At 64.8% G+C, this 45,207-nt stretch carries 51 protein-coding genes, 2 tRNA genes, 1 other RNA gene and 2 pseudogenes (1 of these 56 cut by a window edge); 33 read left to right on the forward strand and 23 right to left on the reverse strand.

Annotated features, from left to right (window positions below; translation table 11 throughout):
- A protein-coding gene (locus K323_RS0116000) for a hypothetical protein (RefSeq protein WP_022886280.1) crosses the window boundary here: on the forward strand, positions 1 to 458 show its 3' portion. Its footprint begins 37 nt before the window's first position; only the last 458 of its 495 coding nucleotides appear in the window; its start codon lies beyond the left edge, outside the window; its stop codon occupies positions 456 to 458.
- Entirely contained in the window at positions 455 to 913 is a 459-nt protein-coding gene (locus K323_RS0116005) for a pilus assembly protein TadG-related protein (protein WP_026851737.1), read from the forward strand. Before K323_RS0116000 ends, K323_RS0116005 begins: the two co-directional genes overlap by 4 nt.
- A gap of 34 nt (positions 914 to 947) precedes the next feature.
- On the opposite strand, the gene K323_RS0116010 is transcribed toward K323_RS0116005, so the two are convergent.
- Both K323_RS0116010 and K323_RS0116015 read right to left on the reverse strand, forming a co-directional pair.
- Entirely contained in the window at positions 948 to 1,391 is a 444-nt protein-coding gene (locus tag K323_RS0116010; RefSeq protein WP_022886282.1) for a nitroreductase family deazaflavin-dependent oxidoreductase, read from the reverse strand.
- 54 nt (positions 1,392 to 1,445) lie between these two features.
- A complete protein-coding gene (locus K323_RS0116015) occupies positions 1,446 to 2,726 on the reverse strand; it encodes an MFS transporter (RefSeq protein WP_022886283.1) in 1,281 nt (426 codons plus the stop codon).
- A 93-nt stretch (positions 2,727 to 2,819) separates the two neighbouring features.
- Here K323_RS0116015 and prfB point away from each other — a divergent pair, with 93 nt between their 5' ends.
- The 9 genes from prfB (at position 2,820) to K323_RS0116055 (ending at position 9,687) form a co-directional block, all read left to right on the forward strand.
- Positions 2,820 to 3,929: a peptide chain release factor 2 gene (gene prfB / locus K323_RS0116020; protein WP_022886284.1), complete on the forward strand. Its 1,110-nt coding sequence runs from the start codon at positions 2,820 to 2,822 to the stop codon at positions 3,927 to 3,929.
- A gap of 104 nt (positions 3,930 to 4,033) precedes the next feature.
- On the forward strand, positions 4,034 to 5,182 hold the full coding sequence (gene ftsE / locus K323_RS0116025; protein WP_022886285.1) for a cell division ATP-binding protein FtsE: 1,149 nt from the start codon (positions 4,034 to 4,036) through the stop codon (positions 5,180 to 5,182).
- Positions 5,179 to 6,093, forward strand: coding sequence for a permease-like cell division protein FtsX (ftsX, locus tag K323_RS0116030; protein ID WP_022886286.1), 915 nt, complete (start codon positions 5,179 to 5,181; stop codon positions 6,091 to 6,093). Before ftsE ends, ftsX begins: the two co-directional genes overlap by 4 nt.
- Positions 6,094 to 6,188: 95 nt before the next feature.
- Positions 6,189 to 6,665 carry an SsrA-binding protein SmpB gene (gene smpB, locus K323_RS0116035; RefSeq protein ID WP_026851738.1) on the forward strand — a complete coding sequence of 159 codons (477 nt, stop codon included), beginning with the start codon at positions 6,189 to 6,191 and terminating at the stop codon, positions 6,663 to 6,665.
- Positions 6,666 to 6,679: 14 nt separating this feature from the next.
- Positions 6,680 to 7,426: a tyrosine-protein phosphatase gene (locus K323_RS0116040; RefSeq protein WP_022886288.1), complete on the forward strand. Its 747-nt coding sequence runs from the start codon at positions 6,680 to 6,682 to the stop codon at positions 7,424 to 7,426.
- A gap of 142 nt (positions 7,427 to 7,568) precedes the next feature.
- Positions 7,569 to 7,943, forward strand: a transfer-messenger RNA (tmRNA) gene (gene ssrA, locus K323_RS29525).
- Between the two features lie 196 nt (positions 7,944 to 8,139).
- The gene (locus K323_RS30075; protein WP_211219867.1) at positions 8,140 to 8,652 is read left to right on the forward strand and encodes a hypothetical protein; all 513 of its coding nucleotides are present in this window, start codon (positions 8,140 to 8,142) and stop codon (positions 8,650 to 8,652) included.
- A complete protein-coding gene (locus K323_RS0116050; protein ID WP_022886290.1) occupies positions 8,646 to 8,834 on the forward strand; it encodes an alpha/beta fold hydrolase in 189 nt (62 codons plus the stop codon). Before K323_RS30075 ends, K323_RS0116050 begins: the two co-directional genes overlap by 7 nt.
- Positions 8,824 to 9,687: an alpha/beta hydrolase gene (locus K323_RS0116055; RefSeq protein ID WP_084697385.1), complete on the forward strand. Its 864-nt coding sequence runs from the start codon at positions 8,824 to 8,826 to the stop codon at positions 9,685 to 9,687. The genes K323_RS0116050 and K323_RS0116055 overlap by 11 nt, the downstream gene beginning before the upstream one ends.
- A 121-nt stretch (positions 9,688 to 9,808) precedes the next feature.
- Here K323_RS0116055 and K323_RS26680 read toward each other — a convergent pair whose 3' ends face one another.
- On the reverse strand, positions 9,809 to 10,327 hold the full coding sequence (locus K323_RS26680; protein ID WP_022886292.1) for a septum formation family protein: 519 nt from the start codon (positions 10,325 to 10,327) through the stop codon (positions 9,809 to 9,811).
- A 10-nt stretch (positions 10,328 to 10,337) separates the two neighbouring features.
- Positions 10,338 to 11,183 carry a histidinol-phosphatase gene (gene hisN, locus K323_RS0116065; RefSeq protein ID WP_026851739.1) on the reverse strand — a complete coding sequence of 282 codons (846 nt, stop codon included), beginning with the start codon at positions 11,181 to 11,183 and terminating at the stop codon, positions 10,338 to 10,340.
- Positions 11,184 to 11,384: 201 nt separating this feature from the next.
- On the opposite strand from hisN, the gene K323_RS0116070 reads away from it, so the two are divergent.
- The 3 genes from K323_RS0116070 (at position 11,385) to K323_RS0116080 (ending at position 13,102) form a co-directional block, all read left to right on the forward strand.
- A tRNA-Lys gene (locus K323_RS0116070) sits at positions 11,385 to 11,460 on the forward strand.
- A 203-nt stretch (positions 11,461 to 11,663) separates the two neighbouring features.
- A complete protein-coding gene (locus K323_RS0116075; RefSeq protein ID WP_022886293.1) occupies positions 11,664 to 11,870 on the forward strand; it encodes a helix-turn-helix domain-containing protein in 207 nt (68 codons plus the stop codon).
- Positions 11,867 to 13,102: a tyrosine-type recombinase/integrase gene (locus tag K323_RS0116080; RefSeq protein ID WP_022886294.1), complete on the forward strand. Its 1,236-nt coding sequence runs from the start codon at positions 11,867 to 11,869 to the stop codon at positions 13,100 to 13,102. Before K323_RS0116075 ends, K323_RS0116080 begins: the two co-directional genes overlap by 4 nt.
- A gap of 14 nt (positions 13,103 to 13,116) precedes the next feature.
- Here K323_RS0116080 and K323_RS0116085 read toward each other — a convergent pair whose 3' ends face one another.
- The 11 genes and pseudogenes from K323_RS0116085 to K323_RS30900 all read right to left on the reverse strand — a co-directional run bounded on the left by K323_RS0116085 (position 13,117) and on the right by K323_RS30900 (position 22,351).
- Positions 13,117 to 14,109 (reverse strand): nucleotidyl transferase AbiEii/AbiGii toxin family protein, encoded by a 993-nt coding sequence (locus tag K323_RS0116085; RefSeq protein WP_022886295.1) that lies wholly within the window; start codon positions 14,107 to 14,109, stop codon positions 13,117 to 13,119.
- Positions 14,106 to 14,810: a hypothetical protein gene (locus K323_RS0116090; RefSeq protein ID WP_022886296.1), complete on the reverse strand. Its 705-nt coding sequence runs from the start codon at positions 14,808 to 14,810 to the stop codon at positions 14,106 to 14,108. The genes K323_RS0116085 and K323_RS0116090 overlap by 4 nt, the downstream gene beginning before the upstream one ends.
- Positions 14,811 to 14,985: 175 nt before the next feature.
- Entirely contained in the window at positions 14,986 to 15,585 is a 600-nt protein-coding gene (locus tag K323_RS0116095) for a hypothetical protein (RefSeq protein WP_022886297.1), read from the reverse strand.
- 9 nt (positions 15,586 to 15,594) lie between these two features.
- Complete coding sequence (locus tag K323_RS0116100; protein WP_022886298.1) at positions 15,595 to 16,029, reverse strand: single-stranded DNA-binding protein; 435 nt, start codon at positions 16,027 to 16,029, stop codon at positions 15,595 to 15,597.
- A gap of 65 nt (positions 16,030 to 16,094) precedes the next feature.
- Positions 16,095 to 17,867: a type IV secretory system conjugative DNA transfer family protein gene (locus tag K323_RS0116105; RefSeq protein ID WP_022886299.1), complete on the reverse strand. Its 1,773-nt coding sequence runs from the start codon at positions 17,865 to 17,867 to the stop codon at positions 16,095 to 16,097.
- Positions 17,864 to 18,442, reverse strand: a complete 579-nt coding sequence (locus K323_RS0116110; RefSeq protein WP_022886300.1) for a hypothetical protein — start codon at positions 18,440 to 18,442, stop codon at positions 17,864 to 17,866. The genes K323_RS0116105 and K323_RS0116110 overlap by 4 nt, the downstream gene beginning before the upstream one ends.
- Positions 18,439 to 19,932: an ATP-binding protein gene (locus K323_RS0116115; protein ID WP_022886301.1), complete on the reverse strand. Its 1,494-nt coding sequence runs from the start codon at positions 19,930 to 19,932 to the stop codon at positions 18,439 to 18,441. Before K323_RS0116115 ends, K323_RS0116110 begins: the two co-directional genes overlap by 4 nt.
- Complete coding sequence (locus K323_RS0116120; protein WP_026851743.1) at positions 19,929 to 20,198, reverse strand: hypothetical protein; 270 nt, start codon at positions 20,196 to 20,198, stop codon at positions 19,929 to 19,931. The genes K323_RS0116115 and K323_RS0116120 overlap by 4 nt, the downstream gene beginning before the upstream one ends.
- Positions 20,176 to 20,499, reverse strand: coding sequence for a hypothetical protein (locus K323_RS0116125; RefSeq protein ID WP_026851744.1), 324 nt, complete (start codon positions 20,497 to 20,499; stop codon positions 20,176 to 20,178). Before K323_RS0116125 ends, K323_RS0116120 begins: the two co-directional genes overlap by 23 nt.
- Positions 20,499 to 21,473, reverse strand: coding sequence for a ParB N-terminal domain-containing protein (locus tag K323_RS0116130; protein ID WP_022886302.1), 975 nt, complete (start codon positions 21,471 to 21,473; stop codon positions 20,499 to 20,501). Before K323_RS0116130 ends, K323_RS0116125 begins: the two co-directional genes overlap by 1 nt.
- A 4-nt stretch (positions 21,474 to 21,477) precedes the next feature.
- Positions 21,478 to 22,351, reverse strand: a pseudogene (locus tag K323_RS30900) (hypothetical protein).
- On the opposite strand from K323_RS30900, the gene K323_RS26690 reads away from it, so the two are divergent.
- Positions 22,350 to 23,300, forward strand: a complete 951-nt coding sequence (locus K323_RS26690) for a sensor histidine kinase (protein WP_022886303.1) — start codon at positions 22,350 to 22,352, stop codon at positions 23,298 to 23,300. The pseudogene K323_RS30900 and the gene K323_RS26690 sit on opposite strands and share 2 nt — an antisense overlap.
- 555 nt (positions 23,301 to 23,855) lie before the next feature.
- On the opposite strand, the gene K323_RS0116145 is transcribed toward K323_RS26690, so the two are convergent.
- Positions 23,856 to 25,754, reverse strand: coding sequence for a heavy metal translocating P-type ATPase (locus K323_RS0116145; protein ID WP_026851745.1), 1,899 nt, complete (start codon positions 25,752 to 25,754; stop codon positions 23,856 to 23,858).
- Between the two features lie 338 nt (positions 25,755 to 26,092).
- Positions 26,093 to 26,398, reverse strand: coding sequence for a metal-sensitive transcriptional regulator (locus tag K323_RS0116150; protein ID WP_022886305.1), 306 nt, complete (start codon positions 26,396 to 26,398; stop codon positions 26,093 to 26,095).
- Positions 26,399 to 26,507: 109 nt separating this feature from the next.
- On the opposite strand from K323_RS0116150, the gene K323_RS30560 reads away from it, so the two are divergent.
- The 6 genes from K323_RS30560 to K323_RS0116175 all read left to right on the forward strand — a co-directional run bounded on the left by K323_RS30560 (position 26,508) and on the right by K323_RS0116175 (position 30,574).
- The gene (locus K323_RS30560; protein ID WP_084697391.1) at positions 26,508 to 26,693 is read left to right on the forward strand and encodes a hypothetical protein; all 186 of its coding nucleotides are present in this window, start codon (positions 26,508 to 26,510) and stop codon (positions 26,691 to 26,693) included.
- 17 nt (positions 26,694 to 26,710) lie between these two features.
- A complete protein-coding gene (locus K323_RS0116155; RefSeq protein ID WP_022886306.1) occupies positions 26,711 to 27,097 on the forward strand; it encodes a thioredoxin family protein in 387 nt (128 codons plus the stop codon).
- 184 nt (positions 27,098 to 27,281) lie between these two features.
- Complete coding sequence (locus tag K323_RS26695; protein WP_022886307.1) at positions 27,282 to 28,709, forward strand: MBL fold metallo-hydrolase; 1,428 nt, start codon at positions 27,282 to 27,284, stop codon at positions 28,707 to 28,709.
- A 79-nt stretch (positions 28,710 to 28,788) separates the two neighbouring features.
- On the forward strand, positions 28,789 to 29,577 hold the full coding sequence (locus K323_RS0116165) for a sulfite exporter TauE/SafE family protein (protein WP_022886308.1): 789 nt from the start codon (positions 28,789 to 28,791) through the stop codon (positions 29,575 to 29,577).
- 29 nt (positions 29,578 to 29,606) lie between these two features.
- The gene (locus K323_RS26700; RefSeq protein WP_022886309.1) at positions 29,607 to 30,179 is read left to right on the forward strand and encodes a DUF4395 domain-containing protein; all 573 of its coding nucleotides are present in this window, start codon (positions 29,607 to 29,609) and stop codon (positions 30,177 to 30,179) included.
- Positions 30,180 to 30,193: 14 nt separating this feature from the next.
- The gene (locus K323_RS0116175) at positions 30,194 to 30,574 is read left to right on the forward strand and encodes a rhodanese-like domain-containing protein (protein WP_022886310.1); all 381 of its coding nucleotides are present in this window, start codon (positions 30,194 to 30,196) and stop codon (positions 30,572 to 30,574) included.
- A 136-nt stretch (positions 30,575 to 30,710) separates the two neighbouring features.
- Here K323_RS0116175 and K323_RS0116180 read toward each other — a convergent pair whose 3' ends face one another.
- Positions 30,711 to 31,547 (reverse strand): universal stress protein, encoded by an 837-nt coding sequence (locus K323_RS0116180; RefSeq protein ID WP_022886311.1) that lies wholly within the window; start codon positions 31,545 to 31,547, stop codon positions 30,711 to 30,713.
- Between the two features lie 293 nt (positions 31,548 to 31,840).
- On the opposite strand from K323_RS0116180, the gene K323_RS0116185 reads away from it, so the two are divergent.
- The 11 genes and pseudogenes from K323_RS0116185 (at position 31,841) to K323_RS26715 (ending at position 41,467) form a co-directional block, all read left to right on the forward strand.
- On the forward strand, positions 31,841 to 32,449 hold the full coding sequence (locus K323_RS0116185) for a TetR/AcrR family transcriptional regulator (RefSeq protein WP_169515672.1): 609 nt from the start codon (positions 31,841 to 31,843) through the stop codon (positions 32,447 to 32,449).
- Positions 32,450 to 32,485: 36 nt separating this feature from the next.
- Positions 32,486 to 32,905 carry a DUF302 domain-containing protein gene (locus K323_RS0116190; protein WP_022886313.1) on the forward strand — a complete coding sequence of 140 codons (420 nt, stop codon included), beginning with the start codon at positions 32,486 to 32,488 and terminating at the stop codon, positions 32,903 to 32,905.
- 73 nt (positions 32,906 to 32,978) lie between these two features.
- Positions 32,979 to 33,473: pseudogene (locus tag K323_RS30905) on the forward strand (FAD-dependent monooxygenase); the annotation flags it as partial.
- On the forward strand, positions 33,454 to 34,548 hold the full coding sequence (locus K323_RS0116200) for an FAD-dependent monooxygenase (protein ID WP_084697395.1): 1,095 nt from the start codon (positions 33,454 to 33,456) through the stop codon (positions 34,546 to 34,548). The pseudogene K323_RS30905 and the gene K323_RS0116200, both read left to right, overlap by 20 nt.
- Positions 34,548 to 35,036, forward strand: coding sequence for a DUF2231 domain-containing protein (locus K323_RS0116205; protein ID WP_022886316.1), 489 nt, complete (start codon positions 34,548 to 34,550; stop codon positions 35,034 to 35,036). Before K323_RS0116200 ends, K323_RS0116205 begins: the two co-directional genes overlap by 1 nt.
- Positions 35,037 to 35,228: 192 nt before the next feature.
- Positions 35,229 to 35,304, forward strand: a tRNA-Lys gene (locus K323_RS0116210).
- Between the two features lie 453 nt (positions 35,305 to 35,757).
- Positions 35,758 to 37,071, forward strand: coding sequence for a quaternary amine ABC transporter ATP-binding protein (locus tag K323_RS26705; protein ID WP_245571009.1), 1,314 nt, complete (start codon positions 35,758 to 35,760; stop codon positions 37,069 to 37,071).
- Complete coding sequence (locus K323_RS26710; protein ID WP_051147398.1) at positions 37,068 to 38,027, forward strand: ABC transporter permease; 960 nt, start codon at positions 37,068 to 37,070, stop codon at positions 38,025 to 38,027. The genes K323_RS26705 and K323_RS26710 overlap by 4 nt, the downstream gene beginning before the upstream one ends.
- Positions 38,028 to 38,073: 46 nt before the next feature.
- Positions 38,074 to 38,973 (forward strand): glycine betaine ABC transporter substrate-binding protein, encoded by a 900-nt coding sequence (locus tag K323_RS0116225; protein ID WP_026851748.1) that lies wholly within the window; start codon positions 38,074 to 38,076, stop codon positions 38,971 to 38,973.
- Between the two features lie 128 nt (positions 38,974 to 39,101).
- Positions 39,102 to 40,004, forward strand: coding sequence for a glycine betaine ABC transporter substrate-binding protein (locus K323_RS0116230; RefSeq protein WP_022886318.1), 903 nt, complete (start codon positions 39,102 to 39,104; stop codon positions 40,002 to 40,004).
- A 203-nt stretch (positions 40,005 to 40,207) separates the two neighbouring features.
- The gene (locus tag K323_RS26715) at positions 40,208 to 41,467 is read left to right on the forward strand and encodes an SGNH/GDSL hydrolase family protein (protein ID WP_022886319.1); all 1,260 of its coding nucleotides are present in this window, start codon (positions 40,208 to 40,210) and stop codon (positions 41,465 to 41,467) included.
- A 99-nt stretch (positions 41,468 to 41,566) separates the two neighbouring features.
- Here K323_RS26715 and K323_RS0116240 read toward each other — a convergent pair whose 3' ends face one another.
- The 5 genes from K323_RS0116240 to K323_RS26720 form a co-directional block, all read right to left on the reverse strand.
- Entirely contained in the window at positions 41,567 to 41,938 is a 372-nt protein-coding gene (locus K323_RS0116240) for a glyoxalase superfamily protein (RefSeq protein WP_022886320.1), read from the reverse strand.
- 107 nt (positions 41,939 to 42,045) lie between these two features.
- Positions 42,046 to 42,429, reverse strand: a complete 384-nt coding sequence (locus K323_RS0116245) for an META domain-containing protein (RefSeq protein WP_033373409.1) — start codon at positions 42,427 to 42,429, stop codon at positions 42,046 to 42,048.
- A 114-nt stretch (positions 42,430 to 42,543) separates the two neighbouring features.
- Positions 42,544 to 43,137 (reverse strand): CbiQ family ECF transporter T component, encoded by a 594-nt coding sequence (locus tag K323_RS0116250; RefSeq protein WP_022886322.1) that lies wholly within the window; start codon positions 43,135 to 43,137, stop codon positions 42,544 to 42,546.
- On the reverse strand, positions 43,134 to 43,814 hold the full coding sequence (locus K323_RS0116255) for an energy-coupling factor ABC transporter ATP-binding protein (RefSeq protein ID WP_022886323.1): 681 nt from the start codon (positions 43,812 to 43,814) through the stop codon (positions 43,134 to 43,136). The genes K323_RS0116250 and K323_RS0116255 overlap by 4 nt, the downstream gene beginning before the upstream one ends.
- The gene (locus tag K323_RS26720) at positions 43,811 to 44,452 is read right to left on the reverse strand and encodes a biotin transporter BioY (RefSeq protein WP_022886324.1); all 642 of its coding nucleotides are present in this window, start codon (positions 44,450 to 44,452) and stop codon (positions 43,811 to 43,813) included. The genes K323_RS0116255 and K323_RS26720 overlap by 4 nt, the downstream gene beginning before the upstream one ends.
- 154 nt (positions 44,453 to 44,606) lie before the next feature.
- On the opposite strand from K323_RS26720, the gene K323_RS0116265 reads away from it, so the two are divergent.
- Positions 44,607 to 44,876 carry a GlsB/YeaQ/YmgE family stress response membrane protein gene (locus tag K323_RS0116265; RefSeq protein WP_022886325.1) on the forward strand — a complete coding sequence of 90 codons (270 nt, stop codon included), beginning with the start codon at positions 44,607 to 44,609 and terminating at the stop codon, positions 44,874 to 44,876.
- Positions 44,877 to 45,207 lie beyond the last annotated feature (331 nt).

The raw sequence follows: 45,207 nt of genomic DNA on the forward strand, positions 1-45,207 counted from the left end.
GGTGTGGGCCCCTGCGGTGGAAGCGTTGGAAGAAGGACGACGGTTCCGCCTCGCTGGAGTTCATCACCGCCGGCATGATCCTGCTGGTACCGATCGTGTACCTGATCCTGGCGATGGCGTCGATCCAGGCCGGGGCGTTCGCCGTCGAAGGCGCGGCCAGGCAAGCGGCCAGGGTCTACGTGCAGGCTCCGGACGAGACCGCCGCCCAGGCGATGGTTGCCCGTGCCGTTGAGGTGGGGCTCGCCGATTACGGCCTTGAGTCTGCTGACGCGAATGTGGAGATCACCTGTGAGACTCCGGCGGCCTGCCTGACCAGGCAGAGCGCGGTGACCGTGACCGTTCGCCTGTCGGTCACCCTCCCGCTGGTGCCAGACGTGCTGTCGCTCCAGAGCGCGGCCGCCATCCCGCTCCAGGCCACCGCAACCCAGACCGTCTCCCGCTTCTGGGGCTCCGAATGAGCGCTCCCCGCCAGACACCGAGCAGAAGGGTGACGGATGACGAGGGTTCGACGCTGCTGCTGACGATTTTCTACGGATTCCTCGCGCTGGTTCTCGTGCTGGTCGTTGTCGCGGCGAGTTCGTTGTACCTGGAACGGAAACGCCTATTCACCCTGGCAGACGGTGCGGCGCTCGCCGGAGCGGAAGCATTTGAGCTCGACTCCGTCGCCGTGGAAGGCGACCTGTTGCGACCGGTGTTGACCTCGACAGACGTCGACGCGGCTGTCGCCGAGTACCTGGCCACCGCCCCACACGCGGCGTTCGAGGGATTAACCGTGACGCAGGCGGCATCCGTCGACGGCCAAAGCGCAACGGTATCGCTCGCGGCATTCTGGCGACCACCCGTGTTGACCCTGGTCATACCAGACGGTGTTCCGCTCGAGGTGACCGCTGTGGCGCGCTCGGTGTTTTGGTGAGCGCGCCCATTCAGCCGTGCCTATTCAACCGTGCCTACTCGGCCGTGAGCGGCTCCAGCACAAACAGCGGAATCTCCCTGTCAGTCTTCGTCTGGTAGTCGGCGTACGGGGGATACGCGGCCAATGCCCGCTCCCACCACTGGGCCTTCTCGTCGCCGGTGACCTCGCGGGCCGTCATGTCCCACTTGTCAGCGCCGTCCTGCAGCTCAACGTGTGGGTGCGCGACGACGTTGAAATACCAGACCGGATGCTTCGGGGCGCCGCCGAGGGAGGCGACGACGGCATAGCGCCCATCGTGCTCGACACGCATGAGCGCGGCCTTCCGCAGGTTGCCTGACTTGGCGCCTTTCGAGGTCAACACAACGACGGGCATTCCGTTCATCGTTGTGCCCTTCGTGCCGCCTGAACTTTCAATGAGGTCGACCTGATCGCGTGACCAGGTGGATGGACTGGGTTCGTATTCTCCGCTGAGTGGCATGTTCTGGGCAACGCGACCGTCATCGAAAAGATTCCGTCATCGAAAAGATTCCGCTCAGCTGCGCCGGGGGCGTTTCGGCGTCTTCACGTGCGGAATGTACCGCGGCAGGTAGCGCCAGAGCAGTCCGGCACCGAGCAGCCCCAGAACTCCCATCACCCCGCTGGCGACCGAGAGCGACACCAAGGCGGTTACCCCGGAGACCGCCAGCGGAGCCGCTGCGCTGCCCAGGTCGCCGGTGAACCGCCACGCGCCGAGGAAGGGCGCCGGATTGTTCTTGGGCGCCAGGTCGGCACCGGTGGTCATCAGCAGCCCACTGCCGATGCCGTTCGCGAGCGAGAGGAACATGGCGACACCGATGAACCACTCCACGTTCGCGGGCTGGTCTGCGGTGACGGAGAGCACCAGGTGACCGATGCCGAGGCCGATCATCGAAGGCAGGGCGGTCCAGATTCGGCCGAAGCGGTCCATGATCTGGCCACTGGCGTAGAACAGCGCGAAGTCGATCGCGCCGGCGATGCCGATGATCAGCGCGGTGTCCGGTTCGCTGATGCCGATGCTCACGGCCCAGAGCGGAATGATGACCATGCGGCTGGCCCTCATCGCTCCGATCAGTCCGGCTCCCGTTCCCAATCGCACGAGAACCGCCCGGTAGCTCCAAATCGTGCGGAACAGGCCCTGGGCTTCTTCTGCAGCGAGTTCCTCGCCGGCACTTCGTACCGAACCGTCCGGCGCCACCGCGACCTGTGCTGGGCCGAAGGTGCTCTCAGGGTCTGGCAGTAGCAGGAGTGTCACCGCCGCAGCCAGGCAACACGCCACGAACACCCAGAACACAATCTGGGTCCCCCCGGTGAGGTGGATCAGGCCGGCAGCGATGAACGGCCCAATGAACCAGCCGGCGCGGAAGATGCCGCCGAGGGTGGAGAGTGCGCGCGCCCGGTAGGCGACGGGAACATAACTGGTCATGAACGCGTGCCTCGCCAGGGCGAAGACGGCCGTGGCCAGCCCCACCAGGAAGATGCCGATTCCCAGCACGAGCGGGTTCGGCGCAATGATGCAGACGATGATCGCGACGATCGCCAGCAGCGACGCCCAGATCATCGAGCTCCGCTCCCCGATGCGCGACACCACCCAGCCGCTGGGGATGTCTCCGACCAGTTCGCCGACCAGAACCATCGCGGCAACGAGTCCGGCAACCGCGAGTGACGCACCGAGGTTGTGGGCGACGATCGGGATGAGAGGGATGATGGCGCCCTCACCGATCGAGAACAGCAGCGTGGGAAGGAAGGCGGCGAGTGCGACGGAGCGCAGGCTGAAGGGGCGCTCTGACTCACTCATCGCGTTCGATGCTACGCCAGCGCGTTGCCACGCCTGGCGCCCGACCTGGCGCCCGACCTTCCTCCCAGCACGGGCCAGTAGGCTGGTGCCGATATGGATGAGCTGGATTTCTCGGAACAGATCGCCGCATTGCGGGCCACGTTTGGCGACATCCGGTCGGTGATCGACGTCGACCGGCTGCGCGCGGACATCGCCGACCTCAGCGAGCAAGCCGGCGTGCCCGATCTCTGGGACGACACCGATCGCGCCCAGAAAGTCACCAGCGCGCTCAGCCACCGGCAGTCGGAGCTCGCCCGCGTCGAGAGCATCGAGTCACGGCTCGATGACCTCGAGGTGTTGGTCGAACTCGCCAACGGCGAGCACGACCAGGAGTCAGCGGATGAGGCGGTCGTTGAACTCAAGGGCATTCAGAAGGTCATCGGCAACCTCGAGGTGCAGACCCTGCTGAACGGAGAGTTCGACCCTCGTCCGGCGGTCGTCACGATTCGGGCAGGGGCCGGGGGAGTGGATGCCGCCGACTTCGCCGAGATGCTCATGCGCATGTACCTGCGCTGGGCTGAACAGCACAACTACTCCGCGACCGTGCTCGACACGAGCTATGCGGAGGAGGCCGGCATCAAGTCGGCCACTTTCGAGATCGACGCCCCCTATGCCTTCGGCACTCTGAGCGTTGAGGCAGGCACGCATCGGCTGGTGCGGATGAGCCCCTTCAACTCTGCCGGCAAACGCCAGACGTCGTTCGCCGCAGTCGAGGTCGTGCCCCTGATCGAACAGACGGATGTCATCGAGGTGCCCGACAACGACATCCGCATCGACGTGTTCCGCTCAAGCGGTCCAGGCGGCCAGTCGGTCAACACGACGGACTCCGCCGTGCGCATCACCCACCTGCCGACCGGAATCGTGGTGAGCTGCCAGAACGAGAAGAGCCAGATCCAGAACCGGGCGGCAGCCCTGCGCGTTCTGCAGTCGCGCCTCCTTCTGCTGCAGCGTGAACAGGAGGCCGCCACCAAGAAGGAACTCGCCGGCAACATCACGGCAAGCTGGGGCGATCAGATGCGCAGTTATGTGCTTGCGCCGTACCAGATGGTCAAGGACCTGCGCACAGATTATGAGGTGAACAACCCGACGCACGTTTTCGACGGTGACCTCGATGGGTTTATCGCCGCCGGCATCCGTTGGCGTAAGCAGAAGCCCGCAGCCTAATGCACGCATTCACTCTGATCGGATTGGGCTCTCTGGCACCGGTGCCCGAATTGGGGCATGTCGCTCTCGATAAAACACGGAAGCCTGCTTAGGCTCAAAACGCCATGATCCGCTTTGATCACATCACCAAAAAATATCCGGGTACGAACCGACCGGCCCTGAACTCCATCGACGTCGAAATCCTTCGCGGGGAGTTCGTCTTCCTGGTCGGCGCATCCGGCTCCGGGAAGTCCAGCTGCCTGAGGCTCGTGTTGAAGGAAGAGAAACCGACCAGCGGCAGCATTCACGTGCTCGGCCAGGACCTGCGGTCGATCTCCAATCGCAAAGTTCCGTACTTTCGCCGCAATCTCGGCGTGGTCTTCCAGGACTTTCGGCTGTTGCCGAACAAAAACGTCTACGACAATGTCGCATTCAGCCTCCAGGTCATCGGAAAGTCGCGCGGCTTCATCCAGGAAGCAGTGCCAGACACCCTCAAGATGGTGGGGCTCGCCGAGAAGGCGCAGCGGTTGCCGCACGAGCTCTCCGGTGGAGAGCAGCAGCGCGTCGCGATCGCCCGTGCCATCGTGAACAAGCCGCAGATCCTGTTGGCGGACGAGCCGACCGGAAACCTCGACCCGACGACCAGTGCCGGAATCATGGCGCTGTTGGAACGGATCAACGCGGGCGGCACCACGGTGATGATGGCGACCCACGAGGCCGGCATCGTCGACCAGATGCAGCGTCGTGTGATCGAACTGGTGAGTGGCGAGATCGTGCGTGACGAGCGACAGGGCGGTTACGGCCGCACCAGCGCCATCCCATTGCCGATCCCGGAAGACGCGCTCGCAGCATCCGCTCGCCGTGTTGGTGTACCCGTACATGAGGAGGCCGCCAGGGCAACGCCCGTCGCCGCGGAACTCCCGGTGCGGTCGGCGGTCGATGAGACCGCGCAGCAGTCTTTCGCGCCTCCGACGTTCGCGCCTCAGGCATTTGCGCCGCCGGCTCCGGCCAGCGCCGAAGAACCGACGGTCATGACCACCGCGGCAGACTCTGGAATGCCGATCGCCGTGCCCGCCCACGAAGCTGAGGCCGAGAAGCCGGTTCCGGATGACGCGGCGGAAGTCGAGCAGGAAGCAGCAATGCCTCGTCCAGTGCTGCCGGTCACGCAACAAGACGTTCCCGAACAACTCACTCTCGCGGAGAAACTCGGCTTGCGGGCTCCGGGGGAGAAACCGGACCAGACCGGTGAGCAGAATGTGGGGCCAACCCGATGAGACTCGGACTTGTCCTTTCTGAAGCCGCGAACGGCCTGCGGCGCAATGCGTCGATGGTGGTTTCCGTCGTTCTGGTTACCTTCATTTCACTGACATTCGTCGGCGCGGCAATCCTGATGCAGATGCAGATTGGCCAGATGAAGAACTTCTGGTACGACCGCGCGCAGGTCGGCATCTACATGTGCACGGCCATCTCACCTGGCGAGACCTGCACGGCAGGAGAAGCGAACGAGGAACAGATCGCGGCCGTTGAAGCGCAGTTGAAGTCTCCGACGCTCGCCCAGTTCGTCGACAAGTACTACTTCGAGACCCACGAGCAGGCATTCGAGAACTTCAAGAAGCAGTTCGAGGGGAACCCGGTTGCCGACTATGTGACGCCTGACCAGCTGAACCAGACGTTCTGGGTGAATCTCACTGATCCGTCGCAGTCCGACGTGATGGTGGAGAGCTTCTCCGGTGTGGCCGGAGTGGAGAACGTGACGGATCAGCGAAAATACCTCGACCAGATCTTCTCCGTACTGAACGCCGCGAGCTTCACGGCCATCGGCATCGCTGTGCTTATGTTGGTCGCCGCAGCCCTGCTCATCGCCACCACGATCCGCCTCTCTGCCTATTCGCGGCGTCGTGAGCTCGGCATCATGCGGCTCGTCGGGGCATCGAACCGATTCATCCAGACCCCGTTCGTGCTGGAAGGCGTGTTTGCTGCCCTTCTTGGCTCCCTCCTGGCGGGAGGGGCGATCGTGGCGATCGTGCAGTGGTTCGTGCAGGGGTACCTCGGGGCGCGGTTCAGCGGGTTCGCACTAATCGGCATGGAAGATGCCCTGGTGGTGGTGCCGATCCTGCTTGTCGTCGGCGCCGTGCTGGCGGCGTTCTCCGCGAACTTCGCGATCAGCCGTTATCTGAGGGTCTGAGCTCCGCCGCGTCACGGTCATCATCCACCCACTAGACTGATGGGCTGCGTGCCATGCAGGCGCCAGAGCTAAACAGTCAGAGCGAGGAGTATGCCGTGCCAAGGGAACGAGGCGAGAAGGTCGTTGCGACCAATCGCAAGGCGCGACACGACTACACGATCGAGGACACCTTCGAGGCCGGGATGGTCTTGAGTGGCACCGAGGTGAAGTCGTTGCGCGCCGGTCGAGCCTCCCTCGTCGACGGATATGCCTTCATCGAAGCCGGGGAGGCGTGGCTCGATGCCGTGCACATCCCGGAGTACACCGCAGGCACCTGGACGAACCACCCGCCGCGACGTAAGCGCAAGCTGTTGCTGCACAAAAAAGAGATTCTCAAGATCAGCCACAAGACGAAAGAGGGTGGGTACACCCTCGTTCCGTTGAAGATCTACTTCAGCGATGGTCGGGCCAAGGTCGAGATCGCCGTCGCCAAGGGTAAGAAGGAATACGACAAGCGCCAGACGCTGCGCGAGCGCCAAGACAAGCGTGAGTCAGACAGGGCGATGTCCGCGCGAAAGCACCTCGGCGAATAAGGCAGTGGTACTCGATGCCCGTCTCCCCTCGAATCCCGGTGCCCGGCACCTACAACTTCAGGGAGCCGGGCGGCTACCCTGCGGAGGCCGGGATGGTGCGGCCTGGCAAGCTCTTTCGCTCCGACGGTCTGCACAGCCTCGGGGACGACGGACGGGCAGAGCTCTCCCTCCTTGGCGTGCGAACGGTGATCGACCTGCGTGACGATTTCGAAGCATCCGCTCAGCCAGACGCGCTCGACGGTCTTGACCTTGAGGTCGTGCGTCTTCCGGTGTTCGAAGGGCGCGGTTCGTCTGACGGTACCAACGCGATTGCCCTGTCGTCGCTGTACGAGCGTGTGGTGACCGAGCACTCTGAGGTGGTTGTCGAAGCGCTCCGTCGGATTGCCGGCAGCGGCGACGCCGCCGTGCTGGTGCATTGCACGGCTGGAAAGGACCGCACCGGGATCGTCGTGGCTCTTGCCCTGCTCGCCGTTGGCGTGGATCGTGCGCTGGTGGTTGAGGACTACGCGGCGTCACAGTCGAATCTCGACGGCGCCTGGCTGAACGAGATGCTGGCACTCATCGCCCGCTACGGAGTCGAAGAGACGCCGGAGTTGCGGGTGCTGCTGGGTGGGAGTCCGCCAGAGGTGCTCGACGACATGCTCGATGTGATCGAGGAGCGCCACGGGTCGATCCACAAGTACCTGCTGGCGTCTGGGCTGAGCCAGGGCGATCTCGCCCGGCTGCAGCGGGTGCTTGTCGAAACGCCCGATTTGACGTAGAATAAAAGGCTGCACCGGGTACAGTCGTGGTTCTTCGATCATGGTTGTTGGCGGGTGCGGATTTGGAAACTCAACAGCGTGTGACAGTGACCCACCTCAAATCAGCCAGACCTCAATCGGTCAGTCTGATGCAGGTGCGCATGGGGATGATCGGTTTCGACATTGCCTGCGCAATTATGAGAAGCGGGTCGAGGATGCAGGGTTATCTCGTAAACGATCTCTGCAAACTATAAGTGCCAATTCAAAGCGCACTGACTTCGCTCTCGCTGCCTAAGCGAGCGCACTAAAGAAGTCCGTCAGACCGGGAATGCTCTCTACCCGGATCCTGGCGCCAACTAGAGAGCTTGCTTCTACATTGAGCCGCGGGGTGTAGAGGGACTCTAACGAGGGCTGGGCTTGTCGGATTAGGTGCCAGTGGCAAATTCCGGAGCCGAGTAGAACGATTTCACTGGATATACCCGTAGAAGGCATATGACCACAGCAGTGGACGGGGGTTCAATTCCCCCCATCTCCACCATCGTCGCTGTCACACGTTGTCGAACGAAAGAGGTCACCCGTCACGGGTGGCCTCTTTTTTCGGGACTCAGTCGTCTCGGAGCGCACCGCTGCTTTGGCGCCCCGAGAACTGAGGTGATCTATTCTGTTTCGTTCGCAAAAGCCGTACATTAATTGCGTGACCCCGGCAAAGTCGCCGAGCCCGCGAATGGCGGAACATGACCGAATCATCTGGAGTAAGGGGGCGCAGGAGCAGGCGGCCTGCGGTGGCTGTCATCGGCGCGGTCTCCATCGCTCTCCTTGCAGGTGGCTGCACGGCGGAAACTGTAGCTACGCCCTCCGACGAGAGCACGACGGTCGCCTGGACGAGTTGCGGTGAGCGTCTCGAATGCGCCACTGTCCCTGTGCCCCTGGACTGGGGCGACGTGAATGGCGAGACAATTGACCTCGCGGTGATCAAACACGCGGCGAGCAAGCCTGACCAGAAGATCGGAACGATCTTCACCGACCCCGGCGGACCGGGCGACACCGGCGTCGGCTTCGTCAAGGACGCCGGCGATGAACTCGACGGGTGGGGCGACGGGCGATTCGACTGGATCGGTTGGGACCCCAGAGGCACATACGGCAGTACCCCGGTGAAATGCTTTCGAACGGACGCCGAGGAGGCCGAGTTCTGGGACGGCGTTCGGGTCCGACCACGACGGCCGAGCCTGAGGCATTCACGGTGCTGACCACCGAACTCGCCCAGCGGTGCGACGAAGTCATGGGACCGGTCCTCTCGCACATTTCAACGGCCGACACCGCGCGAGACCTCGATCGGCTTCGCCAACTCGTTGGCGAGGAGAAGCTGACCTACGTCGGTCTCTCGTATGGCACGATGATCGGCCAGACCTACGCCAAACATGTTTCCTGAACACGTTCGCGCCATGTACCTCGACGGCCTTGTCGATCCGGTCGCATACACGACAGACGCCGAGACGCGGTCCGCCAGTGGTGCGTCGGGCACCGACGAGGTGTTCGCCCAGTTCCTCGCGACCTGCGACACGGCAGGACCCGATCGGTGCGCACTCGCCGGTCACGGTGAGACCGCCGCCGAACGGGTCGACGGGCTCTTCGAGCGGGCGAGGCAAGGGCCGATCCCGGCACCGAACGCCAGCCCTGCCGGCGATCTCACCTACAGCGACCTGGTGGTCTCGTCGTACGCGGCACTCCGGAGACCCGAGCTCTGGCCCGACTACGCCGAGCAGCTGAACGCCGCAGCCGAAGGCGATGCCTCGGCTCTGGCCACTGCTGCTGCTCCATCCCGCGGCCCCGGAATGTGGGCAGAGGCGACGAAGTCCTCCGCCATTTCCTGCCTCGACGGACCCGCTTCCAAGCCGGTGAGCGACTGGCCGACGGTGATCGACGATCTCACCGATGTCAGCAGCCTGAGCGGGCCGATCCAGGGTTGGTGGTTGTGGGCTCCCTGTGCCTCTGACTGGCCGGCGAGTAGCGCCGATCGCTACACAGGCCCGTGGGACGCCGAAACCGAGGTTCCGATCCTGCTCGTCGGCACGCGGTACGACCCGGCGACCAGTTATCAGAACGCAGTGCGTTCAGAGAAACTCCTCGGCAACGCGATCCTGCTCACTCATGAAGGGTATGGTCACCTGAGTTTCCAAGACCCGAGCCAGTGCATTGAAGAAGCAAAGACGCGCTACCTCGTCGACCTCGAAACACCGGCACCAGGCACGGTGTGCCAGTCCGACAAGAAGCCGTTCATGTGACGTGACGCCCACACCCTTCGCGCCCCCAGAGGAAAGAACTCAGAGGAAAGAACTCAGAGGAAAGAACTCAGAGGAAAGAACTCAGAGGAAAGAACTCAGAGGAAAGAACTCAGACTGGGACCTAACGGGCGGCACCCTGGAGGGTGCCACTGACCTGACCGTCCATGTCCAGGATGAGGCAGCTCACCACGTGGTCGTCCATTTCTGTCCAGCTCTGTTCGGTCGGAGTTAGATAACTGTAGTTCAGCGCCGATGAGTCGTATGGAATCCCGGCGAACGCTTCGAACTGCGCGGCGCAGCCTTGTTCGGCAGCGGCTGTCACAGCATCTTCACCCGGAAACTCTGCGCCGGGCAGTTCGAGTTCGTAATACACCTCGTAGTCGTGACTTTCGCTGCACGGGACGATGGGCACGCTCGAGACGGTCTCAGCGGTGACGTCGTTCATGCAGTCTCCGACGGCGAGGTCGTAGACATCCGTTTCGCTGCCCTCGCCGGCACCAGGCGTCGCCGTCTCCTGGTCGGACTGCTTCGGGAAGAGATCGCTGATGGCACTGCAGCCGGCCAGTACGCCGCCGGCGATGGCCAACGCGGCGACGGTGAGGGAAATGCGTCGCACACGGGTGGATCGAAGTGACGTCACTGGGATCTCTCTAGGTTCTCGGCGTGCGGTTCGTCGGCGCCCGGTTCGTCGGTGCCTGGAGTGCGGCCAGCGTCGCCTGGTGGAGGATGCCGTTGGTTGCCAGTGCGCTTCCGTGCCATGGCCCATCCTGCCCGTCGACCGAGGTGAAGCGTCCGCCGGACTCTTCGACGATGGGCGCCAGCGCAGCCATATCGTACGGCTGCAGGTCGAACTCGCCCGCGATGTCTATGAGTCCCTCTGCGAGCAGCATGTACGACCACATGTCGCCGTATGCGCGAGTGCGCCAGACCTGGCGGCTGAGGGCTACGAGCTGATCGAGGTGGCCTGCCTGATCCCACTGCTGGATGCTGTTGTAGCTGAGGGAAGCATCGGTGAGATCGGAAACCCGGGACACTTGCAGGCGTATCGGGGCTGCGCCGGGTGTGCGTTCGTCGGTCATCCAGGCGCCGCCTCCTGTGGTCGCCCACCAGCGCTTCCCGAGGGCGGGAGCACTGACAACGCCAAGAACGGGTACACCGTCGATTGCCAGTGAGATGAGAGTGGCCCAGATCGGTACGCCGCGCAGGAAGTTCGCCGTGCCGTCGATGGGGTCGATGATCCACTGTCGGTCTGTCGGCCCTTCTGTTCCGTACTCCTCGCCCAGGATGCCGTCCGATGGGCGAGAGTCGGCGAGACCGGAGCGGATGACACGCTCAACGGCCTGATCGGCATCCGTCACCGGAGTGCGGTCTGGCTTGGTGGTCACGACGAGGTCGAGGGCGCGGAACCGATCGCGGGAGATTGTGTCTGCGGCATCAGCAAGCCGGATCGCGACCGCGAGGTCGTCGTCGAGAGAGTACGAAGCGGGAGGAGTCATCCTCACAAGAATACTGATGTTCGCCACTGTTGAGCGTGCGCCGTCCTGAGCTTGTCGAAGGGTCGAAACCACGGTTCTTATCACGCCCAGACCGTCGCTGCGAGTTACGAATTCTGTGTGCCATGACCGATTCGCATCGAGCGCTTCCGTGATGCTAATGTTGGTCCTCGGCTCGGGGTATTCGAAACCGAGGCCAGCCACGCACCTCTAGCTCAATTGGCAGAGCAACTGACTCTTAATCAGTGGGTTCCCGGTTCAAGTCCGGGGGGGTGCACCAGTCACTGGGCCTGAGCCCCGTAGTTACCTAACAACTACGGGGCTCAGGTGTTTTCACACATACCCACAGCGACACTCAAGTCGTCAGAAACTCGTCAAAAACCCCCGCAGACTCGCCCTCCGCGAGCCTCGTCACCCGGTTGTTTCGGGGTATTCCCCGTTGACCTCCGGGTGGTGCCGGGAGTCCGGTCCTACCTACGAGGTATGAACGATCCTCGCCCCTTCGCAGAGCTGCCGAGCCGTCTTGAGCGACTGCTTACGGTGCAGCAGCTTTCGGACTACCTCGGCGTGCCGGTCAAGACGCTCTACGAGTGGCGCACACAGAAGGTCGGTCCTCGCGCGGTCAAGGTGGGGCGTACGCTGCGCTATCCCGAGAGTCACGTGATCGACTGGCTGGAGGAGCAGTCGTGAGCCGCCCCGTTCAGCCGCTGGGCACCTACGGGTCGATTTCGGTGAGAAAGCTCGGTGCGAAGTATGCGGCCACCACGCGCTACCGCGACATGGACGGCGACTACCTCCGCATTCAGGCCGCGGCAACCAGCGAGACAAAGGCCACGAATGCGCTCAAGGCGAAGATCGCCGAGCAAGTGGACACAGCGGGCGATAGTGACCTGGATCGCAACACCAGCCTGCGCGACCTCGCGAGCTACTGGCTGGAGGAGGTTCGCGTTACCGGCCGGCAGGCTCCGCAGACGCTCGATGCCTACGAGCGCAGTCTGGAGGTGGTCGTGCTCCCGGCGCTCGGTCAGTTGCGGCTACGGGAGCTGACCGTCGGCCGCGTCGATCGGTTCCTGAAGGCACTGGCACCCCAACACCCGTCGCGCGCCCGTCGGGCCAAGATCGTGCTCGCGCTGGTCTTTGACCTCGCCGTGCGACACGACGCGGTAGGCAAGAACCCGGTGCGCGACACCGCGCCCGTTCCGCGCGGACGCAAGGAGATTCGCAGCCTCGACCACGCCGAACTTGCGCGGCTGCGTGACGCCGTGGCGAAGTGGCGCACGGGCGAGAAGGTGCACGGTCCCAAGCCCGATGGTCAGCTCGCCGACGTCATCGAAACGATCCTTGGTACCTCTGCGCGCATCGGCGAAGCGCTGGCGATCCGCAAGTGCGACGTCGACATGACCGTCTCGCCGCCGGAGGTCACGATCAGCGGAACACTCGTGCAGCGCAGGGGGCACAGTCTGTACCGGCAGCCTCAGGTCAAGCACTCGAAGGACTGGCGAATCATCGCCGTGCCGAGCTACACGGCCCAAGCCATTCGCTCACGGCTCGCGATGCTGGGCAACGTGCCTGACGATCACCCGATCTTCAGCACCCGCAATGGCACGTTTATCTCCCCGAACAACCTGCGCCGCCAGCTTCGCGCCGTGCTCGCGTCAGCGGGGCTGCCGGAGGACCTCGACCTGAGCGATATCACCCCGCACACATTCCGCAAGACCGTAGCCCCGACGATTGACCAGGCAGCCTCCATAGACCTCGCCGCAGAACTGCTCGGCCACGCCTCGAAGGAGGTCACCGAGACCTACTACGTTCAGCCTACGAAGCGGGTGAACCCGGTCACGGCGGAGATTCTCGAACGATTAGCTCCCGACGGCGGCGGGTCGACGCTCGGCAGCGCTGAGCTGGACGGCGACGGCGTGTGAGGGCTTGGGGATGCTCAGACGTCGAGTAACTTTGCGTCGGCGTGTACCTGAGCGAGCACGTCATCGAAGGTCGGTGGTTGCTCGGTGCCGTAGTAGAGGTCGCGCATGGCGGCATCGTGTTCTGCCTGGAGGCGCTCGGCGAGTGGCGAGGCGGCATCGAAGGCGGGCGATGCGGCGAACCCGCCCTCGGGCAGGGGCAGATCGGGCTTGCCGAACGCGGCGGAGACCTCGCGGGCGCTGTTGAGGATCTCGGCCACGAGGCTCCTGTCGGCGAACAGGTCGCGCACGGCGGGCGTGAGTAGCAGAGCGTGGATGTCGTAGAGCTGGCGTCCGATGCGCGGCCAGCCGTGGGGGCCTGTGGTTGCGTCGGGATTGCCGGCGAAGTTATTGACGCGCAGCAGCTTCTCCAGCAGCGTGCGGCCAGGGTGCAGGATCGGGACGTCGAAGGATGCCAGGTCGTTCCACGTGCTGGTGTCGAAGCGCGCGGCGTCGAGTTCTCGGCTGAGCAGCGACGTCACCGGGTGGTTGGCGTGCGGGTTCGGCCCGCCGGACTGCCCCAGCTCGACGAGGATCGCGGCGGGGTCGGCGATCGCGCCCGGTGTGCCGCGGTGTTCCAGCGGCGGATTCAGGTAGCCCGCGCGATGGAACGTGCCGGAGTTGCCGCCCGCGGTGACGTCCGACGGTTCCGCGCCGGTGGCTGCAGCAGCACTGGCGAGGATGTTACGTAGCGCGCGTTGCTCGGCGTTCTTCGACGGGTACTGGCCGATGACGAGCAGGTCGAGGTCTTCGGAGAATCGGCGGATGATCCGCAGCTTCTCCAGACTTGTACCGCCCTTAAAAACGATCTCGTCGGGGTGCGCGGTTGTGATCGAGCGCAGCGCCTCGCAAACCCAGTAGTCCTTCTCTACGGCGAGTGGCTGCACCCCGAGGCGTTCCGCGGCGGCGAGGATCGTGTCGCGGAACACCCCCGGATCGTCATCCCGCCACAGTGTCGCCTCTTCGTTCATGCGAACGCCAGCGTCGCCAGTGCGGCGGATTCGGTGCGGCGGTCGGCGGCGGGCACCCGGTCGGCAAGGTCCGACCGGCCCGCGGCGGTCAGCAGCGCCCTGAGCCGTGCGCGCGTCTGCCCCGGCTCCGTCGTGGCAGCATCCGCGAGCCGCTCTGCGCGTACGATGCCGGAGCGCAGCAGCTCGGTGAGCTGCCGGGTAGCCTGCGCGAGCTCTACCTCGACCAGGGCAGGCCAGTCATCGAGCACTTCGAGCATGGCAACCTCAGTCGGGGTCAGGCGCGTCGCGGCCCGTCCGGTGCGGGCAGCGCGGGAGACGAACATGACGGCACCGGCATCCGAGGGCGCACGGTCGGGAACGGCGATCTGCGCACGCCGGGGAACCTGCGTCGACAGTCGAAGCGCATTCGCCGCGGACAGGCCCGCTGGCCCGACGCCAGCGCCGGGCGTGAGAGCCTCGACCAGGCGTTCCGGGGAAGGCGGTGCCATCCCGAGCGGGGTCTTCGTTCCGCGCCAGTACAGGCCGCGGCGGATGCGCCGGAGTTCGCCTCGGTCTTCCAAGTCACCGAGCAGGTGGTGCACGGTCGACGGGCTGAGCTGGAGGTCGGAGGGCTGCCAGAACCGATCGCGCGAGGCAAGCACGGCCTGCCGCGCGCGCGCCGCACCCTGACGGTCACGATGGGGTGCAAGTGCAGTTGTCACGTCGACCCTCCCTTCTGGTAACAGGATACGAGATCCTGCGGTAGTCCAGTTTACATAGTGATACGGGAAACTGCACTAATTGTCGTACTGTTCGGCAAGACGCGCAATGATTCTGGCTTGGGATGGCATCCCAGTCTCGCGCTATGGACGATCGAAGCTCACATCCACGCGAAAACTACGGCCTAGGATCCACGGCGAGCTGTGCGTAGAAGGCGTCCTCCGCAGCGCGACGCCGAGCGATGTCGTCACGGACAAACTGCACGAAGTCCTCGTCCCGATTGGTGATCGCCGATTCCTCGACAGTCGGGGCGGGGTCTTCGCCCGGCCACGCGGCCTGCCGCGTTGGCCGGTCGCTGTCGAGGCGGGTGCCGCAGGCGGCGACCCAGTCATGCAGCCGTTGCTTGGCGTCAGCGAAGTCGCGGTGCCAGCCGATCGGGGCCGAACCGTGCTGCTTCGGCTCGTATGCGCTCAGCCAGTGTTGGCGCAACGCCGACAGCTCCCAGATGAGTTCGGGATGCCGGTGCCACAGCGGTGGGATGACGCCCACGCTGAGCCCGTAGGTGTGCCGCAGCCAGTTGATCCAGGCGTTCAGCTCCAGCCATTCGACCTGCGCCTCCTCGGCGGTGAGCAGGTTCCAGTTGATTGGTCGCGGGGGCTCCGGGGTGTGCGCATCGTCTTCGCCGGGTGCGGCCATCGGCTCGGGCTCGGGTTCATCGGCCGGCGGCGGCTCGAAGTCGAAGCCGGGGATGGCGAGCGTGTTGTCGTCGAGTGGCATCGCCGGACCTCACAGCGTGATCGGGCGGCTCGGCTTCGCCGCCGCCGCGGCGTCCGGGGCAGTTTGCTCGATCCCCGCGCCCTGACCGCGGCTGCGGTCGATGGCGTAGATCGACCGGGCTGCATCATGTCCGAGGCGCTTGGCGACGAACTCCTCACCGGTGATCGTTTGTCCATCGCGCTCGTAGGTGTACGGGTGCACGTAGCCCTCGGCGACGAAATTGTCACCCTTGGCGAGCTGCGCGAAGGCCCGCTCCGCACTCCGGCGGTACATCACGAGGTCGTGAAACGTCGTCTCCTGCTGCGTGAAGCTGCCGTCGGGATTGCGCTCGAAATGCTCCTGGCCGATACGCACGTGCAGACGTGCTTCGCCGTTGGCATTGAACGAGAGCTGCGGATCAGTGGCGATGAATCCCGAAAGGGATTGCTGGGTGTGGATCGCCATCAGAGATGCTCCTTGTCTAGTCAGGTGACCCAAATGGGTCTCGGCTTGCTAGACAGGTGCGCGCGTCATCCCCGGCGGAGCAGCCTCTCGACCCCGGCTCGTTGCGCGCTCAGCTCGGCGGCGTCGGGGCGCGCAGTCCACTCGCGCATCCGGGTCACGATGGGCGGCGCGGAGCGCAGCAGCACGAGCGCCGTGCCGTAGGGCAGTGTGCGGATGACGTCGGGCGGCATGATCGGCACGCGCCGCGTCGAGCGCTGGTTCGAGCGCAACCCGCGCTCGCCGATGGTCACGGAGTCGGTGGTTTCATCACGGTCGCCGATGAGGGTGGAGAGATCCTGGAGGTCGCGGGAGCCGGATGCGCCGCCGAGCACGATCTTGGCGATGCTGGCATCCCAAATGGCTGTCGCCGCATTCTCGCCCCAGCGTTCGCGCGCCTGGGCCATTGATTGCAAGACGGGCATCACCGTCAGCCCGGTGCCCCCTCCCTCGGCCATGAGTACCGGGAGTGACGGCAGGGGTGCGAGGTTGCCGATCTCATCGAGCGCGAGCAGCACCGGCGGGTCGAGTCGCGCGCCGGGTGAGCGCGCGGCGAGACGGCGCGCGGTTTCCACGAGGTCTTCGACGAAGGCTGCGACGAGCGCCGACGATGCACCGGCACCGGCACCCGTTGCCAGCAGGTAGAGCGTGCCCGAGTCACGGAGAAATGCCTCGGGATCGAACTGCTCGTCCTCGCTCGGGCTGACTGCTTCGAGTACTCGCGGGTCGGCGAGCGCTGCCAGAGCCAACGAGACCCCCTGCCAAATCGAGTCGCGCGTGCGCGGGTCGGAGTGGAGCATCGCGTCGAGCGACTCCGCCCAGCCGGTCGCTGCACCTGAGGAGGCGGACAGGATGGCGACGGCATCCGCTGCCGCCGCGGGATCGAGCGTCCAGCGGAACAGCTCGGCGGGTGGCCTGCCGTCGAGGGCGGCCGCGTGCAGCAGCGCTTGAAGTGCGGTGCGGGTCTTTCCCTCCCAGAAGCCGCCGTTCTCCACAGCGGGGCCGGAGAGCCCGGTGCCCGCGGCGAGTCCGGTGGCACGGATCATCGCTGTGAGCGGCAGTTCGCACCCGCGCACCGGATTCCAGCGCAGTCCGGCAGGTACGCCCGCGGCGAGCCGCTGCGGATCGAACACGGCGACCGGCCCGCGCCGCGAGCGTGCGCGGAGCGTGGCCGTGAGGTTGTCAGGGCGCGTCGAGGTAGTCACGACAGCGCCGGGGGCATCGAGGATGCTGTTGATGACGATGTGCGTACCCTTGCCAGAACGTGGCGGCCCGATGAGCAGAATGGAGTCCTCCACCGAGGTCCAGACCCGCTTCCCGTGGGCGGTGCCGATCAGATAGCCGACGTCCACGGGTCGGGGCTTATCGAGCGAGGGACGAAGGATGCCCGCGCGGGTGAGCAGCGCGCGATCTGAGGCGGAGCGCACGATGTCGCCGGTCTCGGCGATGCCGATGATCTTGTTCGGGTCGGCTTTCGAGCGACGGCCCAGCTCACGGACGAATCGCCAGAGAAACCATCCGGCGACTCCGGCACCCGCGACCATCACGCCGGCAGTCAGCCAGTAGGCCACGGGATGAAGGGTTTCCGAGCCGAGTGCTGAGCCGGGGTCGTCGGCGTGGAAGACGACGCCGAACCCGGCCTCAAGGCCCGCCGTCGGCTGTGCCGCTCCCGTCAGGAACGCCGCCACGTTGCCAGCGAGCCGCAGTGCTCCGGCGAGCGCCATCGCACCGATCAGTGTGCCGAGCGTGAGGTTTGTCAGCTCATCGCCGAACGAGCCCGATCGCGTCGACGCGCTGCTCACGTGGGCTGCCCGACGATGCAGGTGCCTGACATGCGCCCGAGCAGGATAACCTCGCGGGTGGGGCTGAGGTCGAGTAGTCCCGGCTCGATCAGTGATCGGGCGGAGCCTTCGCTCTGCGCGTCAGTGTGGCGGATGATGATCGCCACCGCGACCTGCTCGCCGGGGATGAATCCCTCGTGGCCGTGTACAGCCAGCAAATGCGCAGGTATACCCGCGCTCGGTTCAGCCGTCACCGGCGCCGGTTCCTCGCCTGGCTCTGTCGCCAGGGTGCCCAGGATCGGCTGCGTCACGATGTCGGTGTAGACGCTGCCATCCTGCTCGTTGATGACCACGCGGACGGGCGAATGGCGCTGCTCGATCACCTGGCTGATGACCTGCGCGAACGAGTGGCGCTGCCACCGCGGGGCGAAGGTCGGCGAGTCGAGCTGCTGCCCATCGACGGCGACGCTGAGCGTTGCGTCCGGCTGGACGGTTATCACGATGATCGGAAGCACCGGGGGTACTCGCATGGGCGGCGTAGCCTCGGTCTCGCTGCTGGAGAGGGGCTTGCGTCGCTTCGTCAGTGTGCTGCTCATCGCACGCCTCCTGTCATCCGGATGGTCGTGTCGAATGCCGCCAGCTCGGCGGGGTGGAGCTGGTGCTGCACGACGAAGCTTCTGTCCTTGATGCGCCAGAGTCCCTGTCCGGTGCCGAGCCCCGGCAGTAGCCCTTGCTCGGTGCCGGTCAACCCCAGCGCGCTCGCCGTTGCGCCGAGCTGGTCGGACTCTTGACGGTAGATGATCCTGGTCTCCGCGTTGGCGAGCAGCGACGACGCGAGCGCGCGCATCGCAGAACCCTGATCGCCCACGTTGTCGAGGTCGCTGAGCTTGTGGAAGATCAGCATGTTGGCGATGCCGAAGTGCCTCGCCAACCGCCACTGTGCATCCATTCGCCGAAGGAGCGCCGGGTGCGACATCAAGCGCCAAGCCTCGTCGTAGATCACCCATCGCTGACCGCCTTGCGGGTCGAGCAGCGCCGACTCCATCCACGCGGATGAGCAGGTCATCAGCACCGAGACGAGGGTCGAGTTCTCGGCGACGCGCGAAAGATCGAGCGAGATCATCGGCAGGGACGGGTCAAACTTCACCGTGCTCGGCCCGTCGAAGAGGCCCTGGAGGTCACCAGCGACGAGCCGCCGCAGCGCGTGACCGACGACACGACCGTCTTCGATGAGGCGGCCGTCGACATCGTTGTCGACGGCCGGTGAGAGGATGCGGTCTACGACCATTGGGAGGATCGGAACGTCGGACGATCGCACGGCGTCGGCGAGGGCGAGGTCGATCGCGGTGTGCTCCAGCGGCGTGAGCGGTCGATCGAGCACCGTCTCAGCGAGCGCACCGATGAGGTCGCGTCGCCTCGAGGTGACCTGGCTTAGCCATTCGGTGTCGCTGAGCCCCGAGGGGCGGTGGCCTTCATCCAGCGGGTTGAGGCGGTTCGGCATCCCGTGTCCGAGCACGATGGCCCGGCCGCCTACGGCTTCGGCGACGGCTGTGTGCTCACCCTTGGGATCTCCGGGCACGTAGACGCGGCGGCCGAATGGGATGCTGCGGGTGTAGAGGCTCTTCGCCAGTGACGACTTGCCCGAGCCCACGATCCCGGCAAGCACGATGTTCGGCGCGGTGATGGCGCCTCTCGCGTAGAGCACCCACGGGTCGTAGACGAAGGATGCTCCAGAGTAAAGATCTTGTCCGACGAAGACACCTTGTGATCCCAGTCCGCCCTCGGCGAGGAACGGGTACGCGCCCGCGAGCGTCGCACTCGTGTCCTGGTGGCGTGGGAGGCGGAACTTGCCCGGCGTGCGTAAAGCGGCGGGGCGGGCCTCGCCCGCGCTCGGCAGGTAAGTCGTCGCGCGTTGCGTATCGCGCTCGGCTTCCCACTCGGCCCGGGCCTGTGCCTGGTGTGCCTTGCGGTCGTCGGTAGCGATTCGCTGAGCCGCCTGTCGCCGTGCCTTTCGCACCGATCGACGCTCGTTCGCCGGGTCGAGCAGCACTGTCGTGTGGAGGCGCTCGCGCTCGTCGTCGTTCACAGCGACAGCCCCCGCCGTTCGGAGAGCGCACGATGTGCGAACCGGTCGCCGTCGCCCAAGAGTGCCCGCGGCGTTCGCTCGGGCGAGGTGCCTCGGCGCTCCGCAGCTGGTGCCCACGCGACGCGACCGGAATGCTGGGATGCTTGATCGACGGCCAGCTCAGCGCGACGCACGAGACTCGCCGCCCGCCGAAGCGAGTTCGCGGCGGCGAATGCCTCCTCTACGCCCGCCCAGTGGTCGCCGCTATCGGTGTGCGCCCTGCGCATAGTCGGTTGGTTCGTAGTCGCTCGCCGTATCCCAGGCGAACAGTGACTCGGCGACGGCGCGCACGAAGCCCTCGGCATCCGCTGTCGAAGGGATGCCCGGCAGCGAGGGAATCGTGTCGGTCGGCGTCGGGATCGCGGGCGCAGGCCCGGGAGTTTCATGGGGTACATCGCTCGCCGTGGTGGGTGCGGATCGCGGAGCGAGGAGCAGCCCATAGAGACCGACACCGACGAGCACCGCGAGCACCGCGGCGGCGACGGCGAGGACGATGATGAGGCGGCGGGGGAATCGAGACGGCGGCATTAGGCGCTCTCCTTTGACCGTAGCTGGCGGGCTTCTCGCGCGGCAGCGAAGAACTCGTTGGTGGCCGCGACGGTCGTCTCGACATGCGCCCACTGCGCCGCGCTGAGCGCGGGGCCGACTTCTTCGGGGTCGAAGTGTGCCCACCAGCCGTCGAGGTCATCCCAGGTGAGGGTGAAGGCGCGCAGCGGATAGTGCACCGGCGCGGCTGGCGCGACGGAAGGATGCACGCCGCGCTTGCGCCCTTGTTTCGCTCGCTCCAGCGCCTCGACGGCAAGCTGCTCCAGATCGGGCGGCTCGGGTTCGTCCTGTGGAATCGCGAGCATCGCGTGGGTGCGGGCATGCGCGGCCGTGATCGACGCTCCGGCCTCGATTGACCCCAGCTCCGAGCGCGCAAAGGCACGCACATCCTCGGGCTGCTTCGGGTCGTTGGCGATGCGCTGGAGGTCGTTGATCTGCTCCAGGCTTGTGTACGACTTGCGGCCGGTGACCATCATCGCGGCTTGTATGCGCGACTTGCCGGAGGCCCCGATTAGCGGTGGTGCCGTGACGGCACCACCGCTCGTTGCTGCGATCTTCCCGCTTGCGCCGAACTGCGTCGTCTCCTGCCGACGTGCGGCGTCCTCCGCCATGAGCACCTTCAGCTCGCGGTACAGCGCCGCCGCCTCGATCTGCGTGAACGGCTTGTGCAGCACGTTGTCGGCCTCCTCGGCCATGAGCCGCTGCAGCCGGTCGGAGATGCCCGCCCGCACGAAAACGTTGACCGTCTTGTACCCGAGCTGGTACAGCGCGGCGAGGCGGCGTGCGCCGCACACGAGCAGGCCCTCGGGAGTGACCGTCGGCGGCTGCAAGAGCCCCTCGCGTTCGATTGAGGCAGCCAGTGCGTCGATGTCGCCCAGCTCGGTGCGGTGACGGCTGCCGACGACGATCGAGTCGATCGTGCGCTCCAGCTCGATGTGCCCGGTGTTCGCTCTCATTCCGTCACCTCGCTCTTGCATGGGTCGGGGCGGCGAGTCCGACGAGCAGCACGAGGTCGTCATCGGTGAGCAGCGACCGCAGCGGCTCGCCGATGAGTAGCCGCAGCAGCACGCCGCGGCCGACCGCGGTGTGGGTCTGGTCGGGGTCGGGATTGCCGAGGATGGCGCGCAGCAGAGAGTGCCATGAGGTTGAGGGGATATCGAGCAGCGCGCGGGCGTGGAGGTCGCGGCGCAGCGACTCGGCGGCGCTCGCGCGGGAGGGCGCTTCGCTCAGCCGCATGCAGATGTACTCGACGGCGGTGCGCGCGGTGCGCTCCGGCCAGCCGAGGAGGGAGAGCAGGGCAATCGCGTCTTCGAGCGCCCTGACGATGCCGGTCGGTCGTTCGTCGTTCATGGCGTTGTCGTCGACTTCCTCGTTCGGGGCGACACGGAATGCCTCGTGGTAGTCGATGAGCGGGTTCTCGCGATCGCTGAACCGTTCGGCATCGTGGAAGCTCGAATACTGTGGTCGCCGCGCCTGGTGTGGCGAGCAGAGGAGTCCGTTCGCGCGTTCCTCCAGCGATCAGCGTGACCTGGACGGCCCGCGTGATCACCGCCCAAGGATCGTTAGCGTTGCGCACGGCGGGTGTCCGCATTGCGTCGAATGCCGCGCCTGCGGCCTCCCACTGGTCGAGACCGTGCTTTCGTGCGAGTGCCACGTACCGAGCTGCCGTGTACTCCATGAGCGCCGTGGCATCCGGGTCGCGACGCCAGGCACCCTCACCCTCGCGGTGCAGGCGGATGAGCAGTGCGCGCAGTCCCTCCGACGTCTTGAACGCCGGGGATGAGTCGTGCTGGTCGGCCAGGTACGGGCCACCTCTTGATGGGGAGGTGCGCATGTCGTCGCCGGCAGCGGTGCGGCTCAGTTACCCGGCGCAGGTGGTCACGGACGCCGCAGCAAGGCAAGTCGGCGGCCTTTTCGCGGTCGCCGCCATCACGGTCGTGATGGCGGGCCTGGTCGCGTTCGTATTCGCGTCGGGGGTGACGCGCCGGCTGCGGCTGCTCCAGACGGCCACCGAGCGGCTCGCGAGGGGAGACCTGACAGCCAGGGCCGACGAGGGCCCCGGCGTGCCGGAGGTGCGCTCACTCGCTCATTCGTTCAACGTCATGGCCGAGCGCCTGGCGACGCTCCCCGGGCTGCAGCGCTCGGTCGCCTCCGACGCTTCCCACCAATTGCGCACGCCGCTGCGACTGCGGCTCGACGGCGCTCGCGTGCTCATCGACTCGGATCCCGGTGCGGCAGCGGACCGGCTCAGGGCCGCCGACGCCGAGCTCTATCGCCTGAGTTCCCTCATTGAGGGCCTGCTCACACTGAGCCGCGCGGAGGCGACGTCAGCGCCGGTCGGAGTGCGCGACGTGGCCGTGATCGCACAGGAGCGCGTCGAGCAGTGGCTGCCACTCGCGCAGGAGGCCGGGGTCGTCATCCGATACAAGGGTCCGGCTCATTCACTGGCGGTGGTTGTCGAGACAGCGGTCGAGCAGATCATCGACAACTACATCGACAACGCCCTCGGTGCGAGTGTCGCTGGGTCAACGATCATTGTTCACGTCGAGCCAGGCGATTCGGTGGTCGTGCACGTGCTCGACGAGGGGCCCGGGCTCTCGCCCGAGCAACGTCAGCGGGCATTTGATCGATTCTGGCGCGGGTCTTCCCGCGGCGAGGGCAGCGGCCTCGGCCTCGCGATTGTGGCACAGCTCGCCCGGGCAAGCGGCGGCTCCGCGCGACTCGAGCCTCGCCCCGACGGCGGGCTCGACGCATCCGTCACCCTGCCTGCTGCACCGCGCTGACACGCACCGCTCCCTCGGGTGCGTCCCCACATACTCTGTGTGCCGTGTCGAGTCGGCCATCATCGGATACTCCTGGCTGCAAAGCGTCTACTTCGGGCTCGGCGCGATTGAGTTGATTCTGGTTCTTGCCCTTCTCGGAATTGCGCCGGCATTGGCAACGTCATGGAATCGACACATTCCTCCGGGCCGATCGGACACGCCCGACGAGAGCCATTCTCGAAGTCGCTGACGCACTGATCGGGGACTAAATGGGCGACCGGATCAGGCTGCGGGACCCCGCCGAGCTCCCCATCACGTACCGTGAGCATCGGACGGTCCGTGACGCTGGTCGCGTGCCTCGCATATATGGCGGCGCATGAAGCGACTAACGGAGCCGTTTTGCAAATACTGACCAAGGTGAAGCCGTCTTATGCGGTGCAGCTTCGTTCCTGACGAGCGGAAACCAGGCGTTTCCCACGCGTCGGAGCGCAGAGGTTGTCTCTCTCGCCGTCCAGTGTCAGATTGAACCACGTTTTTGATCAAACTGCTCCAGCTGCCACGACATTTGACGTTTCGTCAGTCTTTGATGTCGACGTCGGCTCGGGGGCTTCGGTCGGGCTGCGCTGCGTTTCTAGCCGCTTCCCGTCGGTCGAGTCGACCTCCCACAGCGCGTAGGGCGGCGAGGATCGTCGCCAGATCAACCAATTCCTGAATGAGCGCTCCAGCGGTCGCAGGGATCAGCCCGAATGCGGCAATCAGCATCAGCCCGGCCGAGATTGCAATGCCCAGCCAGATGCTTTGCAGGGCAATACGAACGGTGTTACGTCCGATATTCACGGCGAGGGCGACGCGGAAGATATCGTCGATGAGGATCACCGCATCCGCCGATTCGCTGGCCGCTGTTGCACCCTTGGCGCCCATCGCGATGCCCACGTCCGCCGCCGCGAGCACGGGCGCGTCGTTCACTCCGTCGCCCACCATAATTACGGGTCGCTCTGCGATAGCTTTGACTTCCGCCACTTTGTCTGCTGGCAGACATTCCGCACGCACCCGGGTTATCCCTAGCTCCGACGCGATGTGTCGCGCCGTCTCGGCGGCATCTCCGGTGAGCATCATCGACTGCCCGACGCCCAGAGCCTCAAGTCGTTGCAGCGTGGCTTTCGCATTGCCCCGTAGACGGTCGCTTGCCACCAGCGCTCCGGCGTACATCCCGTCGATAGCCACATAGATGGCCAGTTCGCCGGGCGCGATCTGGGTGCGCCGCGCATCCGAAGCATGATCGGCCACGAACGCGAACTTGCCAACCACGACCTCGCGACCGTGAATCTGAGCGACCACGCCATTTGTCGCGGCCTCATGTGCCGAATCTGCTTCGCGCATGGTGAGCCCTCGGCCTGTGGCTGCGGCGATCATCGACGCCGCGAGAACATGCGAAGAGTACTGCTCGGCACTTGCCACGTAGGTCAGGACTTCGTCGGCTGTGAACGGATGCTCGGCGCGCACCTGAGTGAGGATAGGCGTTCCGTGGGTGAGGGTGCCGGTCTTGTCGAAGACGACCGTCTGCGCCGATGCCAGCTTTTCAAGCACCCCGCCGCCCTTCACGATGACACCGTTGCGGGCTGCCCGGCTCATGCCGCCGATGAACGCCACCGGCGCCGCGATCAGCAATGGGCACGGGGTCGCCAGTACCAGTACCTCGGCGAATCGCACAGGATCACCGCTTAGCCACCAGGCGACCGCCGCGAGCGCCAGCGCGAAGATCGTGAACGGTACGGCGTACCGGTCGGCGAGCCGAACTACCGGAGCCTTGCTTTCAGCAGCCTGGGCGACCAAGGCGACAATCTGCTGGTATTGACTGTCCGACGCTGTGCTCGTGGCTCGAACCTCCACCGCCTGCTGACCGTTCACAGCACCGCTGAGCACAACGTCTCCGACCCCCTTCTCCACCGGGATGCTCTCACCGGTGATCGAGGACTGGTCAAGGGCGGTTTCGCCGGAGAGCAGCACACCGTCGACCGGTACGATCTCCGACGGTCTCACGAGCAACACATCACCCACCCGCACCTCATCGACCGGCAGGTCGCGATAACCACCCTCAACCGCTTTGTGCGCGAGCTGTGGTGCGCGGGAGAGCAGAGCGTCCAACTCACGTTTGGCCCGCCGGTTCGCATAGTTCTCCAAGGCTTCACCGCCGGTCAGCATGAGAACAACGAGCAGCGCCGCAACATACTCGCCGACCACGACCGTGGAAACGATGGCTGTCACGGCGAGGACGTCGAGTCCGAATTCCCGCCGAAGCATTGCCCGCACCATCCATACGGCCTGCCACGCGGCGACCGTTAGGGCATATGCACTGAACAACCACTGCACGAGCCAGCCAGCGCCGGTGAGCGCAAGGAGAATCCCGGCAAAACCCACAGCAATCGTGAGCGTGACCAACCAATATCGCCGAGTAAGGCCGAAAACCTGTGACATGAGACCAATCATCTCGGATATCGACATTGGCACGGTGTGATTGACGTAACACCTTATCCGCGCACCCGTGCGACGAGACCTGCGCCCAGTCCTGCGCTCGTTCCTTCACCCCGACCAGAGTGTTGGTGTCTTATCCACAAGGAGGCAACTGCGTGTCTATGGCACGAAGGCGACGGTGCCGCTGCGTTCCAGATGAAGCGACTGGCCCGTTGCTCCAGAGCATTGGGGAAGCACGACGACCCTTACTAACCTGCAGCACTGTCATGCCGCCAGACGCCACACCGGCAGTCTTCACGTTGCGAGATTTTCATCAGAGTGACAACGGCACATGTCAGGCCTCAAGCAAGCGACAGGAACAGTTTCTCGAGCTCCTCAGGCTGTGGGGTGGTTTCGTCGTCGGGATTGGTCAGGCATTCCCGGAGTGCGGTGGAGATGACGAGGAACCCCGCACGGTCGAGCGCCTTCGAGACCGCGGCGAGTTGTTGCACAACGTCTCGGCAGCCCGCATCCGCTTCGACCGCGGCGATCACTGCGTTCAGCTGACCTTGGGCGCGGCGTAGCCGGTTGACGATCTTGCGCTTCGCCTCGGGGTCGTGGTCGTGGTCGTGGTCGAACGAGGTAATGCCGCCTGTTTTCGCTGTCACGTCAATCCTTTCGCTGGGTCGAGTTGACAACCATGATACCCCGGGGAGTATAGTCAGGTAACGCGATACCCCCCAGGGTATCCATTCTTGAGGTGAGAGGAAGTCTTGGATGTGCCGAGCAGTGAAGTGTCGTACGTGTGGCAAGACCACGTGGGCCGGGTGTGGTGAGCACGTGTCGACGGTGAAGGGGAGTGTATCTGCCGCTGACTGGTGTGGGGGTAAGCACACCCCGGCACAGGTCGAGGCGGCGAACGCCAACCGGGGCGGTTTCTTTGCGCGTCTGTTCGGACGCTGAGCCCGAAGGAGCATGCGATGACTACTAAAGAACTCACTCATGAGAATTTCGACAACGCCGTAGACGGCACGGGCATTGTCTTCGTCGACTTCTGGGCGGTGTGGTGCGGACCGTGCCGTACCTTTGCACCGACGTTTGAGGACGCCGCAAAACGACACCCGGACATCGTGTTCGGCAAGGTCGACACCGAAGCCGAGCAGCAGCTTGCAGCACGGTTCCGAATCACTTCCATCCCGACCCTCATGGTTTTCCGCGACGGCATCCTCGTCTTCGCGCAACCCGGGGCGCTCCCGGCACCAGCCCTCGAAAGCCGTATCGATGGCGCGCGAGCGCTCGACATGGACGATGTGCGTCGCCAGCGCGCCGAGCTCGACGCTGCCGAGCGCGCCAACGCACCGGCGTAGCTGCACGGCGCCTCCCACTCAGCACAGAACCTATACCGAAAGAATCACGACCATGTGCGCACGAACCACCTGCCAGAACTGCGGCCGCCCGACCTGGGCGGGCTGCGGAGAGCACATCGAGGAGGCCCTTGCGGGCATTCCCGAAGCCGACCGTTGCAAGTGTTAGACGAAAGGAGCACCCACCATGCTGCTGGAACGAATCTATGACGCGGACCTCGCCCAGGCGAGCTACTTCATCGGCTGTCAGGCGAACGGCGAAGCGATCGTGGTTGACCCCCGTCGCGACCTCGACGTCTACCTGAACCTCGCCGAGAAGAACGGGATGAAGATTATCGGGGTCACCGAGACGCACATCCATGCTGACTACCTCTCCGGTACCCGTGAGCTCGCTGCGAAGACGGGCGCGCAGATGTACGTCTCGAACGAGGGCGGCCCCGACTGGACCTACGGGCCTGACTTCGACGGGGCCGAGCGCATGAAGGATGGACACGAGATCGTCCTCGGCAATATCACGCTGCGGGCCGTACATACCCCCGGTCACACCCCCGAGCACATGAGCTTTCTGGTCACCGACGGCGCGCTGACGAACGAGCCAGGCTTCATGCTCACCGGTGACTTCGTCTTCGTCGGCGACGTCGGCCGACCCGACCTTCTCGATGAGGCCGCAGGCGGCATCGACACCCGCTTCCAGGGAGCGAAGGACCTCTTTGCAAGCCTGCGTGATCGCTTCCTCACCCTCCCCGACTACGTACAAGTGCACCCCGCGCACGGATCGGGCAGCGCATGCGGCAAAGCGCTCGGGTCAATCCCCAGCTCCACGGTCGGCTACGAGAAGGCGTTCTCTTGGTGGGCCGAGTACCTGAACTCGAACGACGAGCAGGGCTTCATCGACGAGTTGCTCACCGGCCAGCCCGACGCCCACGCCTACTTCGCACGAATGAAAAAGCAGAACAAGGTCGGTCCTGCGTTGCTTGGCGAGCAGCCGGAACTCATCGAGTACACGGCCGCGCAGTTGCTTCCAGAACTCGAGGCCGACCGCGTGATCTTCGTGGATACTCGCCACAACAGCCTCGTGCGCGAAGGCACGGTCGAGCGCTCGCTGAACATCCCTGGCGTCGATGAAGCAGCGAGCTTCGGCGCCTGGGTCTACAACCCGGAGATCGAGGACCGCCCGCTCGTGCTGCTCGCCGCATCCCGAGACGAAGCCAGGGCGACGCGCGACCACTTGGCGCGGGTCGGCATCGACCAGGTTCAGGGCTACGTCACCTCGCTCGAAGGTCTTGAGCTCGTGCGACCCCCGCTGATCCGGCCGGAGGAGCTCGACGGGTTCGAGCGAGTGATGCTGCTCGATGTGCGCAACAAGACCGAGTTTGCGGAAGGGCACCTGCCCGGTGCGACCCAGCTCTCGGGCGGCCGGGTGCTATGGAACCAGCACCAGCTGCCACGACACGGCACCATCGTCAGCTACTGCCAGAGCGGTGTGCGCAACAGCGTGGCCGCGAGTGCACTCCGACGCGAGGGCTTCGATGTCGCTGAGCTCGACGGGAGCTATGCCGCCTGGGTCGCGAAGGCCGGTAACACGCCGGTCAGGGTTCACGCCGAGGCAGCGTGACTGACGCTTCACGGCGAGGGCGACCCGTGCGGTCCCGCATCCGCCCCGACCCACCCCGTCGCCGACGAGTCGAGCCGCTGTGGAGTTGACCCTGGTCATCACGCTGTTGCTGGCCGTGCTCGTTGGAGTCTCTCTCGGGCTTCTCGGCGGGGGCGGATCAATCCTCACCGTCCCGATTCTCAGCTATGTACTCGGTATGGAGCCGCGTGCCGCAATAGCGTCTTCGCTGTTCATCGTCGGCGTGACAAGCGTGGTGAGCGTGCTCTCCCACGCCAAAGCACGCCGCGTTCGGTGGAAGATGGGCCTGATCTTCGGTGTCGCCGGCATGGTCGGAGCCTTCGGAGGCGGCCTGGTTGGAGGTCTCATTCCCGGTGGAGTGCTCATGGTGCTCTTCGCCGCGATGATGGTCGCCACCGCAACAGCGATGATCCGCGGTCGGAAGCAAGCGTCGACCCCCGAAGGCGAGCACCGGTCGCCGCCCTTGGTGCGGATCATCCTCGACGGTTTCCTCGTTGGTCTCGCGACCGGGCTCGTCGGCGCCGGCGGCGGGTTCCTCATCGTTCCCGCGCTCAACCTTCTCGGTGGTCTGCCCATGGCGGTGGCCGTGGGCACTTCGCTGCTGGTCATCGCGATGAAGTCGTTCGCCGGTCTCAGCGGTTATCTCTTCTCCGTGCAACTGGACTGGCCGATCGTGATTGGTTTCACCGCCGCGGCAGTTGCCGGCTCCTTCGTCGGAACCAAACTTGCGGGGATGGTCCCCGAGCGTTCCCTCCGTAAGGGGTTCGGGTATTTCGTCCTCGCGATGGGCATGTTCGTGCTCGTCCAGGAGGTACCGCCGTTGCTCGCTTCGCTCCGTCTTGACATGTGACCCGCCTCACCCTGAGAAAGAAGACCCCGATGGATGACCGACCCCTGCACCCACCCAGACTCGGAACGATCGTGTCCGGCTACGAGATCCCGGTGATCAATGAACGCGCGGTACGCGCTGCGGCCGGCCTCCTCTTCCTCGGTGGGATCATCGCCTACGGGTTCGCCATCTCCGCCGGTTCCCCGAAGGCACTCCAACCGTTCGGCATCCTCTTCATGATCGACATGATGTTGCGTATCAGCCTGGGCGACCGCTGGTCGCCCAGCCTCGCACTCGGGCGGCTCATCGTCGGCAGGCAATCGCCCGAATGGGTCGGTGCCAGGCAGAAGGAGTACGCCTGGTGGCTGGGCTTCGGCCTGGCACTGGTCTCCTGCGCGGGCATGGGCCTCTTGGCGGCTCCCTTCTGGATCACCCTGGTACTCTGCGGCCTTTGCTTACTGCTGCTGTTCATCGAGACCGCGTTCGGCATCTGCGTCGGCTGCACCCTCCAGTCGCTGTTCGACAAGACCGCACCCCGGTACTGCCCGGGAGACAGCTGCGGCACTGATCCGGCACACACTCACCTCTCGACATCCTCAAGCGCGACCCCATCAACCCGGTGAAAGGAAACCACCCCATGCTCCGTACAGCCATTGCTTCGATCTCGGCCATCACGATCCTGCTAGGACTCGTTGCCTGCGCTCCCTCATTAACGCCTGCCACCGCGCCGACTGTGTCCGTTGCCGAAGACACGATTGTGATCGACGTTCGCTCGTCAGAGGAATATGCGACGGGGCACCTGGAGGGGTCGCTGCTGCTCGACCTCAACAGCGGAGACCTCGCGAACGCTCTCCCCACCCTTGACCCCGACGTCGAATACCTGGTCTACTGCCGCTCTGGAAACCGGGCGGGTCAGGCCGCCGCACTGATGGAGCAGGCCGGCATCAGCGACGTCACCAACCTCGGATCGGTCGAGGACGCGGCGGCCGCCACCGGACTTCCCATCACAACCCGCTGACCGCCTGGCATGGTGCCCAGTGTCAGAGCCGTCGCGGCTTGATGCCATCGACAGTCAGCGGCTTCCGCAGCAGCGGATTGTCGAGCAGGTAGATCTGCCCGACTGACAGGCAATTGCCGCGGGATCCAGGCGCCGTCTATACCGAGACCTGCTGCTTGGCCTTCACCGGGGCTTGGACAATGATCGGCACGCCGGCGCGCTGCAGCAACCCAGAAGTGACACTGCCAAGCACAGCTGCCTGAAGAGTGGGTTGACCGCGCGTCGCCATGACCACCAGCACGTCCCGCCGGCCCTCAAGGTAGCGGGCGATAGACGCGACCGGGTCACCGCGCAGCACCTCCCAATCCACCCGGATTCCGTACTCTCGTTCCTGATCGCGCGCGTGCCCCCGCACGTATGAATCCTCCAATATGTCGGAGGATGCGAGCAGCGGATCCATTCTCGCGTTGGCCGGAAGGACCTGCACCACCATCAGGGTCGCCTTGAGAGAGCGAGCCCAGCCAGCTGCCTCTGCCTCTATGGTTTCCGAGAGCCTGGTGCCGCCTAACGGAAGCAGCACCGTGGTGATCTGGACCGGATCATGCTGCTCGTCCGCGTCGCCACTTGGCCGATAGACGAGCACCGGGACGTGACCGGCGCGCACGACATCGCGAGCGACGCTTCCCAACAAGGCGTTGAGACGGTCGCCGCGTCCGTGGGAGTTGATCGTGACGAGCGTGCCAGGGATACGTTTGACTTCATCAAGGATGTCCTCGGCGACGTTGCCGCGGCTGCTGACCGAACGGCCTTCGACGCCGAATCGGGCGGCCAGAGCCTGCACATATTTCTCCACTTTCGCCTTATTCGCGTCCTTCTCGATGACGCGTAACAGCGTCAACTTTGCGCCCGTTGTCGTGGCTATTCCGAGGGCGTAGGGAATGACTTCCTCGGAGAACGTTGAACCATCCACCGGCACCACGATGCGGTTGTACATGAGCGACCCTTCATTGAACTCTGTGCTTCAACCAACTCTGTGCGCCAACGTTAGGACAGGGCGTGGCAGTCGAGTAGGGCCGTTAGACCCTGCGTGCCGGAGGCGGTGCGGTATTCCACCTCCTCGCCGGTGGGAACCGACCAGCCATTCGGTGCGTTCGAGTCGACCAGTGACGGCTACGAGCGTCTTGTAGGCGATGGTCCACTACCGAGCTTGCCACGGGTACCCTGATCGTGAACGGGTCTGCGCCGATGCCGAGCGCATGCTTTCGCTTTCGACGATGGGTGCACCAGGTGACATCTTTGCAGTCCACCCGAACGGACGTCAGCCGTAACCACCGGATGCTCCTTGACGCTGCCGCCAGCGCGCTCGCGGAGAATCCCGAGGCGTCCATGGCCGACGTGGCTGCGGCCGCCGGGCTGACCCGAGCCACCTTGTACCGGCATTTCGGCAGCCGCGAAAAGCTGCTCGGCGCACTGCGCGCGGACGCCCTGGCATCCGCCCGCGAGGCGATTGCCGGCTCAGGACTGGAAGAAGGAAGCGCCATTGACTCCCTCCACCGCGTCATCTCGGCGATCACGGCGCTGGGGGATCGGTTCTGGCCGCTCCTCGCAAATGGTGCTGAGCAGGATCCCTCCTTCGTGCGGGATCGCGCCGAAGCATTCTCTGCCGTGCATAGCGTCATCCTGCGGGGGCAGGATGACGGCCTCATCCGGCCCGAACTGTCACCGCAGTGGCTGGTCGCGGCGCTCACCGCGCTGCTCGCAGCCTCCGTGCGATCTAACGGAGGAGCGCGGAACAAGGAGGCCGCCGCAGAGGTGTTCGACCTTCTCGCGTTCGGAGTCGTGAACCGCGACGACGAGGACCTAGCTATTCGCGGCACCATACCCCCGGGGGTATAATGAGCTAAACGGCACGATGTCAGACAGGAGATCGAAGTGAGCTACGGACACACCATAACGGTGGCAATGACCTACGACGAAGCAGTGGAGAAGACCAAGGAAGCCCTCGCATCACAGGGCTTCGGCGTGCTCTCCGAGATCAATGTGCGGGCGACGTTCGAGTCCAAGCTCGGGCCTGACAGTGGGGCGAAACTCGGTGACTATGTCATCCTCGGTGCCTGCAACCCGGCGCTGGCCCAGCGTGCACTTACCGCGGAGCCGGACATGGGGCTGCTGTTGCCCTGCAACGTTGTGGTCCGCCAGGACCCGGACGCGGAGCACACCGTAGTGCAGACCATTGACCCCCAGACAATGGTGCAGCTGAGTGGTAACCCGGTAGTGCGCGAGGTCGCCGCAGAGGCTGACACCCGCCTCAAGGCTGCACTGAGTCACCTCGAGAGCCTGGGACGCCCTTAGCGCCGCACGACCGTAACGCTGTGCATCCCCCTTAATCTGAGACATTCATGTCACATTTTTATAGTATCGGAGTATGACATCACGAGACATCAACGATCACGAACCACAGCATGACGTCGACGTACTAGTCGTCGGTGCAGGGCCGACGGGGTTGACCGCCGCCGCGGAGGCGCTTCGGCATGGCCTCAGTGTGCGTATCGTCGACCGCAAGGCAATTCGCGGGGCCTTCTCCAAGGCTCTCGTCGTGCACGCCCGCACCCTCGAGGTTTTCGAAACGATGGGCATCGTCGACAACATCCTTGCGGAAGGCATTCCCTTTGCGGCGCTGAACGCTCGCTCGGCGGGCCACCGGGTGACCCGTGTGGATCTCCTCGGCCTTCAGTGGGGGGACACAGCGTATCCGTATTGGCTGTCGCTGCCACAACATTCCACGGAACGGGTGCTGGAGGCAAACGTCGAGCGTCTCGGCGGGGCGGTGGAGTGGTCAACGACACTGCTGGGACTCAAGGATCGCGGCAGCCACGTCGAAGCGACCCTGAGCGAGGCGGGTGCCGCCGAAACCATCAGGGCGCGGTGGGTCTATCGGCTGCGACGGCGGTCAGAGCACAGTGCGCACGCAGGCCGGTATCCGGCTGGAGCGCACCGGAGCCGGGGCCGCTTTCCTGCTGGCAGACGTCAAGACGACCCTCGACCTGACCGAGGACGAAGGCTACCTTCACCTGGCGCCGCAGGGCCTGCTCATTATCGTCCCCATGCCGGAGACCGGTCGTTGGCGCCTGATCGCCCACATGCCGACACCTCTGGACGTGCCCGCGTCGGCTATCGACGCGACGCACCTGGACGACGTGATCCGCCAGCGTACCGGCCTCGAGTTCGGCAGCCACGATGTCTCCTGGACATCCCAGTTCAATCTCAGCCACGGCGTCGCCGACCGGTTCCGGAACGGGCGGGTCTTCCTTGCCGGGGATGCAGCGCACGTTCACAGCCCTGTGGGAGGCCAAGGCCTCAATACCGGCGTGCAGGACGCCCACAACCTGATCTGGAAGCTGGCGCTCGCCAGGCAACTGAGCGCATCCGCCGCCGAAGAGCTGGTGGCCAGTTACGAGAGGGAACGACGGGGCACGGCCCTTCCGATGGTCCACGGCGTCGCAAAGGTGACCCGGGTGATCACCGCGCGCGCGAGTGTGGCGCGCAGGGTGCTCGGCATGCTGGCTCCGCGAGTGTTGGCGCGGCCGCGGATCCACAACAAGCTGGGGCGAGCAGTCGGGATGCTGGAACTGGCCTACCCCGTCACCCGCGGGGAGGCACGAAGGGGCGTCGGCAGGCGCCTGGTCAATCCGGAATTCGTCTCGGGAGGAAGGCTCCACGAACGGCTGAACCCCACCGACTTCACCTGGGTGGTCTGGGGAGGCGCTCTGCCTGATCGGCGAGAGCGCGAGGATGCCTGCTGGAGCGGGCTGCCGGTGGTCTTCGTTTCGGATGACTCGCTCATCGCACCAGTCAGGGTGCCCCAGGACCGCCGCGTCATGCTGGTCCGCCCGGACCGCTACGTTGCTGCGGCGGGTCCGGATGCGTGGTCCGTTCACGGGGCGCTGGCCGGGTTGGTTGCCTCCCCCCTCGACGATGCCGTAGTGGCAGCCTGATGGACTGGGTCGTTGCCGGACTTCCGTGGCACTCCCTGCTGGTGCATTTCACGGTTGTCGTCGTTCCGGCAGCAGCTGCCTGCGTGGTGTTGGCCGCAGTGTGGCCGGCGGCGCGGCGCAGGCTCGGCGTCTTCACGCCGATCCTCGCCCTGGTCGCTCTCGTGGCGGTTCCGTTCACCTCCCAGGCCGGGCAGTGGCTCGTCGTCAGGGTGGAACAGACCCCACTCGTCGAGGCCCACGAGGCGATCGGCACATCCCTTCTCCCGTGGGTCATCGCGCTGTTCGTCATTGCCGTGCTGCAATGGGTCTGGTATCGGCGTGACCGAAAGCCGGGGCGCCCGCGCCGACCGGCAATAGCGATCGCGATCATGCTGGTAGCAGTCGTCGCCGCGGTCGGTTCGGTTGCGACGGTCGTGCGCATCGGCGACACCGGCGCGGCCGCGGTCTGGACCGGGGAGTTCGACAGCGAACCGGTGCCGGGTCGCTGACGACTCAATGAACGATCTCCGGCGGCAACGTACTGCAGGGTGAGCGCCGAATTTGACCCGCTCGCCAGAAACTCTCCACAAAGCAACGGGAACTACCAAGCAACAGGCGGAACCAGACCAGGGTAAACTTGACGGCGCAGAGCGACATCCATCCGTAACGGCGGGGTCCTCAGCCTAGTGACGACACGATATGCACCTCTAGCTCAATTGGCAGAGCAACTGACTCTTAATCAGTGGGTTCCGGGTTCAAGTCCCCGGGGGTGCACCATTTGGCCCGACATCGAGAAGATGTCGGGCCTTTTTCTTGCCCAAATGCTGGTATCGCCGCCTCGATACCGACGTGACACCCCCGTTCGCCCCGAGCGCAAACACGGCAAGATAACGAAGTGGCAACAACCCCGATCGCCGTCAGGACGGCGATCGTGGCGGAGTCTGGCCGGAGACGCGTGCTCCTGACCGAGTGACAGCGGACATCGGAGACGAGCCTCCTGATACGGTTGTTGACGGTCTTAGGACTCTTCACCAGGACGCGCAACCCGTAGATACCCTCCCTTACAGGACTGCGAGTGCGTACGGTGAGGCTCTGACGGAGGCGATCCCATGATCGCTTCCAGCCCACGCCATACCGGCGCTGAGTGCGGTCGCAGCCTACCCGTCCGTCAAACGCGAGCACCCGACCATCGTTCTGAAGACGATTGCGCCGGTGAGCACCGGAGAACACGTGAGTGAATCGATCGCCGTCAAGGCGCATCAGCTGTACAAGGCGTTCGGTCGACGACCGAACGAGATGGTCAGAAAACTGGCCTCGGGGGCAAGCAGGGCCGACGTCGCGAACCTGGGCACAGCCGCTGTCATCGACGCCTCCTTTGAAGTGAAGCAAGGCGAGATCTTTGTGGTCATGGGCCTGTCCGGCTCCGGAAAGTCGACCCTGATCCGCATGCTTAACGGCCTGCTCGAAGCGACCAGCGGAACCGTGACCGTCGGCGGCACCCAGATCACCGGCATTCCCCCCAAGCAACTGCGCGAGGTTCGCCGTCGCAACGTCTCGATGGTGTTCCAGCACTTCGCACTTCTGCCCCACCGCACTGTGCTCGACAACGCTGCATACGGGCTTGAGGTGCAGGGCTTCAGTCTCGACGAGCGTCGCGAGCGGGCAATGGCGGTCGTCGAGCGCGTTGGCCTCTCCGGCTGGGAAGACAAGTTCCCCAGCCAGCTCTCCGGCGGAATGCAGCAGCGCGTCGGCCTCGCGAGAGCCCTCGCCTCAGACACAGACATCCTGCTCATGGACGAGGCGTTCTCCGCCCTCGACCCGCTGATCCGGCGAGAGATGCAGGAACAGCTCGTCGAGTTGCAGGCCGAGCTCGGCAAGACCATCATCTTCATCACCCACGACCTCAACGAAGCCATGTTCCTCGGAGACCGTATCGCGGTCATGCGAGACGGCCGCATCGTGCAGGTGGGAACGCCCGACGACATCCTCACCGATCCAGCCAACGACTACGTCGCCCAGTTCGTTCAGGATGTCGACCGCGCACGCGTGCTCACCGCCTCCGGCGTCATGGAGCCTGCGAAGTCCGTCGTCTCCGCGTCGGCCGGACCTCGCGCTGCCCTCCGGGTGATGCGCGACCTGCAGACGTCGGCAGCATTCGTCGTCGGCAACGGCCGCAAGCTCGTCGGTGTCGTTCGGGATAAAGACGTGATGCGCCAGGTGAAGGCCGGCGAGAGAGACCTGACGGCCGCTGTGCGCACGGAAGTGGCCACGGTCGACGGCGATGCGCACCTCACCGACCTGTTCGAGCTCTCTGTCGAGAGTGAACTTCCCGTTGCAGTGCTCGACGACAAGCAGCGACTGCTCGGAGTCATCCCGCGGGTGACGCTGCTGGCCGCGCTGGGGAACGTGTCATCGAACACCGGCGAAGTGGCGGTTGTCGAGCCACCGGCAACGATCTCGATGGAGATCATCACAGAGACCCTGCGAGCGACGGCGGGTGCCGAAGACGACCTGGTCGGTTCGAGTGAAGGAGGTGCACGATGAACGACTTCCGAATTCCCATCGGTGAATGGGGCGAAGCTTTCGTCGAGTTCATCACCGAGTTCTTCAGCCCGGTGTTCGACGTGATCCGTGCGGTCTTCGGCGGCTTCTACGAGGGCGTCGACTGGGTGCTGGTGACGCCGCCGTTCTGGGTGATCATCGTGCTCATCACCGCACTCGGGTTCTGGGCTCGCGGCTGGCTGTTCGCGGTAGGGACGGCCGTCGGATTGTTCGTGATCGTGGGTGTCGACCAGTGGGAGACCGCGATGGACACCCTCGCGCTCGTGCTTGTCTCTGCCCTGATCGCGATTGCCCTCAGCATTCCGCTCGGTATCCTCGGTGCCAGGTCCAGGACGGCGTCGAACATCATGAAGCCGATCCTCGACTTCATGCAGACGCTCCCAGCGTTCGTCTACCTGATTCCGGCGCTGATCCTCTTCCGCATCGGCATCGTGCCCGGCATCGTGGCAACGATCATCTTCTCGATGGCACCGGGCGTGCGCCTGACCGAACTTGGCATCCGCGGTGTGGACAAGGAAGTGGTCGAAGCCGGCTACGCCTTCGGAGCGTCGCCCCGTCGCATCCTGCGCCAGATTCAGCTACCCCTGGCCGCGCCGACCATTATGGCCGGTGTCAACCAGGTGATCATGCTGTCACTCTCGATGGTCGTCATCGCCGGTATGGTCGGCGCCGGCGGACTCGGAGGCGTGATCGTGCAGGCCCTCAGCCGCATCGACTTCGGGCTCGGGCTCGAAGCCGGCCTCGCCGTCGTGATCCTGGCTATTCTGCTCGACCGCCTCACGGCATCCCTCGGCGTACGCCGCAAGCGGCGGGCCCGTCCATCCCAGACCTCGGCCGACTCCGTGTCGACCGACCCAGGTTCGACCGACTCAGAGTCAGTCGACACCATGCCATCCGTTGGGGCACCTGCCTTCCAGGGCAGCACCCACCGTGGCTGACAAACACCAATCACCCGGCTCACAGCGCCGGGCCGAAAGGAACGATATGAAGAAGCGTCTCATGACCGGTCTTGCGATCGGTGCCATCGCAGCGCTCGGGCTCACCGCCTGCGCAAGCGGGTCTGGTGAAAGCTCGGACGGTCCAAAGAACGGCGACAAGAAAGACCTCACCGTCGCCGTGTTCAACGGCTGGCCTGAGGGTGAAGCCGCCTCCTACCTCTGGAAGTCCGTGCTCGAGGAGAAGGGCTACAACGTCGAACTCGAGTACGCCGACGCAGGGCCGGTCTTCGCCGGACTCAGCACCGGAGACTACGACGTGGCCTTCGACGGCTGGCTGCCGACCACGCACCAGACCTACATGGAGAAGTACGGCGACGACCTCGTCGACCTCGGTGCCTGGAACGACGAGGCTTCGCTTACCATCGCGGTGAACGAAGATGCCCCGATCGATTCGCTCGAAGAACTTGCGGCGAACGCTGACAAATTCGACAATCGCCTGGTCGGCATCGAGCCGGGCGCTGGCCTGACCGAGGCCACCGAGAATGCCGTCATCCCCGGCTATGGACTCGACAAGATGGAGTTCCTCACCTCGTCGACGCCCGCAATGCTCTCTGAGCTGAAGGCGGCAACGGATGCCGGCGAGAACATCGCCGTCACGCTGTGGCGTCCGCACTGGGCCTACGACGAGTTCCCGCTCAAGGACCTCGAAGACCCGAAGGGCACGCTCGGCACCGCAGAGTCGATCCACTCGATCGGCAGCAGCGCCTTCGAGAAGGACTTCCCTGGTCTGACGAAGTGGGTCGAGGCGTTCAAGCTCGACTCCGACCTCCTTTACTCGCTGGAGAACGCCATGTTCAACGGCAACGAGGACACGAAGGACTACACGCCCATCGTGGAGAAGTGGATCACCGAGAACCAGGACTACGTCGACGGCCTGACCAGCTAACCGTCTCGCCGTTCAATCGAACGAAGGCCTGTGCCGATCCGGCACAGGCCTTCGTCATGCTGCCGGCACCTCGCGTGGCGGAGGCACCCCAATCACCCGGCTCAGAGTGCCGGGTACGAAAGGAACCAATGAAGAAGCGTTTACTCACCGGACTCGCCCTCGGAGCGATGGCAACCCTCGGGCTCACGGCCTGCGCAGCGGGCGGATCGGGCGAAAGCTCGGACGGCCCAGCGAACGGCGATAAGAAAGACCTGACGATCGCCGTGTTCAACGGCTGGCCGGAAGGGGAAGCGGTCTCGTACCTCTGGAAGTCCATTCTCGATGAGAAGGGCTATGACGTCACACTCGAGTATGCCGACGCAGCACCGACATACACCGGCATCAGCGCTGGTGACTACGACATGGTCATGGACACGTGGCTGCCGATCACCCACAAGACCTACATGGAGAAGTACGGAGACGACCTCGTCGACCTCGGCGTCTGGAACACCGAGGCGGCGAACACGATCGCTGTGAACGCCGACGCCCCGATTGACTCGCTGGAGGAATTGGCCGCCCACGCGGATGAATTCGGCAATCGAATCGTTGGCATCGAACCCGGCGCGGGCCTCACAGAGGCCACCGAGAACGAGGTGATTCCGGGCTACGGGCTAGAGAAGATGGAGTATCTGACGTCGTCGACTCCCGCGATGCTGTCCGAGTTGAAGGCGGCGACGGATGCCGGTGAGAACATCGTGGTCACCCTGTGGCGTCCGCACTGGGCCTATGACGAGTTCCCGATCAAGGACCTGGAAGACCCGAAGGGAACCCTGGGCGCGGCCGAATCGATTCACACCATCGGCACCACCACGTTCACGAAGGACTACCCGGCACTGACCGAGTGGATCGAGGGATTCAAGATGGACTCCGAACTGCTGTTCTCGCTGGAGAACGTCATGTTCAACGGTGACGCGAGCTCAGACGACTACATGCCCATCGTGGAGAAGTGGATCACCGAGAACCAGGACTACGTCGACGGGCTGACCAGCTAGTCACTGATTAGCTAGTCACTGATCAGTTAGTCGCAGGGCAGTTCACACGGGGGCCAGAGTCGACCGACTCTGGCCCCCGTGGGTGAATGTCGTTGTGAATCGGAGCCCCATATCCGACGGCCCCAGTGCGGGGGTGATTACGGTAGCCGGCAGTCATCCTGTGGTTTTATTTCTTCGGCATCCATCCCGAAGAAGAGAGTCACATGAGCGAGCCCCGCACGCCAGGAACCGAAGAATACGCAGCACCTCGGCTGAAGCCGAAGTCACGTAATCGGAAATCCACGGTGTTATGGGGAGGCATCACGGTCCTCGGCATGTTCCTCTCTGCCGGCACAGCGAGCGCCGCGGCAGACGTCATCACACCCGTGACGCCAGCTGACGCACACCTCGCCGGCCTCGAATACGTAGCCCTCGGCGACTCGTATTCCGCCGGCTTCGGCTTGACGCCGTACAGCGACGTCCCCGCGGCAGGCTGCTTCCAGGCAGATGCGAATTATCCGCACCTGGTCGCCGCAGAACTGGGGCTCGCCCTCACCGACGCGACCTGCAGCGGTGCCGTGACAGCCAACATCATCGACCTGCCGCAGAACACCGGCCTCGGAGTCGCTCCGATACAGTCCGAAGCGCTGAGCGCGTCAACCGACATCGTGACCGTGACTATCGGCGGCAACGATCTCGGGTTCGCCGCCGTCGCGCAGTCGTGCGCGGCGCTGAGTGCGACCGGCCCCACCCTCACCGGCTTGGACAGCTGCAAGGCGTTTTACAACCCGGCCCCCGGAGTAGACATCCTCCTCAACCGCCTCGCTGACCCGGTGACCGCGGCGATCGGCGCGGCTTACGCCGATATTCACGCGAAGGCGCCGAACGCCAAGATCTTCGTCATCGGCTACCCGGCCGTCGCGCCGAATGAGGCGAACATTCCTGAGGGCGGATGCTTTACGTCCGCAATCGGCACCGGCCAGCCGCCGTTCCCCGAGAACGCGTACCCATTCACCGACATCGACGTGCCGTACCTCCACTCGATCGAATCCGCGCTCGACAAGGTGATAGGTGATCAGGCCGCGATCGTCGGAGCGACCTACCTTCCCACCATCGCGCAAACGGTGGATCACACCCCGTGTGCCGGAGATGCGGATCCATTCATCAATGGAGTGACGATCGAGGAGTTCATCCCGGCCGACCCCATCTCAACGTCTCAGATCTCGCTGAAGCTCGGTGCCCTGCACCCGAATGAGGCCGGAGTGGCGTTCCTGGAGGGCCAGGTAACCGCTGCCGTCCGTGCTGCGTTCCCCGCAACGGTTCCTGACGTCGTGCCGGCCGACACCGTTGTTCCCGCCAAGCCGACGCTGGCGGCGACCGGCACGGAAGCCACGGGCTGGCTCGCGATGGGCGGCATCCTGCTGCTCGGCGGGGGTCTCCTGTTCGCAACCAGGCGTCGTCCCGCGGCGAGCGCGTCCCGGTAGCGCTCACGAGTGCAGTCGAATCGTCGGTTCGAGCGAATCAGTACGACGATTTGGCCGCACTCGTGCGCGTATTGGCGAGAACGGATGCCTGCGGCGACGTCAGCCCTGCGGCACCATCTGCTGCAGGGCCCAGGTGTTGCCGTCTGGGTCGGAGAAGTAGACGAAGCGGCCCCAGTCCTGAACGTCGACATCGCTGGCTTCCACCCCGCGGCCGATGAGCTCAGCGCGAGCGGCGTCTGCGTCGGCGATGACCATCTGCACGCCTTTTTGGGACCCGGGCGGCATCTCGGTGACTCCCGTGCCGAGCACGATCGAGCAGGCCGACCCCGGGGGAGTGAGTTGCACGAAGCGCAGGGTCTCGTTGACCTGGAAGTCGTGGTCGGCGTTGAAACCGACCTGGTCAACGTAGAACGCTTTGGCCCGGTCGACGTCGGTGACGGGGATGGCGACGAGCTCGATCTTCATGTCCATGGTGCGTGGTCCCTTCTCGTTCACTACTTGCCTATTCACGGCTTGGTTGTGAGTTTCGCCATCAGGCTAATGACCAAAGCGGTCAGTTCCTGACCGCTTTCTGGTTGCTATTGCGCGATGAGGGTGCCTATCGACTGCCCGGAATCATCAAGCACGGTCATGATCTTTCCATCGACGGATGCGGAGATCGCCCCTCCGAGCCAGGTTTCAACGCCTTCGCAGGCCATCATCGTCGACGCGATGGGGCCGAAACTGACGGTCGCACCGTTCTGATCCCACTCGCCCATCAGTCGGTTGCACCCGTCGGTCCCGCTGAGCGTGCCGTCTTCAGCAAGTTCGAGGTAAGCGCCGTGCGACGCGGCGTCTGCCTCCCACACCCCGACGGCGGACTCGGCACCGGGAGCGCCGGTGGCTGCGCACCCGCCGAGCAGCAGTGCCGCAGAGGCAATCACGAGGGTGCGGAGCGCAAATGGCGCGAGTCGGCTGGTCATGAAGTACACACTAGTGACCCGTATCGTGCGTCCGATAGATCAGGACTGCACGCTGTGGATCAGGACTGCGCGGTGTGGATCAGGACTTCGTGCCGGCAGCAGGAACGCAGAGGGTCAGTCGTCGAGACCGCGGGCGACCAGCGACTCGCCGATCGCGTCGGCCGCATAGAGGGAGCGCACCACCACCGGCACAGCCAGTGCCAGCAAGCTGCCTTGGGCCCCACGCGCCCTGCGGGCATCGAGAACGTCTTTCACGATCTCGGCGACCAGGGGGATGCAGCGGATGGTCAGCGCGACGAGCAGGCCGACCCGATCGCCATCGATCCAGCGTTCGAACGGACGGAGGATGAGGCGAAACGCTTCCAGTACCGCCGTCACCGTCGTGGTGAGCGTGAAGAGTGCGGCCAGTGCAACGGCAACCAGTAGCCGCCCCGTCATCATCGCCGCGACGATCCAGCCCGCCAGCAGCGCCTGCAGCGGCACCGCGATGAGCAGAAGCCACAGGATAGGCGCTACCTGTTGCCATACCGCGCCGACCGGCACCCGAGCGATCACGAACAAGGCAGCAACCGCCAATGCCGCAGCGCCGAGTTGCCAGGGCTCCCTGGCCAGGCCGACCCCGACCACTCCGATCGAGAGCAGCAGCAGTTTGAGAATCGCCGGCGCGCGATGGACGACGGATGTCCCGGCGAAATAGAACCCGATCACGCCAGCAGTCCCCGGTAGGCATCCAGTGCGACACTCGGAGCGTCATCGGCGACAACCCGGCCCTCATCGATCACGATGACCCGGTCGAAGTCCTCGAGTAACTCGAGCTGGTGGGTGACCACAATGACCTGCTGCGTCATCTCCCGAAACAGCCCGGCGATCTCGCGGGCATTACGCGCGTCGAGCAGAGTCGTCGGCTCATCGGCCACGATGATCTGCGGTTCCCCGACGAGCACCGCCGCCAGCGCCAGCAATTGCTTCTGGCCACCGGACAACCGGTGTGCAGGGTGCTCTGCGTGCGCCGCCAGGCCGAACCGCTCCAGCGCCGCCGCCGTACGCAGGGCGATCTCGGCCGGCGCCAGGCCGCGCCGGCGCAGTGAGAATGCAACATCCTCCTGAACCGTCGGCATGACGATCTGGTTGTCGGGGTTCGTGAAGATGAACCCGACCTTCCGCCGAATCTCCTTCGCCTTCCTGGCAACATCAGCGTCGTCGACGGTGACACGCCCGGTGTCGGGTGCGACCAGGCCGTTGATCATTCGCGCCAGGGTAGATTTGCCCGAACCGTTGGCGCCGATGATGCCGATGCGCCGCTCGCTCAGCACCAGGTCGACGTCGGCCAGCACCCGCCGTTCCCCGAACGAGTGGGAAACTCCGTCGAAGACGATCCTGCTCATGGCGCCGAATGCGACGGTGTTGAATCAGACGGTGTCGAACGCGTCAGGGCACCGGCCTGTACTCGCCTGCCGGCGCGAACAGGGATCAGGCCGGGGTACGCCTTGTGCACCTGCCGGGCAACCAGCACAGTCACGACCACCTTGATCAGGTCACCAGGGAGAAACTTGAGGCTGTCGGCCGCGGCCACCCACAGCGGAACACCGAGGTTGATGGCGGTCACCGGGATGCCGATCAGATAGATGGCAACGATTCCACCCAGGATTGTTGCGCCGAGTGCCGGCCAGAATCGGTACTTCGGCAACAACAGTGAGGTGAGGAATCCGATCACCAGCACACCGAGCAGCCACCCGTATGGATACCCGGCTGCAGGCGACGTCGTGAACCAGACCAGTCCGCCCCGCCCACCGGAGAAGAGAGGGAGGCCGGCGGCCGTGAGAGCCAGGAACAGCAGAACGGCGAAGAAGCCCTTGCGGGCTCCGAGAATCGCTCCAGCGAGCATCACACCGAGGGTCTGGAACGTGATCGGCACGGCCACGGCGCCGATTGCGACGGCGCCAGGCAGGCCGAGCGCGGCGATCAGGGCGGCGAAGATTGCGATCTGTGCGAGATCGCGGACGGTGAGGATGCGGGCTGTCATAGTTTTCACCCTAGAATCTCTGATTTGCGCAATGCCGACGAATGTCTACAAAGAATATGTGCGAACTCTATAAGCTCTCCCTTCTAGCCAGCCTTTTCATGGTTGGCTGGATTAACGACATCCGATCGTGGGTGCAGACAGAAGGGAAAAGTCCATGGGTTTCTTCGGCTTCCTCCTCCTCGGCTTGATCGCCGGGGCCATCGCAAAGCTGATCCTCCCCGGTAGGCAGGGCGGTGGTTGGTTCATGACGCTGCTTCTCGGCGTTATCGGAGCGCTGCTCGGCGGCTGGCTCGGCGGCCTCATCTTCGGCGTCGACCTCAGCGGTGGTTTCTTCGACCTCACCAGCTGGCTGCTCGCGATCGCCGGTGCGATCATCGTGCTGCTCATCTGGGGTCTCATCACCCGCAATCGGAAGACCGCCTGATCCAACCCAGGTAACAGCGCACTAGCTTTCGCGCCATGTGTCAAGTTTGATGCTGGACGTGTGTGATCGGCCCGGGACGTTTTTGGACCGGGCTGTGGGAGGTCGATGGACATGCGTTCGTGTGGAGGGCTGGGCCGTCGTTGGTTCGGCAGGCTGATCAGGCGCCGTTGTGCGGCAGGCTTTCGTGTGCGCCGTGAGAGGCGGCCCAGCGCGGGCGGGCGGCAAGCTAGGTTGCGCCGTCGAGCGGCATAGCTACCGTGGCCGTCACCGTCCGCGACTGAGCCTTCCTTGACAATACGCGTCTTCATCGAAGGGTTGTTGGGTCACGAGC

Origin of the sequence: Glaciibacter superstes DSM 21135 (genome assembly GCF_000421145.1) — a bacterium.
Lineage (GTDB): Bacteria > Actinomycetota > Actinomycetes > Actinomycetales > Microbacteriaceae > Cryobacterium > Cryobacterium superstes.

Coding starts and splice junctions, on each gene's coding strand:
- K323_RS0116095 (WP_022886297.1), bottom strand. CDS start 15,585: ATGCCACTCGACGACAACACGCTCGCCATCCCCGGCTTCGACTTCGAG.
- K323_RS30560 (WP_084697391.1), top strand. CDS start 26,508: ATGTGCCGAGCAGTGAAGTGTCGTACGTGTGGCAAGACCACGTGGGCC.
- K323_RS0116230 (WP_022886318.1), top strand. CDS start 39,102: ATGAAGAAGCGTTTACTCACCGGACTCGCCCTCGGAGCGATGGCAACC.
- K323_RS26710 (WP_051147398.1), top strand. CDS start 37,068: ATGAACGACTTCCGAATTCCCATCGGTGAATGGGGCGAAGCTTTCGTC.
- K323_RS30075 (WP_211219867.1), top strand. CDS start 8,140: ATGACCGAATCATCTGGAGTAAGGGGGCGCAGGAGCAGGCGGCCTGCG.
- K323_RS0116205 (WP_022886316.1), top strand. CDS start 34,548: ATGGACTGGGTCGTTGCCGGACTTCCGTGGCACTCCCTGCTGGTGCAT.
- K323_RS0116245 (WP_033373409.1), bottom strand. CDS start 42,429: ATGACCAGCCGACTCGCGCCATTTGCGCTCCGCACCCTCGTGATTGCC.
- hisN (WP_026851739.1), bottom strand. CDS start 11,183: ATGACTCCTCCCGCTTCGTACTCTCTCGACGACGACCTCGCGGTCGCG.
- K323_RS26690 (WP_022886303.1), top strand. CDS start 22,350: ATGTCGTCGCCGGCAGCGGTGCGGCTCAGTTACCCGGCGCAGGTGGTC.
- K323_RS0116005 (WP_026851737.1), top strand. CDS start 455: ATGAGCGCTCCCCGCCAGACACCGAGCAGAAGGGTGACGGATGACGAG.
- K323_RS0116120 (WP_026851743.1), bottom strand. CDS start 20,198: ATGCGCAGGGCGCACACCGATAGCGGCGACCACTGGGCGGGCGTAGAG.
- K323_RS0116155 (WP_022886306.1), top strand. CDS start 26,711: ATGACTACTAAAGAACTCACTCATGAGAATTTCGACAACGCCGTAGAC.
- K323_RS0116180 (WP_022886311.1), bottom strand. CDS start 31,547: ATGTACAACCGCATCGTGGTGCCGGTGGATGGTTCAACGTTCTCCGAG.
- ftsE (WP_022886285.1), top strand. CDS start 4,034: ATGATCCGCTTTGATCACATCACCAAAAAATATCCGGGTACGAACCGA.
- K323_RS0116015 (WP_022886283.1), bottom strand. CDS start 2,726: ATGAGTGAGTCAGAGCGCCCCTTCAGCCTGCGCTCCGTCGCACTCGCC.
- K323_RS0116225 (WP_026851748.1), top strand. CDS start 38,074: ATGAAGAAGCGTCTCATGACCGGTCTTGCGATCGGTGCCATCGCAGCG.
- K323_RS0116055 (WP_084697385.1), top strand. CDS start 8,824: ATGTTTCCTGAACACGTTCGCGCCATGTACCTCGACGGCCTTGTCGAT.
- K323_RS0116145 (WP_026851745.1), bottom strand. CDS start 25,754: ATGTCACAGGTTTTCGGCCTTACTCGGCGATATTGGTTGGTCACGCTC.
- ftsX (WP_022886286.1), top strand. CDS start 5,179: ATGAGACTCGGACTTGTCCTTTCTGAAGCCGCGAACGGCCTGCGGCGC.
- K323_RS0116040 (WP_022886288.1), top strand. CDS start 6,680: ATGCCCGTCTCCCCTCGAATCCCGGTGCCCGGCACCTACAACTTCAGG.
- K323_RS26720 (WP_022886324.1), bottom strand. CDS start 44,452: ATGACAGCCCGCATCCTCACCGTCCGCGATCTCGCACAGATCGCAATC.
- K323_RS0116255 (WP_022886323.1), bottom strand. CDS start 43,814: ATGAGCAGGATCGTCTTCGACGGAGTTTCCCACTCGTTCGGGGAACGG.
- K323_RS26715 (WP_022886319.1), top strand. CDS start 40,208: ATGAGCGAGCCCCGCACGCCAGGAACCGAAGAATACGCAGCACCTCGG.
- K323_RS0116265 (WP_022886325.1), top strand. CDS start 44,607: ATGGGTTTCTTCGGCTTCCTCCTCCTCGGCTTGATCGCCGGGGCCATC.
- K323_RS0116130 (WP_022886302.1), bottom strand. CDS start 21,473: ATGAGAGCGAACACCGGGCACATCGAGCTGGAGCGCACGATCGACTCG.
- prfB (WP_022886284.1), top strand. CDS start 2,820: ATGGATGAGCTGGATTTCTCGGAACAGATCGCCGCATTGCGGGCCACG.
- K323_RS26700 (WP_022886309.1), top strand. CDS start 29,607: ATGGATGACCGACCCCTGCACCCACCCAGACTCGGAACGATCGTGTCC.
- K323_RS0116175 (WP_022886310.1), top strand. CDS start 30,194: ATGCTCCGTACAGCCATTGCTTCGATCTCGGCCATCACGATCCTGCTA.
- K323_RS0116085 (WP_022886295.1), bottom strand. CDS start 14,109: ATGAACGAAGAGGCGACACTGTGGCGGGATGACGATCCGGGGGTGTTC.
- K323_RS0116240 (WP_022886320.1), bottom strand. CDS start 41,938: ATGGACATGAAGATCGAGCTCGTCGCCATCCCCGTCACCGACGTCGAC.
- K323_RS0116100 (WP_022886298.1), bottom strand. CDS start 16,029: ATGGCGATCCACACCCAGCAATCCCTTTCGGGATTCATCGCCACTGAT.
- K323_RS0116125 (WP_026851744.1), bottom strand. CDS start 20,499: ATGCCGCCGTCTCGATTCCCCCGCCGCCTCATCATCGTCCTCGCCGTC.
- K323_RS0116010 (WP_022886282.1), bottom strand. CDS start 1,391: ATGCCACTCAGCGGAGAATACGAACCCAGTCCATCCACCTGGTCACGC.
- K323_RS0116110 (WP_022886300.1), bottom strand. CDS start 18,442: ATGAGCAGCACACTGACGAAGCGACGCAAGCCCCTCTCCAGCAGCGAG.
- K323_RS0116075 (WP_022886293.1), top strand. CDS start 11,664: ATGAACGATCCTCGCCCCTTCGCAGAGCTGCCGAGCCGTCTTGAGCGA.
- K323_RS26695 (WP_022886307.1), top strand. CDS start 27,282: ATGCTGCTGGAACGAATCTATGACGCGGACCTCGCCCAGGCGAGCTAC.